Annotated in this window: 46 protein-coding genes, 1 tRNA gene and 1 CRISPR repeat array (2 of these 48 only partly in view); of the genes, 16 read left to right on the top strand and 31 right to left on the bottom strand. The window is 56.0% G+C overall.

Annotated features, from left to right (window positions below):
* The 6 genes from IPK79_04055 to IPK79_04030 all read left to right on the top strand — a co-directional run.
* On the top strand, positions 1-943 hold the 3' portion of the coding sequence (locus IPK79_04055) for a tyrosine-type recombinase/integrase (GenBank protein ID MBK8189603.1). 233 nt of this gene lie to the left of the window's left edge; 943 of the gene's 1,176 nt are visible here — the last part of the coding sequence; the start codon falls outside the window, past its left edge; its stop codon occupies positions 941-943.
* Positions 944-1,088: 145 nt separating this feature from the next.
* Entirely contained in the window at positions 1,089-3,752 is a 2,664-nt protein-coding gene (locus tag IPK79_04050) for a hypothetical protein (GenBank protein MBK8189602.1), read from the top strand.
* Positions 3,749-5,344: a CRISPR-associated endonuclease Cas1 gene (gene cas1, locus IPK79_04045; GenBank protein MBK8189601.1), complete on the top strand. Its 1,596-nt coding sequence runs from the start codon at positions 3,749-3,751 to the stop codon at positions 5,342-5,344. The genes IPK79_04050 and cas1 overlap by 4 nt, the downstream gene beginning before the upstream one ends.
* A gap of 3 nt (positions 5,345-5,347) precedes the next feature.
* Positions 5,348-5,659: a CRISPR-associated endonuclease Cas2 gene (gene cas2 / locus IPK79_04040; GenBank protein MBK8189600.1), complete on the top strand. Its 312-nt coding sequence runs from the start codon at positions 5,348-5,350 to the stop codon at positions 5,657-5,659.
* Positions 5,660-5,990: 331 nt separating this feature from the next.
* A CRISPR array of direct repeats spans positions 5,991-7,688; the repeat unit is 37 nt; unit sequence CCTACTCGTTCCTTGATAACCACATAGATGCAGACAC.
* 102 nt (positions 7,689-7,790) lie between these two features.
* Positions 7,791-8,051 carry a type II toxin-antitoxin system ParD family antitoxin gene (locus tag IPK79_04035; GenBank protein MBK8189599.1) on the top strand — a complete coding sequence of 87 codons (261 nt, stop codon included), beginning with the start codon at positions 7,791-7,793 and terminating at the stop codon, positions 8,049-8,051.
* Between the two features lies 1 nt (position 8,052).
* Positions 8,053-8,391, top strand: a complete 339-nt coding sequence (locus tag IPK79_04030) for a type II toxin-antitoxin system RelE/ParE family toxin (protein ID MBK8189598.1) — start codon at positions 8,053-8,055, stop codon at positions 8,389-8,391.
* On the opposite strand, the gene IPK79_04025 is transcribed toward IPK79_04030, so the two are convergent.
* From IPK79_04025 to IPK79_04015, 3 genes are all read right to left on the bottom strand, one after another.
* Complete coding sequence (locus IPK79_04025) at positions 8,300-9,661, bottom strand: CpaF family protein (protein ID MBK8189597.1); 1,362 nt, start codon at positions 9,659-9,661, stop codon at positions 8,300-8,302. The genes IPK79_04030 and IPK79_04025 overlap by 92 nt on opposite strands.
* A 74-nt stretch (positions 9,662-9,735) precedes the next feature.
* Complete coding sequence (locus tag IPK79_04020; GenBank protein ID MBK8189596.1) at positions 9,736-10,962, bottom strand: P-loop NTPase; 1,227 nt, start codon at positions 10,960-10,962, stop codon at positions 9,736-9,738.
* 93 nt (positions 10,963-11,055) lie between these two features.
* Positions 11,056-11,265, bottom strand: coding sequence for a hypothetical protein (locus tag IPK79_04015; protein MBK8189595.1), 210 nt, complete (start codon positions 11,263-11,265; stop codon positions 11,056-11,058).
* Positions 11,266-11,314: 49 nt separating this feature from the next.
* Here IPK79_04015 and IPK79_04010 point away from each other — a divergent pair, with 49 nt between their 5' ends.
* A complete protein-coding gene (locus tag IPK79_04010) occupies positions 11,315-12,607 on the top strand; it encodes a hypothetical protein (protein ID MBK8189594.1) in 1,293 nt (430 codons plus the stop codon).
* Between the two features lie 8 nt (positions 12,608-12,615).
* Here IPK79_04010 and IPK79_04005 read toward each other — a convergent pair whose 3' ends face one another.
* The 5 genes from IPK79_04005 to IPK79_03985 form a co-directional block, all read right to left on the bottom strand.
* Entirely contained in the window at positions 12,616-13,554 is a 939-nt protein-coding gene (locus tag IPK79_04005) for an RluA family pseudouridine synthase (protein ID MBK8189593.1), read from the bottom strand.
* The gene (gene lspA, locus IPK79_04000) at positions 13,536-14,069 is read right to left on the bottom strand and encodes a signal peptidase II (GenBank protein ID MBK8189592.1); all 534 of its coding nucleotides are present in this window, start codon (positions 14,067-14,069) and stop codon (positions 13,536-13,538) included. The genes IPK79_04005 and lspA overlap by 19 nt, the downstream gene beginning before the upstream one ends.
* Positions 14,070-14,101: 32 nt before the next feature.
* The gene (locus IPK79_03995; protein MBK8189591.1) at positions 14,102-15,241 is read right to left on the bottom strand and encodes a nuclear transport factor 2 family protein; all 1,140 of its coding nucleotides are present in this window, start codon (positions 15,239-15,241) and stop codon (positions 14,102-14,104) included.
* A gap of 453 nt (positions 15,242-15,694) precedes the next feature.
* On the bottom strand, positions 15,695-17,116 hold the full coding sequence (locus IPK79_03990) for a WecB/TagA/CpsF family glycosyltransferase (GenBank protein ID MBK8189590.1): 1,422 nt from the start codon (positions 17,114-17,116) through the stop codon (positions 15,695-15,697).
* Between the two features lie 109 nt (positions 17,117-17,225).
* Positions 17,226-17,963 (bottom strand): sugar transferase, encoded by a 738-nt coding sequence (locus IPK79_03985; protein ID MBK8189589.1) that lies wholly within the window; start codon positions 17,961-17,963, stop codon positions 17,226-17,228.
* 219 nt (positions 17,964-18,182) lie between these two features.
* Here IPK79_03985 and IPK79_03980 point away from each other — a divergent pair, with 219 nt between their 5' ends.
* A complete protein-coding gene (locus IPK79_03980) occupies positions 18,183-19,190 on the top strand; it encodes a glycosyltransferase family 2 protein (GenBank protein MBK8189588.1) in 1,008 nt (335 codons plus the stop codon).
* On the opposite strand, the gene IPK79_03975 is transcribed toward IPK79_03980, so the two are convergent.
* The 6 genes from IPK79_03975 to IPK79_03950 all read right to left on the bottom strand — a co-directional run bounded on the left by IPK79_03975 (position 19,122) and on the right by IPK79_03950 (position 27,844).
* A complete protein-coding gene (locus IPK79_03975; GenBank protein MBK8189587.1) occupies positions 19,122-20,180 on the bottom strand; it encodes a 4-hydroxythreonine-4-phosphate dehydrogenase PdxA in 1,059 nt (352 codons plus the stop codon). The two genes, IPK79_03980 and IPK79_03975, sit on opposite strands and share 69 nt — an antisense overlap.
* 4 nt (positions 20,181-20,184) lie before the next feature.
* Positions 20,185-21,597 carry a four-carbon acid sugar kinase family protein gene (locus IPK79_03970; GenBank protein ID MBK8189586.1) on the bottom strand — a complete coding sequence of 471 codons (1,413 nt, stop codon included), beginning with the start codon at positions 21,595-21,597 and terminating at the stop codon, positions 20,185-20,187.
* Between the two features lie 87 nt (positions 21,598-21,684).
* Positions 21,685-22,080 carry a single-stranded DNA-binding protein gene (gene ssb, locus IPK79_03965; protein ID MBK8189585.1) on the bottom strand — a complete coding sequence of 132 codons (396 nt, stop codon included), beginning with the start codon at positions 22,078-22,080 and terminating at the stop codon, positions 21,685-21,687.
* A gap of 162 nt (positions 22,081-22,242) precedes the next feature.
* Entirely contained in the window at positions 22,243-24,297 is a 2,055-nt protein-coding gene (locus tag IPK79_03960; GenBank protein ID MBK8189584.1) for a fused MFS/spermidine synthase, read from the bottom strand.
* 201 nt (positions 24,298-24,498) lie between these two features.
* On the bottom strand, positions 24,499-26,055 hold the full coding sequence (locus IPK79_03955) for an aldehyde dehydrogenase family protein (GenBank protein ID MBK8189583.1): 1,557 nt from the start codon (positions 26,053-26,055) through the stop codon (positions 24,499-24,501).
* 115 nt (positions 26,056-26,170) lie between these two features.
* On the bottom strand, positions 26,171-27,844 hold the full coding sequence (locus tag IPK79_03950; GenBank protein MBK8189582.1) for a hypothetical protein: 1,674 nt from the start codon (positions 27,842-27,844) through the stop codon (positions 26,171-26,173).
* Between the two features lie 514 nt (positions 27,845-28,358).
* Between IPK79_03950 and IPK79_03945 the strand changes: the two genes are divergently transcribed.
* Positions 28,359-31,091, top strand: a complete 2,733-nt coding sequence (locus tag IPK79_03945) for a bifunctional acetate--CoA ligase family protein/GNAT family N-acetyltransferase (GenBank protein MBK8189581.1) — start codon at positions 28,359-28,361, stop codon at positions 31,089-31,091.
* A 96-nt stretch (positions 31,092-31,187) separates the two neighbouring features.
* Here IPK79_03945 and IPK79_03940 read toward each other — a convergent pair whose 3' ends face one another.
* The 15 genes from IPK79_03940 to IPK79_03870 all read right to left on the bottom strand — a co-directional run bounded on the left by IPK79_03940 (position 31,188) and on the right by IPK79_03870 (position 46,737).
* The gene (locus IPK79_03940; protein MBK8189580.1) at positions 31,188-31,340 is read right to left on the bottom strand and encodes a hypothetical protein; all 153 of its coding nucleotides are present in this window, start codon (positions 31,338-31,340) and stop codon (positions 31,188-31,190) included.
* A complete protein-coding gene (locus IPK79_03935; GenBank protein ID MBK8189579.1) occupies positions 31,340-31,756 on the bottom strand; it encodes a sxtJ in 417 nt (138 codons plus the stop codon). The genes IPK79_03940 and IPK79_03935 overlap by 1 nt, the downstream gene beginning before the upstream one ends.
* Complete coding sequence (locus IPK79_03930; GenBank protein MBK8189578.1) at positions 31,756-33,639, bottom strand: carbamoyltransferase; 1,884 nt, start codon at positions 33,637-33,639, stop codon at positions 31,756-31,758. The genes IPK79_03935 and IPK79_03930 overlap by 1 nt, the downstream gene beginning before the upstream one ends.
* A gap of 220 nt (positions 33,640-33,859) precedes the next feature.
* Entirely contained in the window at positions 33,860-37,075 is a 3,216-nt protein-coding gene (locus IPK79_03925) for an SNF2 helicase associated domain-containing protein (protein ID MBK8189577.1), read from the bottom strand.
* Positions 37,076-37,391: 316 nt separating this feature from the next.
* The gene (locus IPK79_03920) at positions 37,392-38,402 is read right to left on the bottom strand and encodes a response regulator (GenBank protein ID MBK8189576.1); all 1,011 of its coding nucleotides are present in this window, start codon (positions 38,400-38,402) and stop codon (positions 37,392-37,394) included.
* 10 nt (positions 38,403-38,412) lie between these two features.
* On the bottom strand, positions 38,413-39,579 hold the full coding sequence (locus IPK79_03915; protein ID MBK8189575.1) for a PAS domain-containing protein: 1,167 nt from the start codon (positions 39,577-39,579) through the stop codon (positions 38,413-38,415).
* 4 nt (positions 39,580-39,583) lie between these two features.
* A complete protein-coding gene (locus IPK79_03910) occupies positions 39,584-40,456 on the bottom strand; it encodes a hypothetical protein (GenBank protein MBK8189574.1) in 873 nt (290 codons plus the stop codon).
* On the bottom strand, positions 40,446-41,036 hold the full coding sequence (locus tag IPK79_03905) for a hypothetical protein (protein MBK8189573.1): 591 nt from the start codon (positions 41,034-41,036) through the stop codon (positions 40,446-40,448). The genes IPK79_03910 and IPK79_03905 overlap by 11 nt, the downstream gene beginning before the upstream one ends.
* 58 nt (positions 41,037-41,094) lie before the next feature.
* Positions 41,095-41,910, bottom strand: a complete 816-nt coding sequence (locus IPK79_03900; protein MBK8189572.1) for a FliA/WhiG family RNA polymerase sigma factor — start codon at positions 41,908-41,910, stop codon at positions 41,095-41,097.
* 184 nt (positions 41,911-42,094) lie between these two features.
* On the bottom strand, positions 42,095-43,471 hold the full coding sequence (locus tag IPK79_03895) for a Mur ligase family protein (protein ID MBK8189571.1): 1,377 nt from the start codon (positions 43,469-43,471) through the stop codon (positions 42,095-42,097).
* Positions 43,471-44,211: a type 1 glutamine amidotransferase gene (locus IPK79_03890; protein ID MBK8189570.1), complete on the bottom strand. Its 741-nt coding sequence runs from the start codon at positions 44,209-44,211 to the stop codon at positions 43,471-43,473. The genes IPK79_03895 and IPK79_03890 overlap by 1 nt, the downstream gene beginning before the upstream one ends.
* Complete coding sequence (locus tag IPK79_03885) at positions 44,208-44,936, bottom strand: YkgJ family cysteine cluster protein (protein MBK8189569.1); 729 nt, start codon at positions 44,934-44,936, stop codon at positions 44,208-44,210. Before IPK79_03885 ends, IPK79_03890 begins: the two co-directional genes overlap by 4 nt.
* 41 nt (positions 44,937-44,977) lie before the next feature.
* Entirely contained in the window at positions 44,978-45,337 is a 360-nt protein-coding gene (locus IPK79_03880; GenBank protein ID MBK8189568.1) for a hypothetical protein, read from the bottom strand.
* A gap of 14 nt (positions 45,338-45,351) precedes the next feature.
* Complete coding sequence (locus IPK79_03875; protein ID MBK8189567.1) at positions 45,352-46,539, bottom strand: 8-amino-7-oxononanoate synthase; 1,188 nt, start codon at positions 46,537-46,539, stop codon at positions 45,352-45,354.
* A 9-nt stretch (positions 46,540-46,548) separates the two neighbouring features.
* Positions 46,549-46,737 (bottom strand): hypothetical protein, encoded by a 189-nt coding sequence (locus IPK79_03870; GenBank protein ID MBK8189566.1) that lies wholly within the window; start codon positions 46,735-46,737, stop codon positions 46,549-46,551.
* A 142-nt stretch (positions 46,738-46,879) separates the two neighbouring features.
* Between IPK79_03870 and IPK79_03865 the strand changes: the two genes are divergently transcribed.
* The 5 genes from IPK79_03865 (at position 46,880) to IPK79_03845 (ending at position 54,548) form a co-directional block, all read left to right on the top strand.
* Entirely contained in the window at positions 46,880-47,284 is a 405-nt protein-coding gene (locus IPK79_03865; protein ID MBK8189565.1) for a hypothetical protein, read from the top strand.
* A 161-nt stretch (positions 47,285-47,445) separates the two neighbouring features.
* Positions 47,446-49,812 (top strand): type I DNA topoisomerase, encoded by a 2,367-nt coding sequence (topA, locus tag IPK79_03860; GenBank protein ID MBK8189564.1) that lies wholly within the window; start codon positions 47,446-47,448, stop codon positions 49,810-49,812.
* A gap of 244 nt (positions 49,813-50,056) precedes the next feature.
* Positions 50,057-51,706 (top strand): ATP-binding cassette domain-containing protein, encoded by a 1,650-nt coding sequence (locus tag IPK79_03855; protein ID MBK8189563.1) that lies wholly within the window; start codon positions 50,057-50,059, stop codon positions 51,704-51,706.
* Positions 51,703-53,076, top strand: a complete 1,374-nt coding sequence (locus IPK79_03850; GenBank protein MBK8189562.1) for an HlyD family efflux transporter periplasmic adaptor subunit — start codon at positions 51,703-51,705, stop codon at positions 53,074-53,076. The genes IPK79_03855 and IPK79_03850 overlap by 4 nt, the downstream gene beginning before the upstream one ends.
* Positions 53,073-54,548, top strand: a complete 1,476-nt coding sequence (locus tag IPK79_03845) for a TolC family protein (protein MBK8189561.1) — start codon at positions 53,073-53,075, stop codon at positions 54,546-54,548. Before IPK79_03850 ends, IPK79_03845 begins: the two co-directional genes overlap by 4 nt.
* 101 nt (positions 54,549-54,649) lie before the next feature.
* Here the strand turns inward: IPK79_03845 and IPK79_03840 are convergent.
* Positions 54,650-54,725, bottom strand: a tRNA-Ala gene (locus tag IPK79_03840).
* 228 nt (positions 54,726-54,953) lie between these two features.
* Between IPK79_03840 and IPK79_03835 the strand changes: the two genes are divergently transcribed.
* Both IPK79_03835 and IPK79_03830 read left to right on the top strand, forming a co-directional pair.
* A complete protein-coding gene (locus tag IPK79_03835) occupies positions 54,954-56,066 on the top strand; it encodes a sugar transferase (protein MBK8189560.1) in 1,113 nt (370 codons plus the stop codon).
* A gap of 570 nt (positions 56,067-56,636) precedes the next feature.
* Complete coding sequence (locus tag IPK79_03830) at positions 56,637-56,939, top strand: hypothetical protein (GenBank protein MBK8189559.1); 303 nt, start codon at positions 56,637-56,639, stop codon at positions 56,937-56,939.
* A 14-nt stretch (positions 56,940-56,953) separates the two neighbouring features.
* On the opposite strand, the gene IPK79_03825 is transcribed toward IPK79_03830, so the two are convergent.
* Positions 56,954-57,671, bottom strand: partial view of a GNAT family N-acetyltransferase gene (locus IPK79_03825; protein ID MBK8189558.1) — the 3' portion only. It continues 230 nt past the right edge of the window; the window shows 718 of its 948 coding nt (coding positions 231-948); its start codon lies beyond the right edge, outside the window — the gene reads right to left on this strand; its stop codon occupies positions 56,954-56,956.

The following is a 57,671-nucleotide window of genomic DNA, read 5'->3' as shown; positions in this document are numbered from 1 at the left end:
TGAAGCGCAGTTTGATTTTGAGGACTATCGTTTCCAATTACGGCGTGGGGTCTTGCTGGGCGTTCGCGCCTCAGATAGAACCGTTCTTAATTATGTCAAAGGCGTTCGATTCTTTTTGAGTTATTTTGGGGAGATCTCGCCCGAAAATCTGGATCGTATGGAGCGTTATTATCAAGACAAGGCGATCCAGAAAGGCGATACTCGGGATGATTATTACCCGACACGATGCCAGCTTTTCAATGCGGTGTTATCCGCAGCCAAGTATCAACATTACAAGGCGTATGAGAATGAAGATTATGATCATTCTGAAATCGTGCGACGTATCAAGGTCAAGCGCCCAAAACCGGTCAACATTACCAAACGGCAAGCCGTGTTTGAACCCAATGCCATCAAGGCCTTGATCGACGCTGCCGCCGTCTGCAGGGACTTCACTGCCTATGATCGTATTTTAAACAAGGCTCTGCTGACGGTCGGCTACCTGACAGCGTTCCGCTGCAATGGCCTCTGTAATATCCGACTCGATGATCTTGATTTCAGCGGACATCGCAACAACGGACAGCCTTCGATCACCACCATCGACAAGTATGGTAAAGAGGTCACCTCGCCTTTCCCTCCCGACGCGCAGGCGGCTGTTCGCGAATATCTTACAATTCGCAAAGCGGTCGATTCGCCCTACCTGTTCATTGGGGAGCGTGGCAATCATTTGACGCGCGACACTTTGAGTAAGCGAATGGGGCGTCTGGGCCGGAAATTCGGGTTAAAGGGCTTCACCACGCACGCCCTGCGTCGCAGCGTAGCGACCGCCGTCGCCATGAATGGCGACACGTTGGCTGCGCAACATCTACTTCATCACGCCCACTTGAATACGACGCAAATCTACCTCAAGCCCTCGGTTCCTCGCATGCTAGCGCGGCTCAATACGTTGTCGTTGTCAGGCGGGTAGAGAACAAAGTTTTGGGTTTCTTCAAGCCCCTAAAAATTGTTTGACATGCTATTAGAATTGACATCATGCGCCATCTCATTGTACTCTTGTGAAAACCACATGAAGTCAGACACTTTGACATGCTGATACTTGAGAGAGGGTCTTGATGATGATCACGTTGTCCCCTGAAGACATTAAGGGCTTCGAAGTTAGCCGCTGTTACCGGGGAAAAATTCAGGCGCTCGACCCTCAAGAGAGGATCGGGCAGGCTTTGCTACATACCCATACGGAGTTTAACCGTCTTGTGCGTGAGGTAATGATCCGAATAGCGCGGGTATTGGGAGATAAAAACAATCCGGAATTTGCTCAGCTGACCCGCTGGGCCCTCTTGAATATCTCGCCTGCGGGTAAGTGCGCGACCCATTTTGCGAATCCGTTTACGTTAGAGGTTTCTCGTGCAAATCCCACCCATAGCGCTTACAGCAAAGCTCCTGATATGCGGGAGATGTTCCTGATGTGTAAGAAGCGGGGGGATCGGTGGTATGAGCGTCGGGGTGTTTTTGGGTCGCTAATGGATAGTGTTGGCGGCTCTGGCATGATCATGGAGGTTAATCAGGCAGCCATTGAAAAAATTAAGAGCTATCTGGAGCTGAAAGCACTCTGGAGAGAGGGTAAAGAAGCTCCGTTGGCGTTGTTGGAACGGGATGAATTTGTTAAAAAGGCCGTCAAGTTCCTGAAGGAATGTCGGGATTATCTGGATTCGGATGGGACGGGGCAGTTTGATTCTTTGCAGGAGCTCTTGGCCCTGAAAATCGGGCCCCTTAAGGCGCGCTTAGGGATGCTGCATCAATATCGGCTTCAAGATCCTGACATCATGGATGCTCTGGAAAGGGCCTACTATTTATTTAGTCAAGATGCCCTGGGTAAAAATAATTGGCTGGCTCAAAAGCGCCAATTTGAGGCGGCTCATGGCGATTTCTTGATGCAGTACAAGGATATGCTCCAGCGTTTTCGTCAGCAGGTTGGGCAAGAGCGCCGGGATCGTGAGATCTATTGCTTGCCCCGGCGGTGGGAGCGGGATCCGAATTTTCTTCAGCTTATAGATCAGGTAGGGGGTCAGGGATTTTTTGGCGTGGATTTTGCCTCTCCCATGGCGGATCGGGACAGTCGGAACCAGTGGGATGGGATTCGACGGCGTGGCACCCAATTGCCGGATTTTGAGTCTCTTTCTGTTCTGCTGGGGCATCGGCGAGGCCGGGATTTTTTTGTTGAGCGTCTCAAGGCCCTGAATCCGATATTATTCAATAAAAATGGCTGGTTTTCTGTTCTGAGTCGTTATCGACAATTTGATGGTAAAAAATATCAAGAGTTCAGGCGCCCTCCTGCCTTGCGTTACCCGGATCCGGCATTTCGCCCGGAATGGATTACTTTCTCGAAGAGCGGCTGTTTTCGGTATAAACACCTGAGCGTGGTGGCTCCTGCCACCATCGAATTAACGGTCAAGCTGATTCATCCTGGGACAAACGCTTGGCAGGACTATCGTTTGCGGGTGAAGCTGGATGATCGTCTGCGTACTTTGCGGTCGGCTCAGGTGTTCCGAATTCCAGAAGGCTATTGGAAAAAGGGGTTGGATGGCCAACTGGCTTTCAGCTGGAATATGGATGACAATGATCAGCGTCTGTATCGCGAAGAAACGCTGCACTATTGGACGGATTCAAAGAGCGGCGAAACGTTTCCTGTTGAAATTCATGGTGGGAACTTGATTTATAAGCCTCATCGGGGCTTTTATCTGCATTTTCGTTATACGTATTACGCGCGCTACAACCCAAAAATGAAGACCGAAGGATCAATCGGCGGCTATGAGCCCGGCACCCGGATTCTTGCCTTCGACTTGGGCCAAAAATCGGACGCGATTATTGCGATAGGAGAGTATACCGGGGATCCGGAATGTCCGGTTGCGCTGGTAAAATTTGTGCCGTTTATATTTAAACGAGGCAAACGAGGGCTCGGCGGCGCTGTGTTTTATCAATGGCTACGATTGCCAGGTGGAGCCGGTTTTCGGGCAATTCAGCATTCCGAAAAAGTGCGACAATACAAGCGTCGGAATCTTAAAAAACGGCATTCTGACTATCTGCGAACGAAGCAGCCGGATGGAAAACTCTCTTCGGGCCAATCCTTTACCCGGGGTCAGGAGACGTTTAAAATTTTGAACACCTACGTTCGGCATTGTCGGGATTTGCATTACAAGCAACTCGCGGGAGTGATTTTTAAGTTGGCGCAGCGTAATGGGTGTAAGGGAATTGTTCACGAGAATCTGGAAAGCTATCGGATGACTGTTCGTCAGGAACGTAGCGAAAACCGTCGTCTTCAAGTATGGGCTGCCCAAAAAACGTTCGATTTTCTAAAAATGCTTTGCGACGGAGGCAGCATGAATTGCTATGCGGTATCTGCAGCCTTCAGTTCTCAGACCTGTAACCAGTGTGGCTCATGGGGCGTCCGATTTAATTTTTACAAGAAAGCCAAATGGCGGCGTGATCAAGAAAAAGGCTACGTGAGCCCAGATCTTGGGGACAGCCCATTACCGTTGGTGGCTAGAGGAGGCGACTGGTTTTTGTGTAGCAATGACAAATGTTGTGGCAAAAAAGAGCCTGGCAATCAAAACACCCGATATATGATTCAGGCGGATGCCAATGCTGCTAAGAATATTGCACTGCGAGGGTTTAGAGCCGCTCATCAATCGGCACTTCCGTCTGTTGATGAGCGCAAAGTTATTGCTGATGATTTGCAACAATGGCTCTTCGCCCGCTATCGGACAGATCTTTCGGTATGACCGGCCAAGAATTGCCAAGCTTCAGCAAGGTGATGATAAGCGCTAGCCAATTGAACACCTATCTGTTTTGCCCGCGTTTGCTCTTTTTGGAGGCCGTGCTGGGCTGCGAAGGATCGAACATTCCTAGCGAGGAAGGTCGTTTCTTGCATGACAAACTGGCAACAGAAGAGGTGTTTCTGGAAAGTCCGGTATTGGGTCTGTGTGGACGGATCGACGTGTATCGGGAAGAAGGCGTTCCCATAGAATACAAAAGAGGACACCCACTTCCAGATGGCTTGCCATGGCCGGGACATGCGGTTCAACTGTGCGCGATGGCGTTGCTGTTAGAAGCGGTTGAAAAAATTCCGGTGCGTTATGGCTATATCTGGTACCAACAAACGCGTGAACGGGTGCAGGTGGATTTCTCTTGCTCTCTGCGAGAAGAAACCTGTCAGACCATTGAGAAGGCCGCCTGTCTGCTTAATGCTAAAGCGCTTCCCCTGCCACTGGAAAATAGAAAAGCCTGCCTGGGGTGCAATCAATACCGTAATTGTTTGCCGGATGAGCTTCAAGGGACTCCTTCTCCTGCGGAAGCCAAAACGATTTTAGCGCCGCATGTTGAAGGGCAGGCAGTTTATATAGATCGCCCGGGTAGCAAGCTTTCAGTGAAGGAAGGGAGCCTTCAAATTACGGAGATGGGGCAGGATAAAAAAATCTCTATTGGCTTGGATCGTATTAACCAGTTGGTGATTCAACAACCGGCCAGTTGCACCAGTAGCCTGCTTGAGAACTGCGCCAAAAAGAAAATTCCGATTATGTTGCTTGATTTTTCAGGCCGTTGGCAGGGTAGCCTGTATGGCTCCCCTACGCGAAACGTGATGACCCGTATGGCTCAGTATGGGCAGTTTCAGGATGATGCAATCTGTTTCGATCTATCAAAAACCTTGATTTCGGCAAAATTGCATAACCAAAGAGTCTGGCTGCGACGACATTTGAGTATTGAAGATGATGCCGTAAATGCTTTAACCCGTGCAGGCAAAGCTGTGAGCACAGCGAAATCTATTCAGGCGCTGATGGGTATTGAGGGCGAAGCGGCCAAAAACTACTATGCCGGTTTCTCCCGTATGCTGGGCGAAGACGCCCCTTTTCAATGGCTGGGTCGGCAAAAGCACCCGAACCCGGATCCGATCAACAGCCTGCTTAGCTTTGGTTATGCTCTCCTAATGCAACAGGTGATGACGGGATGCGAGTTGGCAGGGCTAGATCCGTATCTGGGCTTTTACCATGGTTTGAAGCACGGTAAGCCATCGTTGGCCCTGGACTTGATGGAAATATATAGGACGCCTGTGGTGGATGCTGCCGTTTTGGGCTTTCTGAACAGGCGTCAATGTGCGCCAAGCGATTTTGAGATTGTGGGTTCGTCCTGCACTATGAAGCCAAACGTCCGTAAAGCATTTGTACAAGCACTGTTTGAACGATTGCGAACTTCCATCAAACATCCTACGTTTGGATATGACACTCTTTACCAGCGAGCGATTCATGTTGAGGCGCGTTTGCTGAACTATGCTTTGCTGAGTGGTCTGGATCTCTGGAAACCTTTCCGGTGGAGGTAAGCCATGTCGTCCCATACTCAAAAAATGCTTCATGAACGGACATACCTGATAATGTATGATATTCGGGATGCCAAGCGTCTGCGTCACGTCCATAAAATCTGTAAACAGTATGGTTTGCCTCAGCAGTACAGCGTATTTGAGGCGCGCATGACTCAGCGCAAGTTCATAACTTTTTTGCGCAAGGTTTCACCCATTATCAAGGCGAATGAAGATCAGCTCGTTTGCATTCCCATGTGTGAATCTTGTCGGAAGCAAATGAAAGTCTATGGACAATCATGGGACTTTACGCATGAGGATTCATGTCTTATAATCTAAACACTTCCGCTATAGGCGAGGTGCTTGGTAACTTATATCTTTTTGGATGTGGGTTATTTGGCTAGGCAGATGAATGTGTTTGCTAAGCGGTCACCGGCGGGGTGGAAGCCTCAGTTTGGGTACTGGCCGTAAGCTTCTATCTGCCCTGTTTCTATGTGGTTTTGCGAGGGTCGCGGTGGATGGGTTTTTCCAAGCGGTCCTCGTCTTTTAGAGAGTTCTTGCTTCTTGGCCGTTTTATGAGGGATTCCAATGCCATCATGAAGCTCACAAAATCAAGATCCTCGAAAATGCTTCATTTGGTGAAGGCTGGGCCTGTGTTTTGGCTGTCAGGCCTACTCGTTCCTTGATAACCACATAGATGCAGACACCATTATCTCCTGTCATAGTATATTATGGATTCACCTACTCGTTCCTTGATAACCACATAGATGCAGACACAGAAAAGCGGAGTACCAGACCAGCCGGTTGTATCCACCTACTCGTTCCTTGATAACCACATAGATGCAGACACACGGACTGATCAGTGGTGTCTCCTTTATGCGTACCTACTCGTTCCTTGATAACCACATAGATGCAGACACGCGGTTGAGTTTTTGAAACGATTCGGCGTCAAGCCCCTACTCGTTCCTTGATAACCACATAGATGCAGACACTGGGTGGGTTTGTAAGCGGCAACAACAAGCTGCACCTACTCGTTCCTTGATAACCACATAGATGCAGACACAGCATATTGACGGCACGATGGACGACGCCACGCGCCTACTCGTTCCTTGATAACCACATAGATGCAGACACTTGTAAAAAACGACAGAGCCATCGACCTCGACGCTGCCTACTCGTTCCTTGATAACCACATAGATGCAGACACTCAGATAAATCACCTGCCCATTTAAAAATTTCTGATTTCCTACTCGTTCCTTGATAACCACATAGATGCAGACACATGGATTTGTCAGCAATCTTGTCTCCAGTCTGGTGCCTACTCGTTCCTTGATAACCACATAGATGCAGACACTCAACAATTGCGCCTTCAGGTTTTCCTGCAACGCAGACCTACTCGTTCCTTGATAACCACATAGATGCAGACACGGGTAGGTTAAAGGACAGGTGTTCGTCGGCTCCTACCTACTCGTTCCTTGATAACCACATAGATGCAGACACACACGAAGATTTTAAGCGGTCAGCGCTTTCGCGGCCTACTCGTTCCTTGATAACCACATAGATGCAGACACTTCGGCAAGATCGGCGCGAGCCATCCCCGCCAGTTCGGCCTACTCGTTCCTTGATAACCACATAGATGCAGACACAACGCCTCATCCCGAGATAATTCCAACTGCGCGCCCCTACTCGTTCCTTGATAACCACATAGATGCAGACACTTGCGATATTGGCCGTAAATCGCTCCTGAAAACTGGCCTACTCGTTCCTTGATAACCACATAGATGCAGACACCAGAATGCGATTTGGTGCATGATGATTTTTCATCTCCTACTCGTTCCTTGATAACCACATAGATGCAGACACACAACAGCTCCCCGCCGGTTGGATTCAACAGTCTGGCCTACTCGTTCCTTGATAACCACATAGATGCAGACACCCCAGGCGACGCGCGAGCGCAAGCACCTGGTCGCCCTACTCGTTCCTTGATAACCACATAGATGCAGACACATTGCAGGCGTGTTTACAATTCGACACACTTGGGACCTACTCGTTCCTTGATAACCACATAGATGCAGACACGGCGACGGGGTATTGTTTAATGTTAGTGCGCTCTCCTACTCGTTCCTTGATAACCACATAGATGCAGACACCCGATGAGCAGGTCGCCGTCGCTGTATCCGCTGGTCCTACTCGTTCCTTGATAACCACATAGATGCAGACACCTCAATGCCGCAACGGGGGAGGTGACGCCGCCCGGACCTACTCGTTCCCTGATAACCACATAGATGCAGACACCGTCTCTCGCAACAGTTTCAATTTACACCCTTTTTTCCTACTCGTTCCCTGATAACCACATAGATCCAGACAGAGGGAGGAGAGCAACCATACCTCTATGCGAAAGATTGACATTTTTTCGCATCATGTCATCATGAAGATTACTGGTATTTGAATGAACGAGGGGTCTTGGTCTATGACGATTCATGTGTCACTGCCTGAAGAGTTGGAACACATGGTGCATGCGCAAGTAGACAGCGGTTTCTATAAAAGCGCCAGCGAGGTGATTCGCGAAGCTCTCCGTGATTTCTTCTCGGCTCGCTCAGCCTTTGGCCCTGAGCAAATCCATTGGCTCCGCGCAGAGATGGGCGCACGGCTGGAGGCGGTGCAAGACGGATCCGCCGCGTTGACAGACGTGGATACCGTGTTTGATCGCTTGGAGGCAGGGCTCTCTTGACGTGTACCATATTGTTGTAACGCCAGAGGCCCAGCAAGAGCTTGAGCGGGAGAGCGCCTATTCGGAAAGCCGCTGGGGTAAAGCCCATGCTAAAAAATACTTTGCCCAGTTGCGACGAAAAATTAAAGACCTGAGCAAGGCCCCCCATGCGCATCGCGCCCATGATGACATCCTGCCAGGTCTGCGCCTGCTGCATCACAAGGGGAGCGTCATTGTGTACTGGATTAACGAGGCGCGCAAACAGGTGATCATTCTGGGCGTGCCAAGTATTTATCGGGAATTGTCACGCGAAACTCTGCAAGGGCGGGTTCATAAGCAGGATATGGGCGCGATCTTGTAAAGAAATGCGAAGATCGGAAATTTCCGATCTCCCCACTTGCGAAACCCACGCCCAGAGTGTACTCTAGGTAGTGGATGGAAGCCATCATCACCATGGTTTCCAGGCGGCGGATGGCGTCACGGGGGTTGTTGGCGTGAAGCGTGGTAAGAGACCCATCATGACCGGTGTTCATGGCTTGCAGCATGTCCAGCGCTTCCCCGCCGCGACACTCGCCTAATACAATGCGCTCAGGACGCATCCTCAAGGCGTTCTTTACCAAATCGCGCTGATTAATTTCGCCTTTGCCCTCGATATTCATCGGGCGCGTTTCCATTCGAGCGACGTGGCGCTGCTGTAGTTGCAGTTCGGCGGTGTCTTCAATAGTGACAATCCGCTCGCCGTCCGGGATAAAACTGGACAAAACATTCAGCAGCGTGGTTTTCCCTGAGCCCGTGCCGCCTGAGATGACAATGTTGAGCCGCGCTTCCACAAAGCCACGCAATAATTGCGCCGCTTGCTCGTTTAGCGAGCCGAATGCGATTAAATCCGAAATCTTGAACGGATCCTTGGAGAATTTCCGAATCGTTACCAGTGGGCCATCCAAAGCCAATGGCGGAATAACGCAATTAAAGCGTGAGCCGTCTTTGAGGCGGGCGTCGCACAGCGGTTGGGTTTCATCGACGCGACGACCGACGGCTGAGACGATGCGATCAATGACTTGTAATAAATGCCCGTCGTCTTTAAAGCGCACGTTGCTTTCCGTCAGGCGGCCTTTTCGCTCAATGAAGACCATGCGCGGGCCGTTAATCATAATTTCGGTAATGCTGTCGTCGCGCAATAATGGCTCTAGTGGACCTAACCCCATGGTTTCGTTCAAAATTTCATCAATGAGCCGCTCGCGTTCCGAAGCGCTTAGCAAAGAATTCTCTTCACTGAGTAATTGTGCAATGGCGTGGCGCACCTGGGTGCGAATCTGGGCGTCGTCGCCTTCAGCCAAACGAGAAAAGTCGATTTCTTCAATCAGTCGGCGATGAATACGTCCTTTCATTTCTGTTTCGGCATTTGCGTCGTCGTTGAGAGGCGTTTTGTTGGCTCGTCCTGGCTCGCGTCGCGTCGCCGTTGCGTTATGAGAGGAGGGCACAGGCGTATTCTGATTGAAGCCTCCTGCTGAGAGCGTGTTGCTTGCGTTTTCAGGCTTTGTCGGCGCGGCTGACTCGGCGGCGCCCCCGCCGTCCTTTGAAAAGTCGGTAGGTTTTCCCCATTGGCCCCATTGACGACGGGTAAAGGACATCAGCTTCAGTCTCCTGACGGTTTATCGCCTGGGTTGACTCCTGTAAAACATGCGCTTTAAGCTTTTCTGGCCCTTTATTTTTTCTTGGCGATGAATAACTTGGACAAGAATCCGCTCCGTGCCGACGCTTCTCCTGAAGGTTCCGCTTGCAGGCCGCTCACCAGCATCGCCAGATGCCGATAAGCCTTGGTGAGTTCGGCCTGTGGCTTGATTTTGGAATAAACGCATCCCAGGCTCGTGGCCTCTACGTTAAGCTCCCAATCGTTAGGCAGCCGCGCATAGACGGGGTAACCGAATTTCTCTTCGACGCTTTCATTGCTCATGCCATAGGCGGCTTTTTGATTCCATCGATTCAAGGTCAATTTGACCTTGCTCAGCTCGAGATATTGCCGCGCCAGTTCCAGATATTGTCGGGTGCGCGCCAGTCCCGGAACATCTAGCGCCGAAACCAGCAGCAGAAGATCCGAGCGTTCCACGACGTATTGATGGTAGGGATCCAGCGTGTGCGACGGTAAATCGATGACCAGAAAGGCGTAGTGAGATAGAAAATAATCGATCGTACGCGTCAGCAGCTCGGGCGAGATGAGATTATGATCATCCAGGACGCTTTTGCTTCCGACGGCGATATCAATTCCAGATTCATGCGAAACCGCTACGCGGGCAAACACCGAGTCGTCGAGGTCGGCCGGATCGCTGTCAGCCAAATCGCCTAACGAATGGCTTGGCGTAAGATTCAACATCACGGCCATATTACTGAACACCTGATCCAGGTCCAGTAAGGCCACCGGCTTATCGCTCACGCTGCGCAACTCCGCCGCCAGATTGACCGCGACTGTTGACGCCCCCACGCCGCCTTTGGCGGAAAAAACCGAGATAAGCCTTCCCTGCTCGCGGACTTTGGGTTCTGGCATCATGGATTTTCGGCTGATGACGGCCAGATATTTCTTTAGGGCCATATCCAGCTTATCCGCCTCTTCTGGATACTGGATGAATTCGCGCGCCCCATGTTTGACAGCCTGAACAATGATGTCGTGATCCAGCGACTTATGGAGCGCAAAAATCGTGGTCGGCGTGTCCGGATCCATGCTGATGGTCTGCATAAACAGTTCAGCGTCGAGCTCGCGTCCGGTCATATCGACAATCAGGACGTCGGGAGCGTCGTTTCGACAAATAGAAACCGCGTCTGACAGTTCTAATAAAACGCCATTAAAGTCCACAAAGCCCAGCGCCCGCAACTGCGCGTATAAAGCGCTGCGGGTTTCTTCTGAACTAACGGCGGCGACCACCCGGAGGGTTGACATCGGGTAAGCTTCCTCACAATGATGACGGCGTTCGCATCGGGCGGGTTCTGTTTGCGCGCATCACCAGCAGTATCGGCAGACGGGCCGGTTTCTTTAAGCAACGTAAAAATGTTCCTCCCGCGAGAGTAAATCCGCTGATGCGATGACGGGGCTTACGGCCTTTAGCAGGTCGCATTTGCCTTGCGGTTTTGTTGATGCGTCAATAAGGAGGTTCGATCCAATCCTCATGCCGTTTTTCAAACGTTTCCCCTGACAGAAGTCAATTTTTGGGTTCTTTTCGCGTTTGAAAGGAAGAGACGGCATTGGCTCCTTCTTCTTTCTCTTTTTCTGTGAACCTCAGGGCGGTCGATCCATGTCCTTTGCCAACATTGGCATTTCCAGCGCCATTCAGAAATACGGCCCGTTGACCGGACCGCTGGCGTGGCTGTCGGAACGGCCTCTGGCAGAGCTGCTGTTTAAAGATGTCTCCTGCTTCAATGCTCCCAAGATGGCGCTTGCCAGAACGGGGCCTGAATTGATTGATGTCGCGGAGCTGGAGTTGCCCAACACGGCCGTGACCCTGCTCGCTTCGGTTTTGCTGCCGCCATGGTTACAACGCGGTATGAGCAAGGTGACAGGCCTGCCGCAAGAGCAATTGACCCAATCTGTCGAAGAACTTGTCAAATCTTCCGCCAAGCCTGTCGAGAATGTGCTGAGTAAAATCAAGCTGGCCAAGCTCGGAGCTTCGCTGGCGTTTTTCTTTCCTTTTGCCGCAGGGTTCTGGGCGGTTCCCTTTTTACGGAACTATATGACGCTGGCGCGAACCAATACAGCCAATTTTGACGCTATTGTCGGACTGGAAGGCGAAAAGAATCAAACTGGCAGCGGGCGTAGCGTCCCCGAAGAAAAATCTCATCAGCTGGGAATGGTTATCAAAGTCATTGGGACAGGCGTGGCGTTGGGCGCCGCTTCGTTTTTTGGCTTTGGAAAACTCGCAAAGCGCTTTGCAGGGGAGCAATTACCGAAGCATCTGGAGACATTCTTCAAAACCTTTCGCCTGGGTGGAAAAAAGGGGAATGAGATTGAAGGCGATTGGGCGACGCTGGTCTTTTGGTCAATGCCTGCCTATTTGGGCTGGATCCATGCGGCGCGCACCAAAAATGAGCGTATTGAGCAAACGGTAAAGGCGGCCAACTCCATTATGTGGTTTTCGGTGCTGAATCCGGTTGTCAACCTATTGTTCTATAAAAATGCGTTTAAGCGTCTTTTAAATAAACCGGTGGAAAAAAATGTCTTAAAAGCGATTTTGCGCCAAAGTAAAGACGATTTTTCCATCCCAAAATATGCGGATATCTTGCATCATCCCGATTTCGAGGGCAAGCGCGCTGCGTTGCTCAAGCTCAAAAACCGCCAATATGGTCTTGGATTGCTTCAGAGCGTGGTCCTGCTGGGCTCAACGCCGCAAATGCTAAACATCTACTTTACCAAGCGTCGACACGAGAGGGCCCTGGCCTCTCAGCGCGCAGCGGCTCAACAACGAACCGCTTATGCGGTGATCAATCCGTTTGGCGGCGCAGCCCGGGTATCGGTCAGTCCGGGACTGGTTGTTCGGACAGATTCGCCTTTTTCGGCGTTGACCCAAGCTCGACGAGCCGCAATGACATAAAAAATGTCTTACCGGGTGCGTAAAAATCCAAGCGCATCGGCGATCGCCGGATCTTGTGGGATTTCAAAATGCTCAAGATGTTGAGAGACCGGGTGAATAAAGCTGAGGCGGTCTGCCTGAAGCAATTGGCCGGGCGTATTCAGTTTGATTTGACGCTCGACGCCTTGCCCATATTGGGGATCCCCCAGAACCGGCATGCCAATATGCGCTAAGTGAACGCGAATTTGATGCGTCCGCCCTGTTTCCAGGTACAGGCGCAGGTGCGTAAAACGCCCCGGTAACCGTTCCAGAACCTCCCAGCGGGTGAGCGCAAAGCGTCCGCTGGCATGAACGGTCATCCGGTTGCGCCATTTGGGATGCCGGGCTATCGGCGCGTCAATAAGACCGGACTCGGCGCCGGGGCTGCCATGAACCACGGCCTGATACGATCGCTTCGCCGTTCGTGCCTGAAGCTGCTGCGCCAGATGCCGGTGCGCGCGATCGGTTTTGGCGATCATCATCAGGCCGCACGTGTCGCGATCGAGTCGATGTACAATGCCGGGACGAATCAGGCCATTGATGCCGGAAAGTTGGCCGTTACAATGATGAAGCGCGGCATTTACCAGGGTGCCGCTGCGTTGTTCGCCTGCCGGGTGGCTCAACATGCCGCGCGGCTTGTTGATGACCAATACGTCATTATCTTCAAACGCGACTTCTAGCGGGATCGCTTCAGGCGATAAGTCAAACGTGGTCGGCTCGGGCGTGCGCACGGCAATAACGTCGCCTTCGTGAACCGCTGAAGCGGGCTTCAAGCATGGTTTGTCATTGATGCTCACAACGCCAGCGCGGATTAAGGCCTTGAGTCGCTCGCGCGAGAATTGTTCGCTGAATGCATTGGCCAGCGCCTTATCGAGGCGTAAATCGCGATCTTCCTCGCCAATTAGTAACGTTAAGACGCCGGACGACATGGCGCCTGCGGCGTCCGCAAACAAAAGAACAAGGCCGTTGCAACGCCGACACAAATCAACGTGTCGGCCAGATTAAACACCGGATATCGTATAAAGGTCAGCTCGACGTAATCCGCAACGCTGCCGCTGATGAAGCGGTCAACCAGATTCCCGAGCGCGCCGCCCAGAATCAATCCGTATGCGATGCTGAGCCCTCGTCCGGCTGCGCATTGCGAGAAGCCTAACATCAGAAACAGAACGAAAAATGCCGCGCCTACCAGCATTAATGCATGGGGGCTCTGATCAAACAGGCTGAACGCCATGCCTTCATTACGCACGTAGGTCAGTTGCGCCACGCCCGGCCAAAGAGGCGCCGACTCGCTTAGCGCGAGATGAGCGACCACCCAGCGCTTGACGAGCCAGTCCAGCGAGAAGCCTAACAAAGCGACCGTCGTCATCGCCATTCGGCGACGAGAAACCAGTAAACGCTGAGACGCTGGGGTCTCTGTCAGGGGGGGGGCAGATGAAGCAATCATGTCGATTCGAGAACCCGAGAGGCGTCCAGCCCTTAGGGCTGCGGCGATTGAGAGGCTGGCGGGGAGGCAGGAGGGGCAGACACGTCTGGCGACGGCTCGCTCTTCTCGTCCGAAGATTTAGCGTCCGCCGAAGGCGTCATCTCTTCAGGCGCCGGACCGGCTTGCGCATCTGTCTTCTTTCGCAGGTCGACGCGACCATTGGCAGCGTAATCAACCAGCGCTTCACTGCTGGAATCCAGCCATTTGCTAGCCTTCGGCAAGACGTTCACCCGGCGAATGATCATCATCACGCCGCGAAACTGAACCGTCAGACGATCGTCGGCGTCCTGGCCAATTTGCGTGAGCCCGATAGAAGCGGTGACCACTTCATTTCGATTGGCCTTATTGGCGGCAAAAACGCGTTCGAGTTCATTATTTTCCGGCGAAAGCGATCGAAAGCGGTCATCCGGCATCCGTTGGGGAAACACAATCGGGTCTTTGGAAATCGATGCGATGGCAATCAGGGAAGACGGCATTTCAAGGGCAATCTTGGCCGCGTACGATTCTCCCGCAAATGCCTGATCGGGCGCAGACAGCGACGCATTGAGGGTTTTGGCAGCGCCAAAACGAATCACCGCGTTTTCATACAGCGTATGGTCGCTGGTGATTTCCCAGAGATTGCCAATATGGCGTAGAAACATCATGCCGCGCGACTGACTCGACAGATCGCCCGGCTCGTTAATCACGCCTTCCTTGTTGGAAACCGTCGCCTTTGCTGTGTCGAGGCTTTCAATTGTTGCCCAATCGCCATTAATCCGAATTTCCAGCGGCGTCGACTCATAACGGATATCGGGATAAGTTTTCCATGTATCTTCAATCAGCGAGCGTACTTCGCTGAGCGATAAATTGTCGCCGCTGACGAATTCGGGCGAATAGTGCTTTAGCAGAGCGGCAATGTCATGTTGATTGGAAGCCGCATTCATATCCGAGACGATTTCCATCAAGGCCTTGACAGCGACAGATGCCGAGTCCGCTCCGACGATACGAGGCGGCTGGGATGACGAGGAGGAGGCCGTTTTAATCGCCTTGCGCGGCCACGAAAAAGCGTCGGCGCAGGGAAGGAAGGAAACGCTGGAAAGCGTCGCCAGCAGGAGCATCAAGGCCAAAAGGGCGCGAGAGAAGCGACGCGTCATGAGGACGTTCCTTATGATTGAGGCCGAACAAGGGCCAGCAAAGACCCAAAACCGTCCTTATTTTACCGCAAGCGAATCGACGTAACGGGCGTCGCCCATGCAGGATTGTAAACATTGTGCCGGCTCGTCTCGCAATTTTCACCAACCCGACGACGATTTGGGAGGAGAGAAGCCGCCAATCCCCGTCCCCAAGACAAACAGAATCCTGAATAACAGGAAAGCCGTTGTTTGGTTGCCTCTCCCTCTGCTTTCGCAACAAGCCTAAGGCTGTGTGCCATGACAAGCGCAAGACTTTCTCATTTTATGCGACGCGGCAGCGTATGGGGCGCATTCGCCTTGTCAGTCCTAATGATGTGGACGCTTTGGCATGCGGACGTCTGGCCTCAGGTCACGCCTTCGCGCAATGCCGGGGACGTGGTGATTGAGGCGTGCGCCAGTCGTGGGTAATGCCTCTTAATGCTGAGTAATAGCGGGTGACGCCGGAGTCTGACTGTAGGATAGACGCCTGGAAGCCGCTTCAACCATCGTGCGCGCCATAAATACCGGATTGCCCGCCAAATAGCGACCACTCATGCGACGAGGCTCCAGAAATAGGCGAAACAGCCATTCCAGCCCCATAGAGCCCATCCAGGAGGGGCAGCGAGGGGCGCGTCCGCTAAAATAATCCATGGTCGCCCCCAGCGGCATCAGGCATCGAACCGCCAGGGCGCGACGGTTTTTCTGCGTCCAGTGCTCTTGTAAGGGCATCCCCATTCCCACAAAAAGAATATCGGGCTGAAGGCGATTAATCTCTGCAATTGCGCGGGCGTTAATCTGGGGATCTGTAAGATAGCCGTGATGCCAGCCCACCATCGTGTGATTGGGAACAAGCCGGGCGAGGGTTGCCATCGCGTCCTGAGCGACGCCCGGCGCGCTTCCCAGAAAATAGCAGGTAAGGTCTTCTTGAGCCAGCCGCTTCAAGAGCGCGGGCATAAAGTCCGCCGACGTGAAGCGCTTGGGCAGAACAGGGCCGCCCAGCAGGCGTGAGGCCCAAACGATGCCCGCGCCATCGCAGAAAACGGCGTCGGCGTATTGAAGCGTTTTTCGAAACGCCGCGTCTTCGCGCGCAATATTAGCCGCATGTACATTCAAATTACCGATATACGTCTGACGCGGGCGGCGGATTTCGCTCACGATGCGATCAAAGAACTGACCTTGCGACGCGAATGCGTCCACGGCGATGCCATCGACTGCGATTCGAGGCGTGTAGGTGGACTGCCCTGCGAGGGCGGCGCTTGTGTCCTCGGCAGAAATGACCAGCGATTTTTCATCCGGGGCAAGTGGGACGACGTTGTCGGAAGTGGCGTCCAACGTCCGAATCAAGCGTGCGGGATTTCCGCCCACAAGCGCATGAGGGGCGACATCTTTGGTGACGACGCTACCGGCGGCAACCACCGCCCCGCGCCCAATCGTCACGCCGCCCAGAACAATGCTGTTACAGCCAATCCAGACGAAGTCTTCGACGACAATCGGTTTTTCAACGCGTTCCAAAGGTCGACGCGACTGAAAATCGCTGAACAAACGATGACTGGTTGTCACAAACGTTACATTGAAGCCAATATCACACTGACGTCCAATGGTAATCGGAGAGTCGGAGTCGAAAACGCAATGATGATTGATATAGGTAAAAGCGCCGATTTTCACCCGATCGCGAAACAGCGCTCTCATCTTGACGCCTTGTTCAATGATCGCCCCCAGGCCGACGCCTTGGCCCATAAGCGTCAATGCGAACGCCCGAACCCGACCCATTAAACTACCGGGCCCCAGCAAATCGAGCAGGCGCATCACCACCCATGTGACGCCAAGTTCAGCGTCGAACAAAACTTTGCGAACCATGCGTTGCGCGAGGTTCCTGTCCATTGTTCGCATTCTATCCGTCAAAAACTCTAACTGAGAGGAAAAATCTCCCGATGATGGGAGAGCGTTAACGCCGCGTCAGGCGTTTCTAACAAGCGCCGCGTTTGAACAACACGGTGGGAATGGTTTTCAGCAGAATCGAAAAATCCTGCCACAGGCTCCAATTGAGCGCATATTGTAATTCTAGCTCACAGAGCTGCAAAAAACTCAGATTGGAGCGTCCGCTGACCTGCCAAAGACCTGTGACGCCTGGCAAGACCTGAAACCGCAGCGTATAGGGCGCTTCAAACATCATGCTTTCATCCAGAGGCAATGGGCGCGGCCCGACCAGGCTCATGTCTCCCAGCAATACGTTGACCAGTTGCGGCAGCTCATCCAGACTGGTGGCGCGCAACAAGCGGCCGATTGGCGTGACGCGCGGATCATCCGCCAGTTTGAACAACTGGCCTTCGAGGCTGGCCGCCTGCCGCAAGGCTTCTCGTCGCTGATCCGCGTCCGGCGCCATCGTTCGGAACTTATACATGTAGAAGGGTTCGCTATTCTTGCCGATGCGAATGCTGCGGTAAATCACAGGGCCGGGCGAGGTCAGGGCAATGGCAATGGAGATAAAGGCCAGCAGCGGAGAGACCAGCAACAGGCCAAACGCGGCGGCGGCGAAGTCGAAAGCGCGTTTCATGCGCTGTTCAAGCTTATAAGGCAGAGAGAAGGCGCGTTCATAGAACGTAAGATAAGGCGGCGGCGGGACGTCAGGAATCTGGGGAGCCTGCTCCTTGAGTCGCAAAGATGCCAGCAACGCGGCGTCAAATCCTGCCTGGACGGTGGCCATCAGCGGTAACTATCCCTTGTTTTGCTCGTTTCGTTCTGCCAAAGAGGCTGCGAAACATCGTACGTGTCAACAGGTAAAAAGAAGGGGGAAATCTGGGCGTTTGAATCACGCCGCCTCATGTATTAATGTAACGTACCTAATATCGCCTCATCCTGTCAAGTCATGGCGATGGGTTTCGTGAATAAGAGCGGCAGACTGCTTTGTGGAGAAAAACGTCCCATGACCTCGCCCGCAATCTCGGTGGTGATGGCCGCCTATAACGCCGAACGTTTTATTGCCGAAGCCATTGAGTCCGTGCGCAGTCAGACTCGTGGCGACTGGGAGCTTATCATCCTGGATGACGCCTCCAGCGATCAAACGGCTGCTATCGCGCAGACGTTTTCGAGTGGCGATGAGCGCATTCACCTGCGCCGCCTGCAACGGCTGGGCTCGCCGGCGCGCGTGCGCAATGCTGGCATCTCGTTGGCGCGCGGCGAACTCATTACTTTTCTGGATGCCGATGATTGTCTGCCGCCGACCGCGCTTGCCGAGGTGAGCGCGCCGCTGGATCAAGACCCTGCGCTTATTGCCGCTTACGGATTTGTCGCCTGCCTGGATCTGGACGGCCGCCCAACGCAGGGACCGGGGTTTCGTCTGCGGCGGAATTCGCAAGGAGAATACGCCCTGCCCAAGGGGTACGCGCACTCATGGAAACGGGTGGCGTTGGGCCAAGTCGAATCTTCTGTTGCGATCATGGTTCGCGCAGATACGCTGCGCGCCTTGGGCGGTTTTTGCGAATCTCTGGGCGCTGCAGAGGATCTCGCGTTGCGATACGCTCTGTTCCTGCAGAAATTTGACGGTATCCGCGCTATTCCTTGCGTTGCGTACCACTATCGCTTGAACCCCCAAAGTCTGACGCGTCAAAAACCCAATGCGGACGCCCTGTTGCGGAATCATCTCGATGCGCAGGACGTGCTGCTGAATCAGCCACAGACCCCCGCAGAAGTTCACCTGCTGGCGTCGCAAGCGCTGGCCAAGCGGTATCGCTATGCGGCAAGCGTTATTCTCTCGCAAGGTCATGCGGGATTGGCGCGTCAAACAGCTCTAAAAGTGTTCCGCGATAGACGCGTGCATCCCCTACACGCTTTCAAGGCGTTTGTGCCGCTGGCGCTGCGCTCGTTATTGCCCGGACGATGGGAGCGCGCCATGAAAACCCTCGCCATCCGCCTGCGAGACGGCGCGCGTTAAAGCGTCTTGAGCCACGCGCCAAGCGGCGGCCAGACTGGCCGGGTTGGCTTCGCCGCGTCCGGCGATATCGCTTGCCATGCCATGACTCACGGAGGTCCTTAGAAAGGGCAGGCCCAGAGTGACATTGACGGCGGACAGCCCCGCGACCAGCTTCATCGGAATCAGCCCTTGATCGTGATAAGCGGCGATATAGGCGTCATAGGGAGGCGTCTGAGGCTGGAAATCTCGAAACAGGGCGTCTGCGGGAAGCGGTTCAGAGAGGGACGCGCCGTAGCGCTGCCATAGCCAATCGCGCGCCGGATCAAATGCGCGCCGATCTTCGCGATCATCAATCTCGCGGCCATGTGGATTCAGCGCCATCAGCGCCAGTCGGGGCGCGGCAATCCCTGCCGATGACTGTAGCCATTTGCATAGCGTCCCGCACGCCTGCGCGACGCGCTCAAACGTGATGGCGTCACTGACGCCGCGAAGCGGAATGTGGCGGGTGAGCAAAAGCATGCGAAACAAATCATGGATAAACAGCATCTCGGCATGCGTTTCGCCAGAGGTCTCAAAATAGCGCCGTGAAAGAGTTTGAAGAATTTCCGTATGACCGCTGGCCTCTCTGCCTGCGGCGCGCAGATTTGCCTTGGAAATGGGGCCAGTGACCAGCGCTGCGGGGTGGTGGAGACGTTTCTCGGCGGCAATGCGTTCTATAGCGACTTGAAGGGCTAAAAATGCAATTTCTCCGGGCGCTTTATCAGGATGAATGGCCTCGTATGACACCCCTTCGGCGGTAGAGGGCAGCGTTAAGCGCAGGGCCGATGCAGCCCGATTCAGCGCACGAATATCGCCCACGACAACAATAGAAGGCGAGGCGGGATCGGCGGCGGTGTAGAAGGCGCGATCGCCGAGCGTCGCAAGAAACTTAGCGGCAATTTCAGGCCCCACGCCGGTGGGATCCCCCGGCGTCAAACAGATAAGCGGTTGAGAGACTGAGGCGGGCGTCATGGCGTCAGCCCAGATTTTCTGCGGAGAGTTCGTTACGTTTAAGAAACCGGACGATATGGGCCAACGTCAGGTCGGAGCCGAAGTTCCCGGATTTGGTCACGATCCACCGCATCGGCACATCTGGGCGGCGCGGATCGCTGACGGTTGTCAGCAAGGGAATGGCGCTTTCAATTTCGCCTACCATATCAAGCGCTTCGCAACCGATGGCGCGACAGATCTGAGTGGCGGTTTCGCCGCCGGTTAAGGCCAGTTTGAGCGGGTGACTATCGGCATGGGTTTGCCGACTTTGAGACAACACGCGCGCCGTTAACTGGGTGAGGGTTTCCTGCACGCGCTTGGGAACGTCCTGCTCCGAAATGCCGCTGCCCAAGGCTAATGTTTGGGTTCGGTCCACCTGATCGACGCCCAGAGCAGAGGTCAGCACCACGGTTTTATTATCCGCCAGGGCTTCGAGCATTCTCGCCAGAAGCGAATCGTTCTCTCCCGCGCAGGGGGTATCGGTCGGGGCCAATCCCAGCAATTGCTCGGCGGTCGGCTCAAATACGGCGGGCGAGGCGCCTTCGCCGTAATAAGGATAATGGTCCATCAATTGTAAAATCTGGCGACGCGTCAGAGCTGTCGCGGCGCCCGCCACTACCAGCACCGGCGATGGCGGCAGCGTCAACGGACGCGCAGAGGGTTTGCCATGAGCCGCCCAGTGACGGCATAATGATTCAGCAAAACCGGCAGACCCGCAAGGCAGGACTTTGGCTACCGGCTGGATTTTTTCCAGCGCCAACGCAATTTGATCCAGATCGGTACGAGAGCAGGCGTCTGCGACGATGAGTCGTTTACCGGCTTCCGCCAGTTCCGTCAGCTTGGCGAGCGTCGGGCCTGCGCCGCGTAGCACGGTGCCCAGTTCGATATGGCCCACCAGGTCGGGACGCGAACGCTGGCCAATCAGCGTCGGGATGTGGGAAATCCCCACCGGGAAAAGAGGATCTCGCCCCACTTCTGTTTTTTCTACGGGAATGCCTTTGACGAGTTGATACCCGCCCACAGTCCGGCGCCCTTCTTGCGGGTAAGCGGGCGCGATGAGGGCGCAGTCCCACTTCAATTCGTCGAGCATCGCCAGGCACTCGGCGGTAAAGTGGCCTCGCAGGGTGGAGTCGATTTTCTTGTAGAAATGCTCAACCCCATACGCGTCTCTCAGCAAGGCCGTGGCCTGACGAACAGCAGCGACGGCTTGATGAGGGTCCAGATGGCGACTCTCAGTGGTAATGGCGAGCGCTTCTTTAGCGGGCTGGAGAGCTGCATCGGGAGAAAGGGTTAGCAGGACGCGCGTGGCGCAGCCGCCATGGAAGAACTGAAGCGCTGTATCACACGCGCCCGTCAGGTCGTCGGCCACGACGCCAATGGTCAGACCGGGCAGTTGCATCGGGGCGTTCTAAGGTAGAAGAAGCTTCTGGTCATGGCGTTTCCGTCCACAGGGGCGAAGAGAGGGTGGAGTAGTGCATTTAAACCATTAAAACGTGGCGGTAGATTGCGCGTTTTCGCGCTTGCCGCCCACAAAGCGGACGTCTGATCCGCGGACCAGCGCGTATTCGCGTTGATTGCCCGCCTGATCCGTCCAGCGATTCATTTCGATGGCGCCCGTCACTGCCATCATGGCGCCTTTTTTGACCCATTCGCCCACGAACTCGGCTTGTTTTCCCCATACCTCAATATTGAACCAGTCCGTAATGCGATTCTCTTTGGAGAAATTACGATCTACTGCCAGAGAAAACCGCGCCTTAACGCTGCCGGATTCAAAATATTTGAGTTCCGGGTCTTGCCCGACGCGACCGATAATGGTGACGCTGTTGACGGAGGCGCCAGCGGAAGGCAGGGCGTCGTGAGCAAGGGGGGCGGTGGCGTTCATGGCGCAAAACTCCTTATAATTGAATAGCGAGCGGCAACGCCCCAGGACGCAACCTCTCCCGTTCGGGGCATTATACAGGGATTGCGGCTTTGGGCGCCAATGTCCGCTCGTAATTGTTGCGACACGTTCAAAGGCTTTGCGGATCCTGAGCGTTTAGTTTCCCTAAAAACGCACGATGGCCAGCGGGTTACTGAAATCGTCCGTCCAGACGCCCAACTGTTCGAAGCGCTGTCGCGCCAAAAATCTCAAATTAGGATACTGGCGTCGGAACGCAGGGTCGTTAAAGCGCTGAATGGCCCACGGTTGCGGCGAAAAAACGCCGTACATCGAGAAACGAGCCCACTTGTCTTCGTTGAGGGTGGTAATTGTTAGATAATCCAGACCCTGATCGCCGGCCAGATTGTTTAACACCGGGATCAGGTCCAGATACTGATTGGTGATGTGCATCAACAGCAGGCCGTCTGGTTTCAGATGCCGTCGATAAACCTGGATGGCCTCGCGCGTGAGTAAGTGAATAGGAATGGAATCGCCGCTGAACGCGTCGACGACTAGTAGATCGTATTGCTGAGGGACTTGCTTCTTTAGCGTCAATCGGCCATCGCCCATTAAAACTGTCACGCGGGCTTGCGAGTTCTTCAAAAAGCCGAACTGGCGCTGGGCAATGTCGCGGATTTTGGGATCAATCTCGTAAAAAGTAATAGCGTCGCCTTTGCGTCCATAGGCGGCGATGGTGCCCGTCCCCAGGCCGATGACGCCGATTTTAAGCGGTTCTGCCTGGCGGCGTTCTCTGAGGAAGCTTTCTGACAGGCCCACGGCGGTATCGGGAGCGTAATATAACGTCGGAGTCATCAGGAAGCGGCGCGACGTCGGGTCAATCATCTGCCGCCCATGAAGGATGCGGCCATTGCCAAGATCAAGGTAGCGTCGCCCGGGTCCCAAGGCAACGTGTACCGAGCCATAAAAATTCCGCTCGGCCCTGACGACCTCCTGGCCTTTGTGCTGCGATGACCACCCAAGCAAAATCACCATAAAAATAACCGTTACCGCGCTGGCGATCGTTGAAAGCCATTTGACAACGGTGTGTTGACGATCGCTCGCGCAGGTCAGATACAGCATTAAGAAAGCCATGGCCAGAACAATCAAGAAAAACTCCTGATCGCCCGGCAGCAGAAGCGGTGCGCCAAGGCTAACCAGGCAGCCGCCGATCGCGCCTCCGATGGATAACATCAAATAGAACAGCGTCAGTTGGTGCGCCTCTGGTCGCCGCGCGTAGAGTTCGCCATGGCAGACCATGCATAAGCTGAACAGCGCTGCGGCCCCCAGCATCAAAGTGATCCCGACCTCCAGCGAACTGACGATAAAGGCGATAAAGAATGCTTGGGCCAGAATCATCCAGACGCGCCGCCGGTAAAGCCCGGGCCACCCGAAACATACGATGAAGGACAGTAGGTACAGCCCTAACGGCGCAATCCAGAGCAGAGGCACCGGAGCAATGGTGTGGGTCGCATGGCTGGTAAAGCTCATAAACAAAATGACGCCAAAGGCGCTTAGCAGTAGCCACCAGGCGATAGCTTTAAACGTAAGCGGCTTGTTGGCGGCGGTTTGTGATACGTCGCTGGCGCCTGTGTTGTTGCCGTCGACTGCGCAGGCCGATTTCCCCCAGATAATCAGAACCATCGCTATGGTAATCGCCAGCGCAGCCAATAGCCAATAGCCAACCTCAAACAGACGGATTGTCTGGCCCAACGTTTGCGTCTGCTCCAGAAGCGTTGGATAGGCGATAAGTGCGCTCATCGAGCCGATATTGGAAAGCGCGTACAGGGGGTAAGGATTCCCTAAATTCAGGCGCGCGAACCAGTTCTGCATGGTTGCGCTGACCGTCGCCAGCAATGCGCAGGGCGCTGCCAGCGTCAATGCGAGCTTGCCGAGCAGACTGGGGATCGGTTGATTCCAGTCTGCCGGAGACCAGGCTTCGCCTGTGGGGATCTGAATCGTCAGCGCCGTAAGCGTCATCAAAATGAGATACGTCGCCCCCTGCGCTCTCAGCGGCAAGCGACTCAGCCCGTACGACAGGCCGTATCCGACAAGAAGGGCAATCTGGAAAAACAACAGGCAGACGCACCACGCCTGCGCCACGCCGCCATACTGTGGCGTAACGATTTTGCCCACTGCCGGCTGAATCAGGAAGAGTAGAAAGGCCCCGACAAAAACTGTCATGGCGCAGACCGTCTTAACCGCCCATAAGGTGGCGCCAGCAGGTGAGGGGGATGTGGAGACTGACATCAGAAAACTCCCAAACGGCGCGCCCGTACAGGCGCTCTCAGCGTCAGTATCCGCTAATCTGGCCCGGCGGGGCTCCCCTGTGCGCAGGAATTTTAGCGGTTTGCGCCAGCAACGCCGTAGATGTCCGGGAACGGCTTAATCGTGGTCAATCTGCGCGCGTTGCAAGCGATCGCTATAATCGATAAAGCACGATTTCCACTCGCTGAAGACGTCCAGCGCTGTTTCGCCTGCATCGCGATGACCATTGCCCGTTTGCTTGACGCCGCCGAAAGGCAGATGGACCTCTGCCCCAATGGTTGGGGCGTTGATGTACGTGATACCGGCCTCGAGATCGCGTAAGGCCCGAAACGCCAGATTAACATCTTTGGTATAAACCGCTGTCGATAGTCCAAAGTCGCTGTCGTTGGCCGTTCGCACGGCTTCGTCAAAATCGGCGACCGGTATAAGCGCCGTCACCGGTCCAAAGATCTCTTCCTGGGCGATTCGCATGCCGGTTTTAACGTTGTCAAACAGCGTCGGCTGAACAAACCAGCCAGCGCCCGCGCGCGTATCGCGTTCGCCGCCTGTTAGCAGCGTTGCGCCTTCCTCTTTTCCAATGGCGATGTACTCTAAAATGCGTTTCATCGCCGCTTCGTTGACCACCGGCCCGATGCCGACGCCGTCTTGCAGGCCGTCGCCGAGTGTCAGGGACTTGATTTTAGCAATGAGCTTTTCTCGCAAGGCGTGGTGAATCTCGCGATGCGCAATGATGCGACTGGTTGCCGTGCAACGCTGCCCAGAGGTGCCGAACGCGCCCCAGACGATTCCTTCTACCGCCAGGTCCAGATTGGCGTCTGGCATAATAATCACGGCATTTTTACCGCCCATTTCCAGTGATACCCGCTTAAAGGCGGGCGCGCACCGCTCGTTGACCAGACGCCCCACTTCGCAAGAGCCGGTAAATGAGACCAGCCGAACGTCCGAATGGTCGATAATCGGCTGACCCACCGATCGTCCAGAACCGAAAACGACGTTCACGACGCCCGGAGGGATTCCCGCCTCTTCCAGAGCTTTTACCAAGAGCAGCGAGGACAGGGGCGTATCGCTGGCGGGCTTCAGAACGACGGTATTGCCGCAAATCAGCGCTGGCAAGATTTTCCACGAAGGAATCGCCATTGGGAAATTCCAGGGGGTGATCAGGCCGCAGACGCCCAAGGGCATTCTGACTGTCATACAGGCTTTCTCAGGCATTTCTGACGGCGTAGTGCGACCATACAGCCGTCGGCCTTCTCCTGCTGCATAGAAGCACATATCGATTGCTTCCTGGACGTCGCCGCGGGTCTCGGCCAGCACTTTGCCCATTTCTCGCGTCATCGCCTGGGCCATGGCTTCCTTGTGGGTAATCAGGATCTCGCCCGTCCGAAATAAAATCTCTCCCCGCCGCGGGGCGGGCGTTAGGCGCCAAGCGTCGAAAGCGGCTTTGGCAGCTTCTATGGCCGCATGCGCATCTGTCTCGTCCGATTCGGGGAAACGACCGATCAGGTCATCGGGGCGCGCCGGATTGCGGTTTTCGAATGTTCGTCCTGAGCGGGCAGGTATCCAGCGTCCGCCAATGATGTTGCCGAATGGCGCGTCCTCAGCTTTGGGGCGAAGCAACTGGTCAAATGAAGGCGCGGCGCCGCTAGACGGCGTAGATTTACGGGCAGACGTCATGGACTCTCTTTCCTCTCATTGGGCCCTCTCATTTGGCATCGAGGGACATCGCGTTTTTCTCATTCTACTGTGAGAAGACCCTCTACGCCAAGCGCGCCAAGAAGGGCCGAATGCCTTAATGCGCAGCTATTGCCAGCGCGCCGGGGTCCGATTCGCCCAGTCGGGCGCTGGTGGCGGCGGATCCGCCCATATTTTTCAGCATCAGATTCACGAAATACGACGTGCCCTGGATAAAGGCGCCGATTTTCGTCAGGGCGCGCTCGTCAAATCCAAACACATGGCCCTCGTGGTAAAACTTACCCAGTTTCTGAACGCCAGACAGCTTGAGCGCCGAACTGAGCGCCGAGGCGCCGTAGGCGAAACCGCTGGTCCGGTAGACCGAACTGAGCGCAAGCGGCCAGTCGCCGAAACGCGTAAACAGTCCGGCGGGAGTCCCCGAAAAATTCCCCCACACCAGGAGCGCGCTAAGGCCTTTATTCAGCTTTTGGGCTTGGGGCGTCTGCGCTTCAACCGTCTTGCCAATCGCCTTCAGCGCGGCATCATAAACCGATTTGGATCGAATCGCCACGCCCCCGAGCCCGGCGAACATAGCGGCGGCCATCACCGAATAGAGGACGCGTCCCAGGGTCGCATGACTATAAAACAGCGGCACGGCCGGGCCATCGGTAATCGGCGCCATAAAACGCGAAAAAGTGCTTTGATCGCGCATATAGGGCGGCGGATTGCTGATATTGCGGAAGGCTCGCCCAAAATCATGCATCGCCCGTTTGAAATTACGCCAACTGTGACGCGCCGTGTCGTTAAAGCTGTCAATTTCCTGACGCATATTGCGCCAGAAGACGTCGCCCAAACTGCGGCCGGGCGCCGCTTCTTCTGTCATATGGCGAATCGTGTCGCCTTTGGGATGCTCTACCAGAATACCGGGCGTGGATTGGGCTACTTTGGTAATGCTGAATAACCCTGTCAACAAGCCAATCGGCGCGACGGCGTTATATAACGACGAGATGTCGTGTAGTTTGAGTCCTTCGCGCGCCAGTTTTTCGATTTCAGCCTTGAGGCCGGGATTCTTCGGCAATTCGGCGAGCTTTTTGCCGATTTCCAGCGCCTTAAGGTTGTTTTTGAGCATTTTGGGCGCCAGCGCGAGACTGAAGAGCGAAAACGCGCCAAAGGCCACGCTTCTCATCCCATAGCCCTGAGCCAGGGCGCCGACGGCATTCAGACCGCCATAAACCACGTTAATCGCGGGAGCCGCCACGGCCATCTTGGTGAGAAAGCGCCCGATGGCGGGAGTGGTTTTTATAAACGGCAGCTTCAGAGCGTGCCCCGCTTGCAGCGAGTGCTCACCAATACTGCTGGCGCCCCATGCCAGAGCGCTGGCGATGCCCAGCGGCGGAATCAGAAGGCTCAGGTTCCAGTCTTTGGGATGCGCGCCCGGCGGCGTTTTGGCGCGTTCGCGCGTTTTTTCGATGCGGGTAGCGACATGGGGGGCGACAGGGGTTGGCGCAGGTATGGCGGGCCGGGCCTTGGCGATTAAGGCGTTTTCAACCGCGCGGCGCATCGGCGCGCGGGCTTCCTGAAGGGGGAAGGGCGCTGCCGCGGGGGGCGGGGGCCATAACGCTTGTGGCGGCGCAGCGAAGCGGCTTGCGGCAAGAGACGGATAGTAGACGTCATGGGAGCGGGGCGGCGTCAGCGCGCTGGGATTCGGATATGGCCAGCCGGGCGCGTACGCATACCCGCTGGCGGCGGGCCAATACGCAGAGACGTTGGCGCTATCCGGAAAAAACGTCACAGAGGGAATCCGTTTCGGTGTCAACCTTCGGAGAATAATGACTATAAAAGATGGGAGATGCCCCGTGCGCCCCTTGCGCTTGTGGTGGCCGTTCGCCTCGCAACAGCGCAAACGCGAACCCGTTTATATTAAAGTCGCAGGGCTTAAATGATTGCGCGCTCACGCACTCAAATAAAAATGCAGAAACGGCCAACGGGGATCGACACTCACTGGCGCTGCCGCCAAAATAGCACAACGGCGCTTTACGATCCGGCCCTGCGCACAGAGGATGTTACATTTGACGTGTTTGCCGTACCATTAAACATTGCTGATAGACGCTGATTTTGATTTCGGACGATAAGCCTGCGCCTCCATGAAGGGGCGTCGCTTTGCTGAAAATCGCGTTGTTTGGCGGTCTGACTCCCTTTGTATTTGCGCCCGATACCGAAACTTGAGGTTTGACGCTCTTATGTCCGCTTCCTCTTCCGCTAACCAATCCCCTACCACGTTACTGGATCCGACGCACAACATCTTTATGGACAGCGGCAGTCCGCTGGACGCTATCTTTTTGCCGCAGAATGTTGCGGTGATCGGCGCTACCGAGAAGCAGGGCAGCGTAGGCCGCACCTTGCTGTGGAATCTGCTGAGCAGCCCTTTTGGCGGGACGGTTTTCCCGGTCAACCCCAAACGTAAAAATGTACTGGGTATTCAGGCTTTTCCCTCGATCGCTGACGTGCCCGAACCCGTGGATCTGGCGGTCATCGTCACGCCTGCGGCCACGGCTCCGGGACTGGTAAAAGACTGCGTTGCCGCTGGCGTCAAAGGCTGCGTGATTATCAGCGCCGGATTTAAAGAAGTCGGCCCGGAAGGGGAGAAACTCGAGCAGGAGATTCTGGCCACGGCCCGCTCGGCCAATATGCGCATTATCGGGCCCAACTGTCTGGGCGTGATGAATCCGGTGACGGGGCTTAATGCGACCTTCGCGACAACCATCGCCCAGAAGGGGCAAGTCGGCTTTATCAGCCAAAGCGGCGCGCTGGGAACGGCGGTTCTGGACTGGAGCCTGCAAACCAACCTCGGCTTCAGTTCGTTTATCTCGATTGGCTCGATGCTGGACGTGGATTGGGGCGATCTGATCTACTACCTTGGAGACGACCCGAATACCGAGAGTATCGTCATCTACATGGAAAGCATTGGCAACGCCCGCTCGTTTATGTCCGCCGCGCGCGAAGTCGCTCTGAGTAAACCGATTATCGTGATTAAGCCCGGCAGGACGGAAGGCGCCGCCAAAGCTGCGGCTTCTCATACCGGCTCGATGACTGGCAGCGATGAGATTCTGGATGCTGCCTTCCGTCGTTGCGGCGTCCTGCGCGTCGATTCGATCGAAGAACTGTTCTCCATGGCCGAAGTTCTCGGCAAACAACCGACGCCGAAAGGGTCGCGCCTGACGATTCTCACCAACGCTGGCGGCCCGGGCGTTCTGGCGACGGATTCGCTGCTGGGAAATCGCGGAGAGCTGGCCATGCCGCGTCCCGATACCATGAAAGCGCTCAACGAAATCCTGCCGCCGCAATGGAGCCATAACAATCCGGTCGACGTGCTGGGTGACGCCAGCCCCGAACGTTACGCTCAGGCCTTGGACGTGTGTCTGGACGATGCCGATAGCGACGGCTTACTGGTGATTTTGACCCCGCAGGCGATGACCTCTCCTACGCCGACCGCCAAACTGTTGGCCGAAACTGTGCAGCGCCGCGCCGTTGAAAAGCCCGTTCTGGCGAGCTGGATGGGCGGCCAGGACGTCGCTGAAGGCGAAGCGATTCTTAACGATGCGGGCATTCCCACTTTTCCGTACCCGGACGATGCTGCCAAGGCCTTTGCCATGATGTGCCGTCGCGGTCGTAATATGCGCCTGCTCTATGAAACGCCCTCTCTGGCATCGCACTGGACGCTGGAAGATGCGCAACGGCAAGGACTCGAAGATATTCTTAACTCTGCGCGCAAAGGCGGCCGAACGATCCTGACCGAATGGGAGTCGAAGCAGATTCTGTCGGCCTACAATATTCCCACCGTCGCAACAGAAATTGCTCGCAGCGCCGATGAGGCTGCGCGGGCCGCCGATGCGATCGGCTATCCCGTCGTCATCAAGCTGCATTCGGAGACGATTACCCACAAGACCGATGTGGGGGGCGTCAAGCTCAATCTCCATAATGCCGACGCCGTGCGCAAGGCGTATCAAGAGATGCATGCGTCTGTGACGCAGCGCCATGGCAAGCCCAGCGACTTTCTGGGCGTCACTGTGCAACCGATGGTCAAGCTCGACGGGTACGAACTGATCATTGGCAGCAGCATCGATCCTCAATTCGGTCCGGTGCTGGTGTTTGGCTCGGGCGGTCAACTGGTAGAGGTCTTTAAAGACATTTCTCATGGCTTGCCCCCGCTGAATTCCACGCTGGCGCGCCGGATGATTGAGCGCACCAAAATCTATCACGCTTTGCAAGGCGTTCGTGGCCGCGCGCCTGTGAATCAGTCCGCGCTAGAAGAGCTCATTGTGCGCTTCTCGCAGTTGGTCGTCGAGCAGCCGTGGATTAAGGAAATCGAAATTAACCCGCTGCTGGCCTCAGACTCTCATCTGACGGCGCTCGATGCGCGCGTCATTCTTCATGAAGCCAATGTCGACTTATCCACGGCGCCGGCTCCCTCGATTCGTCCGTATCCAGAGCAATACGTGGGCTCTTATAAGATTAAAGACGGAGCGCCCTTGGTGATCCGCCCCATTCGCCCGGAAGACGAGCCCTTAATGAAAACCTTCCACCAGTTGCTTTCGGATCAGACGATTGTCGATTTGTACTCGCGTCTGGTGCCCCTTGGCGAGCGCACAGCCCATGAGCGTCTTTCTCGCGTGACTTCCAACGATTACGATCGTGAGATTGCCCTGATTGCTCTGGAAGCGGACCCGAAAACCGGCGAACAGTCCATTGTGGGAATTGCCCGACTCAGTAAGCGCCGCGTAGCCTCTCAAGAAGCCCGTTTTCGCGTTCTGATTGCTGATCGGCTTCAGGGCAAAGGTCTGGGCAAAGAGTTGCTGCGACGGTTGATCGAAATCGGACGTCAAGAGAAGCTGACGATGATCAAAGGCGAAATTCTGAACAAGAATGACCGTATGAAGGCGATTTGCGAGAGCTTCGGCTTCGAAATCCGCCCTCAGTCCGGTCGCGATCAGATGACCGCAGAACTGGATCTGACCCGCGCGCCAGCGGCTTGCCGATAACGCGCGCTGCTTTCACACTGAAAAAGGCCCGGGTCGCGTTGATTCGGGCCTTTTTCGTAGAATCGTCTGCTTGGGGCGCGGGCGCGCGGGTTGCGTTTAAAACAGCGTATAAATAAACGGCGCGACAATTGTCCCTTGAGCCAGTACGACGAGAACGCCCACCAGCAACAGCAGCAAAATAATGGGTGTGAGCCAGAACTTTTTACGTTCGCTCAAGAATTGCGCCAGATCTTTGAGTAAATCCATCATTACCAGGGTTTCTCCCAATGGGTTGTGGGTCGTTGTGGGCTGACGACGCGATAGGAATCCGCTTGGGCTTCCAGCTTGCGGCGCATCGGGTCGGCGCCGCTGGCGCGCATCAGCAGGCCAATGGGCAGCACAGCCGCGTAAAACATAAGGGCGAGAATCACGCGCGAGACGATGGGGCCGATAAAATCGCCGATGCGCATCATCGTCCAGTACAGGGGGAACATCGCGGACGGGACGATCAGCGCCAGAGCGGCAATCACGCCGGCGGTCGGAAACACCCATGACGGCGCAGGATGATGCCCCAGCCACGGGCGCAGGACGCCGAACATAAGCGCCAGCAGCCCTGCGAACAACAGGCCGAAATCACGCAGTTGTCGACGACTTAAAGGCTTGGAAGAGGGGGAATGCGCGCTCATTAGTCGAGTTCAAACTCCTTTTTCCAGGCGTCATCTTTCCAGAGTTTGCCGCTGGGGTCGGTGTCGGGCTGCTCACTCTTCAGCAGTAAGAAATTCTCGACGACCAGCGCATCCATCTCGGTGCGCATAAAGCAGCGGTAAGCGTCGGCGGGGGTGCAGACAATGGGCTCGCCTCGAACATTGAACGACGTGTTGACGATCGTTGGACAGCCGGTCTTGGCTTCAAACGCTTTAATTAATGCCCAGTAGCGTGGATTTGTGCCTTCATGCACCGTCTGCACCCGGGCAGAATAATCCACATGGGTGATGGCTGGAACAGTTGAGCGCGGTACGTTCAGCTTGTCGATACCGAATAACGCTTCCTGTTCCGCGTTCATGGCGACGCGCAGATCCTTGCGGACCGGTGCCACCAGCAGCATATAGGGGCTATCGGCGTCCATCTCGAACACGTCGGCGACCCGCTCTCGCAGAACGGAAGGCGCAAAAGGCCGAAACGATTCGCGGTACTTGATTTTCAGGTTCATCACCGATTGCATCTTGCGACTGCGCGCGTCGCCGATAATCGAGCGGCCGCCCAGAGCGCGCGGGCCAAATTCCATACGGCCCTGAAACCAGCCGACGACCTGTTCATCGGCCAGGATGTCCGCCAGACGTGGTAATAGCGCTTCGTCCGGTAACTGGGTATAACGCGCGCCCACGGCGTCTAACGCTTCGCGGATTTCCGTGTCGGCAAAACGCGGGCCCAGATACGAGCCTTTCATGGCGTCCAGCTTGCCGTTATGATTGGGTGCGGGCCGCTCTTGCCCGTAGTATTCGTGCCATACGCCCAACGCCGCGCCCAGCGCGCCGCCGGCATCGCCCGCCGCCGGTTGGATCCATAGCGACTCAAACGGGCCTTCGCGCAGAATTCGACCGTTAGCCACACAGTTAAGGGCAACGCCGCCCGCCAGACAAAGCGCTTTCTGGCCGGTTTCCTGACGCATGGTCCGCGCCAGACGCAGCACGACCTCTTCGGTCACATCCTGAATCGAGCGCGCAATGTCCATTTCCCGCTGGGTCAACAAGGCTTCGCCTTGACGCGCAGGGCCGCCGAACAGGTCTGCAAAACGCCGGTTGGTCATCGTCAAACCCGTGGCGTAATTGAAATAGGCCATATTCAGGCGAAACGTGCCGTCGGGCTTGATGTCAATCAGATGATCGCGAATCAGTTGCGAATAGCGGGGTTCGCCATAGGGCGCAAGCCCCATCAGCTTGTATTCGCCGGAATTGACTTTAAACCCCGTGAAATACGTAAAAGCAGAGTACAACAACCCCAACGAATGCGGAAAATCAATCTCCCACAGCGGGGTTAGCGCAGCGCCATCTCCCAGCCACGCGCTGGTGGTGCCCCACTCTCCGACGCCATCCAGGCATAACACCGCCGCCGACTCAAATGGGCTGGGGTAAAAGGCGGAAGCCGCGTGAGATCGGTGATGATCCCCAAACAGCAGGGGGGGCAAGTCATTTTGCTTGCATGCGCCGAGTTCGGCCAGCGCTTTTTTCAATGTGCGTTTCAGAAAGAGCTTTTCGCGAAGCCACACGGGCATCGCCGACGAGAATGAGGCGAGCCCTGCAGGCGCAAAGCTCAGATAAGTCTCCAGCAGTCGCTCGAATTTAAGCAGGGGCTTGTCGTAGAAGGCGATCGCGTCAACGTCGGCAAGCGTCAGGCCAGCCTCACGCAAGCAATACGCTGCCGCATGATGCGGAAATCCAGGATCATGCTTTTTACGCGTGAACCGCTCTTCTTGCGCAGCGGCGATAATGTCGCCATCGCGCACCAGTGCGGCGGCGCTATCGTGGTAATAGGCGGAAATCCCAAGGATGGTTTTGGAAGAGCGGGTCATGGCGGCGTCCGGTTCAGGGCTCAAAGAGAAGATACTACGGTAATAATAAATTGAAAAGTGGTTTTTTATATCCCTGTATGTGTTCGACAAGTGTAAAAGCGAATAGCGTTTTGCGCGTTCGCTGCCCATTTTACGAGGTCTGCCGATGCGGCGCTATCACGCCGTTAACCCGATTTGCGCGCTTGTCTTGTGTTCTGGCGGCAGCGGGGCTCCAGAGCGCTTAGAAGTCGGGCGTGAGGATGTCTTTGAGATCCTCAAACGACAGCAGCTTGCCCATGGCCCGATCGGCGGAAATGATGGAATCGACCAGATCGCGTTTGCGGCCTTTGAGCTTCATGATCTTTTCTTCAACGGTTCCGCGCGTGACCATGCGGTAGACGAAAACCGTTTTGGTCTGGCCGATGCGATGGGCGCGGTCCGCAGCCTGATCTTCGGCGGCCGGGTTCCACCACGGGTCATACAGGAAGACGTAGTCGGCGCCAGTGAGGTTGAGCCCGGTGCCGCCCGCTTTGAGACTGATGAGGAAGATGGGGATCGACTCGTCGCGGTTGAAGCGATCCACGATTTCGCCGCGTTTTTCAGACGGCGTTTCGCCGGTGAGGTACTCATAGCGAACGCCTTCCACTTCCAGCCACGCGCGAACAATTTTGAGCATTTCGACAAACTGGCTGTAAAACAGAATCCGCCCGCCCTCTTCCATGATTTCCATAAGCATGGGTTTGATGGCTTCAAACTTGCCAGACTCTTTCACGCCCTTGGAAAGCTCGTCTCCCAACAGGCTGGGGTGACAGCAAATTTGTCGCAACCGCAGCAGCGCCGAGAAAATCGACATCTGACTGCCGTCGACGCCGCGATCGGCTACTTGCGAGAATACCTCGTCGCGCGTCTTTTCCAGAATATCCAGATACAGTTCCTGCTGGGCTTCGGTCAATTCGCAGTACGACAGACTTTCTACTTTGGGGGGCAAGTCTTTGGCGACGTCCTGCTTTAATCGCCGCAGGATAAACGGAAACACCTGTTTTTTGAGACGGCGTTCAGCGTCAATATTGCCGCGCTCTTCGATCGGGGTCACGTAGCGATACCGAAACTCGTCAATATCGTACAAAAATTTCGGCATCAAGAAGTCAAACACTGACCACAGCTCTAATAGCCGGTTTTCAATCGGCGTCCCTGAAAGCGCCAGGCGATGATTGCACTGGAGCTTCTTGGCCGCCTTGGCCGTGAGTGATTCCCAGTTTTTGATGTTCTGCGATTCATCCAGAATCACGGTGCGAAACGAGTAGCCTTTCAGCGCGCGCGCATCGCGGCGCATGAGCGCATAGCTCGTCACCACCAGATCGGCGTCTTCAATCTGACGGTAGATCAGATGCCGATCGCTTCCCGTCAGCTGCACTACCTTGAGATCGGGCGTAAAGCGGCGCGCTTCGTTGACCCAGTTATAGACGATCGAACTGGGACAGACCACCAGCGACGGCTTGGATCCGTCCTTGTCTTTGGCGTGTTGCAGTAGCACCAGCGTCTGTAGCGTTTTACCCAAGCCCATATCGTCGGCCAGAATTCCGTTGAGGCCATACGAGTACAGGAACCACAGCCAGTTGAAGCCTTGCTTCTGGTAGGGGCGCAGATCGGCGTTGACCTTCTCAGGAATCGGCGCGTCTTCCAGCGTGTTGAACGAGGTGATGAGTTTCCAGAACTGGGCGAACTTGTCGCTCATTTCCAGCTCGACGCCTTGTTCGAGCAGTTCGCCGATCAGACCCACTTTGAACGTCTCCACGCGATAGACGTCAAACCCGTCGGCATCTTCCATCTTCTCGGCATCCAGCGCCTGGAGCGTGCGGTTGAACTGTAAAATCGCGGCCAGCGGAATCTCCACGTAGCCCGATCCGTGCATCAAAAAGTATTTCTTGCCTTGGAGCATCTGCTCGCGTACGTCGTCGATGTCCATCACGTCATCGCCCAGACGGCAGAAGATTTTCATCTTGAAGTGGTCGACCGATTCGTCAAAATCCGTTTCGGCGCATACTTTGAGGGGATGATCGGCGACATTCAGCGAGGAGAAATCGTCCCCCTCCTTGGTTTTGATCGTCCAGTCGTCGCCCAGCTTCTTGAGAGAGACGTTATAAAAATCAATGGCGTTGTCGCCTTCGGCCTGCAAATAGTTGGTTTGGACAGGATCGAGCTTGCCATCGAGCAATTGCTGATAAGCGGCCTGCTCGGCCTTAAAGTCGCGTTTAATCCAGTATAGTTTTTCCTGGGATTTTTTGACGATCATGATGTAGGGCGTGTCGGGCGTGGCTTTGCTGTAGGGGGCCGTGGCGTCGTCATAGCCAAACTCCAGCGATGCGCGGATTTTCAGCATCGCCGGGTCAATCATCTCCAGATTCAGTATTTTTTGCGGCGGGCGTTGTTTGAGGGCCGCCTGTAGAGCGCCGTCGGTTTCGTCAATGGCGACGGCGCGGCGCAGCTTGGGCAGCTCCTCGTACATAAACTTGCCGCCGTCGGCGTCGCGAATATCGGTGAACGTCGCGCGCGTGAGCTTTTGCGGCAGTGCGTCCAGCGAGGGCGACAAGCGGTAAAGGCGGTTTTTCAGCAGGCCGTATCGACAACTCGGGCTGAATAGCGCTACTTCTTCCAGTGGGTAGGCGTCTTCCGGGTCTTTACGTCGCCAGTGCAGCGACACCAGAACGTTACCCGCCATCGAGACATTCACGCCCATGACCAGCTCAAGCGGCTCGCTCTCAAACAGAATCCGATGATTGTCCGTATCGCAGACTTCCTCGACTTGCGCAAGGAGCGCAAACAGCTCTTCGGCGGTATCGGGGGTCATGTGATACCAGCCGTCTTTCGCCTGAATCTGCTCGTGTTGATAGATAAACTTCAACACGTTGACTTCGCGGCGCGTGGCTTCGCTGAGTTCCAGCGCGTGCTGGCCCTGCATCTCAATAATGCGCATCAGCAACGGCTCAATCTCTTTGACCAGTCGCCCGGTCTGACGATCGAGGAATTTCAGGCTAATGCGGTTTTTCTTTTTCTTCTCGCTGAGAAAAATCCGGTAACTGCCCATGTAGTCGTCGGCCGTTTCCACGACTTCCGCCGGGCAGGTGACGTCTTCAATGGGAATATCCCAGAATTCTTCCCACAGGTTTTGTTCGATGCATTCGAGCCCCACCGAGACAGCATGCTTGCACCATTCTTCTTCCAGCGGGCAATCGCAGTGGGCCGCCACGGCTTGTGGCGAGAAGGCAAGGTTAATCGTGTAAGATTCCTTGAACTTGCCTTTGACCTTGGCCTGAACCCCTGTTTCGGTAAAGCGGATGTCGGTGACGTGGCGGGTCCTGAAATAGCCATAGCCTCGGCGCCAGCTGCCAGCGCGCGCATGGCGCTTGATGTAGCCGAAATTGAAAAGAATCTCAGGTTGGGCGCTTGTTCGATTCACAGCTGCCGTCGTGGGTTGGAGTGTCATAAAAGAAAGCGGTTCAAAGGATTTCTGAAACGGCGGGAGGTTTGCGGCGAGGGCCCGCGAAAAAAATGATAGCCGTTACAACGCGTACCGATAAACGCTCAGAGCCATTCGACGGGATGATCAGCGGGGGATGGCGTTTTGCGCCAAAACCAAAAAACACAAAGCGGAAACCGGTCAACCCCACTGCGCACTGCCGACATTCTCTGGCCGACGCTGATCAGATTGTTGCCGAAACCGCCGCGTTTTGCAAGTGAAGGGCGGCGCCTCCGAGTCGCTTGCGTGGCCCGGTTTATCCTTGGGCGGTAACGGGCGGCGCCGTAGACGGCGCACACAACTGATTGATATAGAGCGGCTTATTGGCGCTGTACTCTGCGCTAAAGTAGTCAATGACGATGATCTCAGTCCGATGGCCCGGATGCAGGTTAAAAATCAGGCGATCGACCAGCGTGTGCATGAGATAAACGCCTCGGCCATGGGTATCGAGCAATCCGGCGCCGCTGATATTGCGCTCCAGCCAGTACAGAATATCATCCGCTGTGATGCGGCCGCCCTGATCAACAATGCTGACGCCAATGCGTTCGGCGTCGCGCCCGTACTGCACCTGCACCCACTCGCACGGATCCAGCGCCTCGATTTCCTGGCCTTTTCGGTATTTCTGCGAGCCGTCGGGCAGTTTGATCGCGTGGTAGACGGCATTGGTAATGGCTTCCAGCAGCGCTGTTGAAAGGCCATCGACATTGCGCACCGGATTCGCGCTGAAGAAATCGCGCAACTGGTAGAACACCGTCATGATATCGGCGCTTTTCTGGATGGTTTCTTCCACAATAACGGCATCGGCGTTCAGATAGCGTGACAGACCAAAGCTGGCTTGGGCATTGAGCAGGTTGTCGACAACGCTGGACAACTCCTCAAAGTTAAACGGCGCGGTTTTGGCGATGATATTAAGCACGCCGGTTTCTTTCGCCAGGCGAATGTAATCGTCTATCTGATAGGCTGTCATCAGCGCGATACGGCTATCGGGCGAGGCCTCGCGCACGTGACGCAGCAGCTTGAAGCCGTCTTCATCCGGCAAGTGAATATCGCTGATAATGAGATCAAAGGCGGGCAAACGATCGCGGTTTCTCTGGGCGAGCAGTGCGCGGGCTGAAGCGCAATCGGCGCAGGCGCTGACTTGCAGACGATAAGCGCCCGAATGAAAGTTCATCAGATAATGCGCCACGCTGTCGCGAATCGTATCGTCATCGTCGACGATGAGAATTCGGAAGGCCTCGGAGGGCGCGGCGGTATCGGGGGTCGTCATGGCGCTCTCGCTACTCCAGTATCTGGGCTGGCTCGTCGTCAAACAGCGGTAGCGCGACGCTGAAGACGCTGCCTTGACCCGGATGACTTTTAACACTCAGCATTCCGCCGTGCTGTTCCAGCGTGCGGTAACTGATGCTCAGGCCCAATCCCACGCCTTCGGCGCCTTTGGTTGTAAAGAACGGATCAAAAATGCGCGACAGGGCCGTCGGATCAATCCCCGGGCCGCCGTCTCGTACATGCGCCACCGCAAATCGTTGGCGCTCCTTGCCGTCGTAACGTTCGTCAAACCACACGTGGATAGGTCCTACGCCGCCGGTTGCCTCACAGGCGTTCTTGAACAGATTGTAAAACACCTGTTCAATTTTAATGCGATCGCATAGGACGTCCAGATCGCGATCCGGCTTGTCGAGCGTGAGCTTGAGACGGGCAAACCCCGGATGCGTACGCAAGGCTTCAATGGTATCTTCCGCAAGGCGAGACATATTCTCGAGCGTGAGCTTCAGCTTGGTCGGGCGTGAAAAATTCAGCAGTTCGGTCACCAGGGTCGAGGCCTTCTGCGCCTCGCGCTCGATTTTGGCTAATTCGCTCAGCGTGGTTCGGGCAAGAGCGGCGGTTTCGCTGTCAGCGCTTGCCCCCACAGCGGTTTGTGACCAGCGCTTGAGCGCCATTCTCGCCAACTGCGTACTCATTGAGATGCCGGTCAGCGGATTGTTCAGCTCATGCGCGACGCCGGAGATCATCGTGCCGATCGAGGCCAGTTTCTTCGATTGATACAGTTCATCGCGGATTTTCTCCAGTGCGCGCTGGCTCTGAACGATTTGCGTGATGTTATTGAAAATCAGGATCCACACGTCCCGCGAGGGCTCTTGCGGCGATTCTCCGCTCAAATGCACGGCCTTGAGCGTAAAACCAAACGTTTCTTCTCCGCCAGGCAGCGACAACTGGGCTTCGGAGCGGGCGATATCGCCCACGGCGTTCTGAAGCGTCGTACGCAAAGGGCTCAACGCTTGCGGAAGTTCATCGAGATGATGAAAGCGCTTATCGCCTTCGAGCCTCAGCAGCTCGTAAGCGCGCCGATTCATAAACAGTAGATTGCCGTCCGGGTCGTAGAAGAGAATCCCAGACGGCAGCGCCTCAAAGACGTCGCGTAATCCATCAAAGCCCTGCGTTACCATTGCGTCACCATGGCCCGTTCTCCATCGGCGAGAGCGCTGTCACGCGGGCCTTGGTATCCATGCGCTGGCCAACGGCCAGATAGCAGGTTTCTCCCATATCGCTCAGGCTTCGCCGCCTTCCGACCGCCTCCGGTCGAGGGGCGCAGTGCAGCACGCCGCGATTATCCGCGTTGACGCTGGCGAAGGCCATGCGATTCAAACCGTAATACACCACGTTGAGCAAAATGTTGGCTGGAACCGTGCCGGCCTTTTCGGCCAGAGCGCGCCGAAAGCGCTCTTTCTGCTCCGGGGCGAAACGAAACACCGGAATCGGATTTTTCTTGATAGGCAATTGCAGATAGGTGGCAGGAAACGGACGACTCTTGCCTTTCAGAGGCGGGATTTTGCGAGATGCGTGCGCGGTTTTAAATCGAATCGGGCGAATCAGCCCTGTTGCCGGCGTCCGAACGATGGAACATTGCCAGCGCGCCGTCTGCGCGCGCGGGGCAACAATGGCAATGCGAATTGCGCGTCGTCGCTTCATCGGTTCAAAATCGACGGCCCACGACCCCGGTCGAAACCGATCGAATAACGAGATGGCGCAAGCGGCTACTTCCATTTCGCAAGCCCCGTCGCCACGAATCGTCGCGGGGCGATCGCCTGCCAGCGCTGCGCGTTTGGCCTCAATGGCGGGCCATTGCGTCTCGACCGATCCTGTTCGAGGGCGCGTTATGCGATCCGGCGATGCCGCAATGGTCTGGGTTCGGAGTTGGGGATCGACGTAAGTCAGATCGCATGCCAGCGCAACATCGGCTTCTCGGCACACCACCTGGCGCATGAGGAGCGCCAGCGTTGATTTAAGCTCATGGGCCGCCTTGTCGAACATGTTATCCGTCATTGCGCAGCCCCGCCTCCTGACAGATGCTTTCGAGCGCGCGTTCAATGCGGCGTAAGGGCTCGGTCAGCTCCATCGATTGTCCGGCAAGCGCCAGCAGTTCGAGATCCAGCGGCGGCGTTTCGCTTGCGGCATCGTCGTCTGCGGATTCTCCTGCGTGCTGAGACGAGAGCTGTAAGCGTAACGGATTGCCTTCGCGAGAGACCTGGGCCAGAATTTCGTAGGGCGTCAGTCGTTGCCAGTCGCCGGGATCTCCGATTTTAGGCGTTTTAGTTTCCGAGACGCGCACCACGGTGAAGGTTTTGCTCGGACAATTCAGCAGCTTCTCGTCTTCCACCAGCAACAGTGAAAACGCGCTTTCCAGACTCTTAACGATTGTCTCAAGAATCACTTCGCCCTTAATGTAATTCCCCAGGGCCTGTCCGTAAAGAATCTGCTGGATTTTAGTCGGCTGGATGGGTTCGGTATACCGGAATTCAATGGGCAGTCCCCGCCCATCGGTTACCATTGCCCCGCCGATATAGACGTTGGGAATGGGCGATGCGATGAGCAGATACCCCAGACGAACCTCTTCCTGCTTCATAGCGCCGTCTGCGCCTCGATACAAGGCGAAATGGCGCGCAGGGAACGAAAGCGCGTGGTCATTGGCTCAGTTTCCCTTTGAGGCGCATGATGGCTTGCGCGTGCAATTGACACACGCGCGATTCCGACACGCAGATGATGTCGCCGATTTCTTTCAGCGTCATATTCTCGTGATAATACAGCGCTACCAGCAGCTTTTCGCGTTCAGGCAACGAGGCGATAGCTTCTGCCAGACGCTTGCGTAATTCCAGCGCCTCAAATTCGCCTTGCGGGTCGGGGCTGTTTTTGTCTTCGACCGAGTCAATGAGCGCGTTACCGCTGGAATCGTCTGATCCCCAGCTTTCATCAAGCGACAAGACCAGATTACTGCTTTCGGCCAACATGGTTTTAAGCTTGTTTTTCTCGACGCCCAGTTCGTCGGCCAGCTCGTCGTTGGTAGGCGTTCGTCCCAGACGTTCTTCCAGGCGTTGCATGGCCTCGCTCAGCTCGCGACTGCGCTTGCGAACCCCGCGCGGAATCCAGTCCTGGAAGCGCAGCTGATCAATAATCGAGCCGCGAATCCGCGAGACGGCGTAAGTTTCAAACTTCAGGCCGCGATCCGGATCAAAGCGCTCGACGGCTTCCATCAGGCCCATGGTGCCGTAGCTGATGAGATCCTCTTGAGCGATACTCACCGGTAAGGAAATCGGCAGGCGATTCACGACATAACGCACCAGATGCAGGTAATGCAGGATCAGCTTCTCGCGAAGCTGGGCGTTCTGCGGCTGTTTACGATATGCCTGCCACAGGGCGCGCAATTCATCGGCGAGCGCGGCTTTTTCGGCCTCGGATTTGCCGGACGGCGTCCTAGGAAGAGACCGTGGCGTCTCGGACATGCTCAACTCAAACTCATCTTGCGTGTGGGCGGCAGCGGGTGCGGCGGGCGGCGCAAGGCGCGCGCAGATTCTCAGATCCACTGAGACGTCGACTTGATCCCATTATAAATTGTCTGGAGCTGGAACCAAGCCCCCCGTCCATAAATCGGCTATTCAGAGGAGCGCTGGAACCTGCGGCCTCGCATTACAGAATTTCGCGTAAGGCGAGCAAGGCCGTGTATGTCGGCAGGACGTAAAGCGTCTCTTGCTGAGACGTATCGGCGACCGCATGGCCAACGGCGCGCCGTAAGTCCGGTTCAACGCGCAATCGTTCGCTTGCCACGCCGGCATACTTGAGACGTACCGCCATATCAGCGGCGCGCTTGCCGCTGATGATCACCGGGCGCGTTTGAGCGGCCAGCGCTTCAAAGCCCGCATCCCAAATCCAGGAGACGTCGCGACCGTCGGCGTAATTATCATTGAGGGCGATTAACAGGCGGCCGTTTGGGTCGCCCCCGACCAGTCGCAGCACTTCGGTCGCCCCGACGGGATTTTTAATCAGGAATATCCGAACGTCGCGCCCTCGAATGGTTTTACGTTCGGCGCGCCCAAACACGCCCTGATAATTCGCAACCCCGCGCGCGATCGCTTCCGGCGCCACGCCTGCTTCGAGTGCCACGCTCACCGCCGCCAGCAGGTTATACACGTTGAAAAGCCCCGGCAGCGGCAGATGAAGCGAAAAGCGCGTCCCGTTTGCGAAAATCGTGACCTCGCTGCCATTGGGCGTCACATGAACGCTTTCGGCGACGATGTCTGGCTGTGGCCGCTCAAATTGTCCGCAAGAAGGACAGTCGAAGTGCCCCAAATGGCCGTAGATGCGTTCTCGATAGCGCACCGGCGCGGCGCACCGCGGACACGGCGTCGCTTCTGACGGAAACGGCGCGTCGCTGGCGATCGCCACGGGATGCGCATAGGTAATGGTCTGGGTTCCGAAATAAGACACGCGCTCTGCGGCATCGCCCAAGGCGCAGACCAGCGGATCATCCGCGTTCAAGAACAGAGGGCCGCCGGAAGGAACGCGGCTGGCGGCAATGCCTTCACGGATCATGCGCGCGGTCATGTCCAGTTCGCCGTAGCGATCCAGCTGATCGCGAAACAAATTGGTGACCACCAGCCGGTCGATCGGGACTTCGCGCGCGACGTGCCGCAGCGACGCTTCGTCGATTTCCAGCACGGCGACATCCGACTTCAGCGTGCCGTCCCAATCGCTCTGCGCTGCTAGGGCCGCCGTGATGCCGGCAATCATATTGGCGCCCAGTTCATTATGCGCCACCCGCGCGCCGTCCTCTCGCAAGAATTGCGCCAATAGGCCACATGTAGTGGTTTTTCCGTTGACGCCAGTCACGGCGATGGCCGGACGCGCCATGCCCGCGCCCAGCTTCCGCAGAAGATCCGGGTCGATGCGTCGCGCGGTCTTGCCCGGCAAACTGGTGCCGCCGCCAGCGCGCATCCAGCCGCTGAGGCGCGAGACGCTTTTGCTGGCCGCAAGGGCGAGCGTGGTTCTGGAAAACAGGCGGCCCATCAGCCTTTCTTCTCTCTATGTCTTTCCTGACGCCTGAGAAAAATGGGATCCAGCAGGCGCGGCAATAAGGCTTTTAAGGGGTCATAATAGCGCGTTTGCGCCAAAATCGCTTCCGGTGACTGAACAGAATCAGGGTAACGGGCATGTTGCGCCCGTAAAGCGTCATATTCAAGCTGGGTCAGGCCGGCGAGCCATTGGGGCGTCACCTCTGGATGACACTGAAACGCCAACGCGTTCTCCCCGTAAAGGTACGCCTGATGCGCGCAGGCGTCGCTCTGCGCCACATGCGTCGCCCCCGCTGGAATCTCAAAGGCGTCGCCGTGCCAGTGCAAGGCCGTCCAGCGATCGGGCCAATGATCAAAGCGCGCGTCTGCCGCGGCCTCAGGCGTTTTATAGACGTCGAACCACCCGATCTCCGGCGCGACATGACGGCCCACGCGCGCGCCGAGTACGTCGGCCATCAATTGCGCCCCCAGACAAATCCCAAGAACCGGAACCTCACGTCCGAGCGCGGCTTCAATCAGCCGTTTTTCGGCTGTCATCCAGGGATATTGAGCTTCTTCATCCACATTCATCGGCCCGCCCAGAATGATCAGCCCTTCCAGTGAGGCCGGATCTGGTAATACAAGGCCGTTTTCGCCCATAAATGCCGTGGAAAGCGGGATGTTCGCCTCTTGCGCCCATTGCGTCAGAGCGGCAGGCCCTTCATGACGCACATGTTGTAGTACGAGAACCTTCATGACGCCGTCTCCTCCAGAATACGCTCGATCCGCGCCAGCCAGTAGGCGCAAAGCTCGATGGTCGCATGGGCGAGCAGCGCATCGTTGCCCACTGCGTCTTGCCAGGGTTTCCACGCGCAACGCTCATAAATAAACGTCAGCGGCGTATCCGGGTAGGTGTCGCAAATGCCGGGGCGCTGCGGACGACCGTAAATCGTACAGCGGTTATCTTCGCCGACATAAGGGCAATGATAGAAATAAACGGCTTCCTTTGGCGCAACATGCGACAGGACGTCTTCTACCATCGCCGGAAAGCGCTCGCGCGCCGCTTGTGTCGACTCATAGGGCAGAAAAATACTGGTAAATTGGCGTGCAAAGCCATCGCCTTGGCGCGCCTTGCCGAGCAGTTCTTCAAATGAGAATTCTGAACTGGCGAAACGACAGCACACGCCGCACATATGACATGAAAAGGTCTTCTTGTACGCTTCAATTTCTTGAAGCCGTCGCCAGACGTCTTGGCCGATATCGCTTTGTAGCGCTTGGGGCAGGAGTTTCAGCCATGGTCGATAGCCACATCCCGGATGCGCTTGTGACAGCGCGGCGTCCATATCCGCTACAGGCCCGCAGTCTTGGCAGGAAAAGGCGGCGCGTTCTTGCAGCAGGCGCGCTTCAAGCTGCTGGCGGACAGTCTCGAAAATATCGCGATAGCGCGCGCGCAGGCGCGTCAGTTCAGAGGCCGAAGGCATCCCGCTATTGTAAAGCCTGCGCGACGCAAGGTCGAGCGCGCTTATGACCAGCGAATGCCGTTGGCGTCCATAAACGTCAATAACAGCTCCGCGTTTATGGACGCCAAGCGGGTTTCTCGCCAGTCGTCCAGATGCCACACGCCGCCCGAATCGCAATGACAGGCATAGATGTCGCTTGCCAGCAGTGGGGTTTCGTTGAGCGTTCGGCGCGAACGGAGGCGGTACTCCAGATGCGTTTCCTGCTCGCGCCCGCTTTCCAGAGGCCAGACGTCTTCCAGATACAGTTCAAACTCGTGGAATGCGCTGTTCATCCAGTCCCGAAGACGATTCATCTGGGAGTAAGCGTCGTCCGGGCTCTGTAGGATAGCGTCGATTTGCTGCCGCGCTTCTTCGCGAGACATCGATACCGCTGCGCTCATGCGTGCGCCTGCAATCGGGATTGCGCGAGGGTTTCATCCAGGGCTTGCAGGAATCCCTCGAGATCGTCGCGCGTATGGGCCGCGCTCAGACAGAGTCGCAGCCGTTCGCCGCCGACGGGCACCGTGGGCGGTCGAATCGCCTGCACATAATAGCCTCGCTTCAACAGCTCTTGCGAGACAGCCATCGCTTGATTCCCCAGTACGATGGGCAGAATCTGGGTCTGCGAATCGCAGCGTAGGCTGTAGGGCTGCAGTGTTTGGGATAAGCGCGGCGTAAACCACGCTTGAAGCGATTGCAACCGCATTAACGGCTCACGGTCCTCCTGAATGATGCATAATCCGGCATGCGCCGCCGCAATCACGCTGGGGGGAAGGGCTGTCGAATAAATGAATCCGCGCGCGCGTTGGATCAGGGAATCGATCAGCGTTTGCGACCCGGCGGCGAATCCGCCCGCGCCGCCCAACGCCTTGCTGAACGCTCCCATATGAATCGCAATGGCCTCTTCGCTGATGCCCTGCGCTTCTGCCAGCCCGCTGCGGCGCGCCTCGCCAAACAGGCCATTGGCGTGCGCCTCATCAATCATGACGCGCGCGTTATAGCGTGCCGCAAGCTCGCACAGCGCGCGCAGATCCGGGAAGTCGCCATCCATCGAAAATATCGTATCCGTCACCACCCACTTGTTGGCCTCTGGAGGCGCCGCTTGCAACAGGGTGTGTAGATGATCGGGATTCAGATGATCATAACGCTTGAAACGAGCGCCGCTCAGGCGCACGCCATCGTTCAGACTGGCGTGGTTCAGGCGGTCGCAGAAGGCCCAGTCGCCCGGCTCAAGAAGCGCTTGTAAGATCGCCACATTCGCCTGATAGCCGCTGCTGAAAACCAATGCCGCCGGAGCGCCGACGAATTGCGCCACTGCGTTTTCCAGGGCGCGCGTGGCCGCATCTGATCCCCCGACCAATCGCGATGCGCGCGCCCCGACCCCGTCGCGCAGCGCTGCCGCCGCTGCCGCCTGTTTAAGGCGGGCGTCTTGAGCCAGGCCCAGGTAGTCATTGCCGCACAAATCCAGAGCGGGGACGCCGTCCAGCGTGATGCGCGGCCAATGACAGAGGTCTTCGGCTTTACGCAGCCGTCGGCGAAGTCCCTGAGCCTCCGCTTGCGCCAGCGCTTGCGCGTAATCGCGCATCGTCGGTCGTTAAGCGCCCGGACGCTCGTTGCGTTGATCGCGCCATTGTTGCCAGATGGCAGGCCCCACAATCAGGGCGCTCAGCAACGTCAGCAGGCCTAGCATAGAACCATCCAGCGCAAAATCAGGCGCGTTCAGCACGCGCAGCGTCAGCAGAAACACGCACGCGTAAACCATCAGCGCAATCCGAAATTCCATGGGGTCATCCTCAGGTTGGGGGGATCACTGGGTTTTTATAATGCGACAAACGAAGCAGGTTCAGCAATCTTCTATCAAGCGCCGTGTTTACAAGAATCTGAAGTGTTCATAATTTTCGCAGAAATGAGGATATTTGACTCCAATGAAGGTACTCTCACCCTCTTTTGAGGCCTCTCTTCGACCGCCTGCCAGCCGTTTTGGTGCTTATAAACCCTCATCCTCCGAGTCCCCCGCTGACAGCTCAGGAAAACTTTCTGACGATAAAATCTTTCAATTCTTATGGGAAACACAAGCGTTTGAACGCCTGTTTAAACAGACTTTTAGGGCAATGCCGCTTGGGAATCTTCGCTATAAGCTGTTTCCGACTTTGACGAATCGGCAAATTCTCGCCCGCCTCTTGCGGGAATTCAAAAAAGGGGATCACCATCAAACTTTAGAGGACGCCGCAGAAGAGTTCCTCACAAATAGAGCCGGCCCAGACGACCTGATTGATCGTACGGTGATTATCAAGTTGGCTACCGCTTGGCGAACAATATTGATGCGTTGAGGGAAAATCGACTCAGGGACGACTGATCAGGAAGAGAGAAAATTGCCGCTTGCCTTTGCGGCGCGCTTTTTGTCAAATCAGGGCGCGCCGCGCGCTGATTTTTTGAAAAACTCTGGTATATATTAAAACATCCACCTTCCCCCTCCCTGCTGGAGTGCATGATGCCCGCCCCCAAAAGTAAATCTCCCCGAAAGTCCCCCGCCAAGACCAAATCAGCCAAAGCCGCCGCAGCGGGCGTGGCGGATCGCGAGGACGATGCCGCCTCTGGCTCAGGCAAGTCGCTGGTCATCGTTGAGTCGCCCGCCAAAGCCAAGACGCTCAAGAAGATTCTCGGGCCCAATTTCCAGATTAAGGCCAGCGTCGGCCATATTCGCGATTTGCCCCAAAAGAAAATCGGCGTGGACGTCAAGAAAGATTTTGAGCCGGTCTACGAAATCATGCCCGACAAGGCCGATATCGTGGCCGATCTGCGCAGCGCCGCCGCTCGATGCGATACCGTCTACCTGGCGGCTGACCCTGACCGTGAAGGAGAAGCCATCGCCTGGCACATTGCCGCCCTGCTCAAAGACGAAGCCAAGGTGATTCGGCGCATTGAGTTCCACGAAATCACCAAGAACGCGATTCTGGAGGCTATCCAGCATCCGCGCGATATCGACGTCAATCGCGTTAACGCCCAGCAGGCGCGTCGCGTGCTGGACCGCCTGGTCGGCTACAAGCTGAGCCCGCTGCTATGGAAGAAAGTCAATAAGGGACTGTCCGCAGGCCGGGTACAAAGCGTCGCCGTGCGCCTGATTTGTGAGCGCGAAGCCGAGATCGAAGCCTTTATTCCTGAAGAATACTGGACTGTCGCCTGTCAGCTCGCCGACGCCAAAGACGATGCGCTGACGTTTGAAGCCGAACTTGCCAAGGTCGACGGCAAGAAGGCTGCTCTGGGCAACCAGGAAGAGACTGACGCCGTCGTTGCGCGCATTAAACGCGCCGCCCTTGCCGTCAGTGACGTGCGCACGCGCGAATCGCATCGCAAGCCGTCCCCGCCGTTCATTACCAGCACGTTGCAGCGAGAGGCCGCCACCCGTTACGGCTTTTCGGTCAAAAAGACCATGCAGGTCGCGCAGAAGCTGTACGAAGGGATTGACGTGGGCGAAGGGCCAGTCGGTCTGATTACCTATATGAGAACCGACAGCACCCGTATTGCCGATGAGGCGCAGGCTGAGGCCAAAGACTATATTCTGAATCAGTACGGCCCGTCGTATTATCCCAGCGAGCCGAGGCTGTATCTCAAAAAGGGGAAAGGCGCGCAAGACGCCCACGAAGCGATTCGCCCGACCGCAGTGGCGCGTAAGCCCCAAGCCATCCGCGACGCCTTGTCCGATGACGCCTACAAACTCTATAAAATTATCTGGTCGCGCTTTGTGGCCTCTCAAATGGAATCGGCGAGCATCAGCACCAAAACGCTGGAAGTGGACGCCGGGGGCTGTCTGCTGCGCACTTCCCACAGTCATGTTACGTTTCCGGGCTATATGGCGGCGTATCGCGGAGAGGACGACGCAGAAGGCGGCGAAGAAAGCCGGATGCCCGATCTCAAGGCCGGCGATGCCGTGTCGCTCTTGAACGTCAAGCCCACCCAGCACTTCACCGAGCCGCCGCCTCGTTTTAACGAGGCGAGCCTCGTCAAGACCATGGAAGAACTGGGTATCGGACGTCCTTCGACTTATGCGCCGACTATTGCGACCGTGCAGGACCGAGGCTACGTTCTCAAAGAAGACAAGGCCCTGAAGCCCACGCCGATGGGCAAGGCCGTCAATGCCCTGCTGGTTGAGCATTTCAACGATATCGTCGACGTGCATTTCACCGCCAATCTCGAAACCCGTCTCGATGATATCGCCGACGAAAAGCAAGCCTGGAAAGGCGTCGTACGGGATTTCTACGGTCCGTTTGAAGCCACGCTTGAAAAGGCCTCCAACGAGATGCAGCGCGTCCACGTGCTGGCCGACGGCGTGACGTGTCCGAATTGCTCAGCCCCCATGGCGATTAAAAACAGCCGCTGGGGCAGCCAGTTTCTGGGATGCACGGCCTATCCCGAATGCAAAACAACCCTGCCGATGACCGGCGACAAACAGCCCGCGCCCGAAGACAAGCCCTCAGAAGAGCCGTGCCCGACCTGCGGCGCCTTGATGGTGATTCGCCATGGCCGCTTTGGTCCCTATCTCACCTGTAAGGCGGAAGGCTGTAAAACCAATCGTCCGCTGGTGGTCAAAACCGGCATTCGCTGTCTGAAATGCGGGCAAGGCGATATCGTGCAGAAGAAATCGCGTTACGGCAAGGTCTTTTTCGGCTGCGATCAGTATCCCAAGTGTGATTACGCGCTGTGGAACAAGCCCACGGGTCAGACTTGTCCGCAATGCGCTGCGATGCTGGTGGAAAAAAATCTGAAAAAAGGCAATTTCCACGCCTGTTCCAGCAAGGAGTGCGGCTATTCGGTGGCCATTGAGGCCCCCAGCAGCGCCCCGGAATCTGAACCTGCCTAGAGCCGCTCAGTCTTCTGGGATCTGGCTTTTTGAGCCCGGCTTGAATAGAGGCTATAAAAGGTCTTATGATAAGGGGCGCAGCCCTCCAGCGGATACCCCAACGGCCTTGCGACAGAACGTCTCTCATTCTCTCCATCATCAGGCAGGGGGGAGTCATAGTCCTTTCAGGCGGCTTCTCGATTTAGTTCGCGAAGACAGAAAAGACCTGCTGATCCTCATTTTGTATACGCTTCTGGCGGGATTAATGACTTTAGCGGTCCCGCTGGCCGCTCAGGCGTTGGTCAATACCATTGCCGCAGGCGTGTTTCTTCAGCCGCTGGTCGTCTTAACGGTTCTGCTTTTTGTGGGGATGGCGTTTGCGGGGGCCCTCAGGGTTTCGCAGTTCTATATTGTGGAAGTCCTGCAGCAGCGCGTCTTTGCGCGCGTCGCGTTACGGTTGGCGCAACGGCTGCCTCTTGTACTGCATCAGGCGTTTACGGACGCTTATCCGCCGGAGTTGTTAAACCGCTTTTTTGACGTCATCAAAGTGCAAAAAGCCCTCTCCAAATTACTGATGGACGGGCCGGCGGCGGTTCTACAAATTCTGACCGGATTGATACTGATGGGTTTTTACAGCCCTCTGTTACTGGGATTTGATCTCTTTGCGCTGCTGTTTATTGCGTTTATCGCCTTCGGCCTTGGGCGCAATGGCGTGCATACCAGCCTGGACGAATCCATTCAAAAGTATCGCGTGGCAGGCTGGCTGCAAGAACTTGCCCGTTGCCATACGAGCTTCAAGATTGATGCGCATCGCGCATATCTGTTTAACCGGGCCGATAGTCAGGTAATGGATTATCTGCGCGCTCGACGCTCGCACTTTCGGATATTGCTGCGACAGGTTGTCGCCAACTATTTCTTCCAGGCCCTTGCCAGCGCGGGCATTTTGGGGATTGGCGGCTGGCTGGTTATCCATCGCCAATTGACGTTAGGTCAGTTAGTGGCCTCTGAATTGGTAATTCTTATCCTGCTTGCGGCCATGGATAAGTTGGTGACCCTGTTTCAGGATTGGTATGATCTGCTAACAGCCGTAGAAAAAATCTCCCACGTCAGCCATTTGCCATTGGAGCGCGTTGATGGCAAAGATCTGGCGGTGGAAGCTCAAGGGGCCAGTATTGTATGCAAAGACGTCCGTTTTGGCTATTTGAGCAATCATCCTATTCTGAAAAACCTGAATCTGACCATTGCGCCTGGAGAAATTGTCAGTCTGGTAGGCGCCAGCGGGGTGGGTAAATCGACGCTGGCGGCCATCATGTGCGGGCTGCTGGAGCCAAACGGCGGACAGGTCGAAATCAACGGCGTTGACGTCCGCGAGGCGCGTTTGCTGAGCCTGAGAGAAACCGTTTCCCTGGTCGGCGACAGCCACGAGATCTTTGATGGATCTCTGGAGGATAACATTGTCATCGGCCGCGAGTCAGTGACGCCGCAGCAAATTCGCTGGGCATTGTCGCTGACCGGACTCAGCAGCGAGATCGCCGCCTTTTCAGAGGGCATGAAAACGCCGCTGTTGAGCGCTGGATGGAATCTCTCCAAAGGACAGACGCAACGGTTAATGATGGCCCGCGCCATTGTCGATCGCCCTCAGCTTCTGATTCTTGATGAAGCGTTTACCGGCATTGATGAACGCGCCAAATTGGCGATTCTGGACGGCCTCCTGAAGCCAGAGAATCGTTGGACGGTGATTAACATTTCCCATGATGCGGAGGTTGTCATGCGTTCTCACTGGGTTGCGATTCTGGCCGAAGGCGGCATTGTGGAAACGGGTTCTCCGGTCGCTCTGGCTCAACGGCCCGAGAGCCACTTCGCGTCGCTGTTCCCGGATTTGGCCGCTAGAACCGCGCGGAGCGCTTCTTTATGAGCGGTGGTTTTGAGCAATCGCGCTCTCGGCGATTATTGGCATCGCCTCGGTTCTTGCGCGTTCTTGCTATCTGGACGCTCGCTCTGTTATTTGCGGCCGTATTGGCGCTGGCCTTTACGCCATGGCAGCAGACCGTTGTCGGAACGGGCAAAGTGACGGCTTTTTCTCCTATGCAACGCCCTCAGACTCTTGAAGCTCCCATATCCGGTCGTCTCAAAGGCTGGCGGGTGATGGAAGGGCAACAGGTTGAAGCCGGGCAAGTGGTTGCGGAGCTGGAAGATCTGGACCCGAAATTTCTGGATACGAGCCAGATTGAGACTTTACAATCCCAGAAACAGGCGCTAATGGATCGCAAACTGGCGGCTCAAGCGCGCGTCAAGGCCCTGCAAACGCAATTGAACGCTTTAGGTCAATCGCGCCAGGCTGCCATCCCGGGGGCTTCCGAAAAAGTCGCTCAGAGCGGCGAGCGTATCGTTGTTGCCGAGCAAGGCGTAGAAGCTGCCAAAGAAGCCCTGCAAGCGGCTCGTTACAATCATCGCCGCGTTCAGGACCTTTATGAGAAAGGGCTGCGTTCTAAACGGGATCTGGAATTGACGCAGCTTGAGCAGGTCCGCGCCCAAAGCGGGGTGGAGCAGGCGCGAGCGCATTGGCGGGTCGCGCAGCGCGATGTGAGCGTCGCGCGTCTGGATCGCGATAAAGTGTCTGGCGATACGCTGGCGGCCATGGCGTCGGCCTCTGCGGCCATGGCGTCTGCTCAGGAGACGGTTGCCTCGGCGGCGGGCGATATCGCCAAGCTTGAGGTTGATATTCAAAACCTCAATCGCCGCATGGCGCAACGTCAGATTAAAGCGCCTCTGGCCGGTAAAGTGGTGCGGATGGTGCAGGTCGGTATGGGTGAAACCGTCTCGGAAGGCGAGGTTCTGGCGGTGGTTGCCCCTAAAACGCAGGATCAGGCTGTGGAGCTGTACCTGTCGGGCTGGGATGCGCCGCTGGTCGCCGAAGGCCGTCTGGTGCGATTGCAATTTGCGGGCTGGCCCGCCATTCAGTTTTCGGGTTGGCCGATGGTCGCCAGCGGGACCTTTGCCGGGCGGGTTGCGGTGATAGACGCTCTGGATGACGGAAAGGGGCGTTACCGTATTCTCGTGAAGCCTGACAAGGAGGCTATTCAGGCGGGACGAGATGCGCCGTGGCCTTCTGGCAATTATCTTCGCCCCGGAACAGAGGCCACCGGCTGGATTCTGCTGGATACGGTCTCGTTGGGCTATGAACTCTGGCGCCAATTTAACGCCTTTCCGCCGACGTTAAAAGAAACGCCGCCGCCCAGTCAGGGCGCCGATGAAAAGCTGCCTAAGCGAAAGTCTGCAAAATGAAGCGTTGGCCTTTGTTTTGGGCGGTTATTAGCGCATGCTTGCCTGGGCTTTTGTCTGGGTGGGCAGGGGCTCAGCCGCCAGAGTCGACTCTGGGCCAAGCGGTTTCTCTAAAGACCCCTGCGCAGGAAAATCACAAGCCATCCGCCGGGCTGACGCTCGATAAACTCCTGGAGCAGGTGAGGGCGCATCATCCGAAACTGCTGAGCGCCGATCTCGAACGGCGCATCGCGGCCGCCAAACTGCTGGAAAAGCAAGGCGCCTTTGATCCGAGCGTTTCTCTGGAAACCGATTATTTGCGTTACAACGACTTCGTGACGCGCGGTAAGACCAGTAAAGCCTTTGATAATGACCTGTCCCTGAACTGGCTGACGCGTTCTGGTCTTCGTCTTTCAAGCGGGGCGCGATATAACGCGGGAGACGTCAAACCGCCGCTCTATCCTACGGGCGATGCGGGCGAGTACTTTGTCGGGATAAAAATGCCGCTTTTACGCGGATTTCGCATCAACGAAAAGCTGGCTGCCGAGCTACAGGCTCAAATTGGCATTCCAGCAGCCGACGCCGCTTATGAACAGACCCGTCTGTCTCTTTTGCTGCAAGCTGCCTACGCTTACTGGGATTGGGTAATCGCTCAACGTAAAGTCGGCGTCTCCCAAAGCATCCTGGCGCTATCTCAAACCCGCTCTCAGGCAATTCAAGAGCGCGTCGATAAGGGCGATGCCCCGGCCATGGACGCCGTGGAAGCCCGGCAGGAGGTTGTGCGTCGTGAAGGCTTCTGGACGAAAGCCAATCGCGATTATGAAAAACAGGCGCTCAAGCTCTCGCGCTACTTATGGGAGCCGCAAGGATCGCCTGCTCCTGCCCCTCAAGCCAATGGGGTCCCCGCTCAGTCGCCACAGCTCACGCCTTTTGACGACGATGACTGGATGGCGGGTCGTCAGACGGCTCTGGAAAATCGCCCCGAGTTGAAGGCGCTTAATCTTGAGAAAGAAACCACCGTCATCGATCTCAAACTTGCCAAGAACCAGCGACTGCCCATCATGGATATTTTTGCGGCGCCCGGCTACGATATGGGGGGACAATCGGTCGGTCCGACCCTGAAGGCAGGCGTTGCGCTATTGGTGCCATTGCGTCAGAGAACCGCCGACGGGATGATTGCCGCGGCCAAGTATAAGCTTCAGAAGCTCGATCTGGATCAGCGTCTGCTGTTACAACAGATTTTACTGGAGGTAGATGACGCGGTTTCCGCCATTCAGGCCGCCTACCGCCAATACGAGGCTGCCCGGCAAGAATATCAGTTTGCGCAGCAATTGGAGCAAGGCGAGCGCGATCGCTTCGACTATGGCGACAGCACGCTATTTCTGGTGAATCAGCGCGAGCGCGCCACCGCTGATGCGGCCATCAAACTGCTCGATCTGGAAGCCGAGTATCATCAAGCGCTGGCTTATTTTAAGGCGGTCACCGGCGTCTTGTAGACAAGGCTATGGCCTTACTATGGCGCGATATCCCCATCCCGCCCGCCACCCGTCTATGCAGGTAAGCCCGACGCTGCTCAAAAAGCAGGGAATTCAAACAATGGTGGAGGTGATGAGATTCGAACTCACGGCCTTCGGCGTGCGATACCGACGCTCTACCAACTGAGCTACACCCCCACGGGCGACTTCAAGCACGTCGTTTATTGTAGGCAAAGCAGGCGCGTTCGCCAAGCGCGTTTTCAATAGACGGAAGGTGCGACTCAAATGCGCTCCGCTCGGTGCGTTCCGGCTGCTTGTAGGGCGCAATGGCTCGCCCTGACTGCTACCCTAAAGTTTTCCCTTCCTTAGACGATACGCTCTTCAGGACAAGAGAACTAGGCTGTAATAGAAGGGATTCGACGCAAGATGAGTAAGCAACCCTCAGATTTTCCGCAGGGAAAGTCGATCGCGCTGCGCGTACTGCCCGGTTCTCGCGCCGTCGTTCGAGAGGCGACGCTGGCTTGCGATCAAAGCGCCCGCGATCTTCTATCAGCAGTCGTTAAGCTCTTTGCGTACGACGTTCTCACCCTGCTGGTCGGCGCCACCCTGATGATGATGATGGCCAGCGCCAGTCTGGGTCAATCTCCCAGCGTTTTGGCGCTCGCCTATCCCCTTAATCTGTTATTGGCCTTGGGGCTGAGCGCCCCCTGTCGTCTCTATGATCTCTCGCAGGGACGCTATGTACTGGGCAAGACGATGGTGATCGCTGCGGTTCTGGCCCCCGCCAATGCGATATTTTTCAGCCTGTTGGGCGTCGATGCGCTGACCCAGATTCTGATGCTGGGGGTTTTCGCCCTGGCGGCCCTGCCGACGGTGTCTATTCACTACTACTACGCAATGCCGTTTAGCGTCAAAAACACGCAGAGCAACTATTACCGTATCGAAATGGTTGCCAAGCGCCTGATGGATCTCACTATTTCCTTTGCAAGTCTGATTCTGCTGTCGCCGCTGTTGGCGATGACTTGGCTCAGCGTCCGTCTGGACAGCCCGGGCGCCGTCTTGTACCGACAGACGCGCGTCGGGTTTGGCGAGTACTCCTTTGAGCTGTTCAAATTTCGCTCCATGTGGACCGGCGAGCGCCGTCGTGAGAGTCGGATTAAACGCCATAAGCAGCAACAGCTTTATAAAATGGAAAACGATCCGCGTATTACCCGCGTCGGCAAGATTCTGCGCAAACTGAGCATCGACGAGCTGCCGCAGCTGATCAATGTCATTCGCGGCGAGATGAGCGTAGTGGGACCGCGCCCGCCGCTGGTCAGCGAATTTGAAGAAATGAATTTCTATCACCGACGCAAATTCGAGGCAATGCCCGGGCTCACCGGCCTGTGGCAAGTGGCGGGCAGAACGCGCAACGAGCGCGCCTTCGATCAGGTCGCTTTCTACGACGTCAGCTATATCGAAAACTGGTCGCTGATGGGCGATATCTTCATCATCCTTAAGACGATTCCGGTGGTGTTGCTGCAAAAAGGCGCTAACTAGGCCGGATTGTCTTACGCATGGAGACTTTTTGCCGGGGGAGGCGCGGGTGTGGTCTTGACGCGCGCATCTGTCGTCTGTGCGCTGCTCGCAAAATCGGGTGGTTGTTACAAAAATTTATTCTAAGGCAAAAATAAACAAAATATTGTTTTTATACATTAGAACAACATCCGTGTCAGGCAGCCATGGGGACGCGCTTATCGTGAACGCCGTCGCTTTTATGAATCTCTCCAAAAGTTTTCTGGCCAAGAATAATCCCGTCATGGGGTTCCTAAATGAAGTGGTTCAGTTTTGTTACTATTGGAGCTCCTTTCAGAAAAAGTTGAAACTCGTTCGCTACAAGTTCTTACTCGCGCGTCAACAACTGGTGAGCATGGAAGCTCATATCAACCATAATCCTTACGAAATCAAGGGAAACAAACTCGACCGAATCTACTAACAAGCCAGGGGTCTGGCATTCCGGTTCCGATTCAAGTCAGGGGGCGCGTCGAGCCAACCGGCTACACGCGTTAAACCATGCGCACAAAGGGGTAACCGCTTACCATGGGGTTTGCAGCCAGTCAAGCTAGGCTGATGTACCTCATAGCTCGAAAAAGCGATCTCGAGCTAGAGACGCAGTTCATCAGCCAACATCGACTGTACCTGGCCAACCAGGTATCGGGTCTGTTTAGTCAACAGGCCCAGCTCGACCCTGATTCCAAGGCTTCCAAGGTTCTCGAAGCCCGTATCAAGCAATTGCAAGTAGCCGATAAAATGCTGGAGATGCACCTGAACCGCGTCACCACCCAACATCAGGCGATTGGCCAGGAGATTGAGTCGGTGCGCAAGGTCATTTCCGAAAATATCAAGGGCTCGTTTGGTCTGATGGGTCGATAAGCCGTAATTTTCGCTTATTCCGGTCGCGCCGCAATGGCGCGCGGTCGCCGGTAAGCCAATAACAGGTTGCCGCGAAGCGAGCGCGGATGGGCCAGCCAAATACGACTCATGGCGCGTGGCTGTGCGCCGATCTGCTCTTTATACCGCGCGTAACCCGGACCAAGATGAAATAATCGAAGCCCCGCCTCGCATTGCGCCTGAAGCTCGGCTTGCAGCAGCAGCCCTCCGGGGCTGTGTTCAGCGAAGTCCCCTGTATTAATGGTCAGCAGGGAATAATACGTGTCGCCATCGCGCAGACCGATGCGCATACTGCACAAGCGATCCGCCAGAAATGCGCCCCAAAACTGAACGCGCTCTTGCGCCGCCGCCTCGCGCATCCAGGCGCTCATGCACTCGCGCTGGGCGGGGGACTCAAATACGGATTGTTGGCCGCGTTCGCGCCAGAAGGCGACATGCAGGTCGTAGAAGCGCGCCAGAGACGTTTGCCAATCGCCGTCATGATTCAGCAAACGACATGCGCTGGAGAGGGCGCGGGCTTTCTTCTCTTTGCGCCGGATTTCGCAGCGCGCCTTGCTGGTAAGGCCTGCCAGCACCGAGTCGTAGCCTTGGTCGATGGGCAGCAGATAGGCGTCGCCCGACGGCATGGCTCGCCACCGGCAGTTTTTCAGAATCCCTTCTCGGGGCCAGAGGGCGGCAAAGTCATCGGCATAGCACAGGAGTTGCCCATATTGC

This window comes from Vampirovibrionales bacterium (genome assembly GCA_016712355.1).
Taxonomy (GTDB): Bacteria; Cyanobacteriota; Vampirovibrionia; order Vampirovibrionales; family Vampirovibrionaceae; genus JADJRF01.
Note: the sequence above shows the minus strand (reverse complement) of the source record. Positions and strands in the feature narration are given on the sequence as shown.

Excerpts from the sequence above, each read along its gene's own strand:
- IPK79_03920 (MBK8189576.1), bottom strand. The coding sequence starts at position 38,402 with ATGACGACCCCCGATACCGCCGCGCCCTCCGAGGCCTTCCGAATTCTC.
- IPK79_03865 (MBK8189565.1), top strand. The coding sequence starts at position 46,880 with ATGAAGGTACTCTCACCCTCTTTTGAGGCCTCTCTTCGACCGCCTGCC.
- IPK79_04010 (MBK8189594.1), top strand. The coding sequence starts at position 11,315 with ATGTCCTTTGCCAACATTGGCATTTCCAGCGCCATTCAGAAATACGGC.
- IPK79_03910 (MBK8189574.1), bottom strand. The coding sequence starts at position 40,456 with ATGACGGATAACATGTTCGACAAGGCGGCCCATGAGCTTAAATCAACG.
- IPK79_03970 (MBK8189586.1), bottom strand. The coding sequence starts at position 21,597 with ATGCAACTGCCCGGTCTGACCATTGGCGTCGTGGCCGACGACCTGACG.
- IPK79_03900 (MBK8189572.1), bottom strand. The coding sequence starts at position 41,910 with ATGTCCGAGACGCCACGGTCTCTTCCTAGGACGCCGTCCGGCAAATCC.
- IPK79_04020 (MBK8189596.1), bottom strand. The coding sequence starts at position 10,962 with ATGTCAACCCTCCGGGTGGTCGCCGCCGTTAGTTCAGAAGAAACCCGC.
- IPK79_03885 (MBK8189569.1), bottom strand. The coding sequence starts at position 44,936 with ATGCCTTCGGCCTCTGAACTGACGCGCCTGCGCGCGCGCTATCGCGAT.
- cas2 (MBK8189600.1), top strand. The coding sequence starts at position 5,348 with ATGTCGTCCCATACTCAAAAAATGCTTCATGAACGGACATACCTGATA.
- IPK79_03835 (MBK8189560.1), top strand. The coding sequence starts at position 54,954 with ATGAGTAAGCAACCCTCAGATTTTCCGCAGGGAAAGTCGATCGCGCTG.
- IPK79_03870 (MBK8189566.1), bottom strand. The coding sequence starts at position 46,737 with ATGGAATTTCGGATTGCGCTGATGGTTTACGCGTGCGTGTTTCTGCTG.
- IPK79_03905 (MBK8189573.1), bottom strand. The coding sequence starts at position 41,036 with ATGAAGCAGGAAGAGGTTCGTCTGGGGTATCTGCTCATCGCATCGCCC.
- IPK79_03830 (MBK8189559.1), top strand. The coding sequence starts at position 56,637 with ATGTACCTCATAGCTCGAAAAAGCGATCTCGAGCTAGAGACGCAGTTC.
- IPK79_04050 (MBK8189602.1), top strand. The coding sequence starts at position 1,089 with ATGATGATCACGTTGTCCCCTGAAGACATTAAGGGCTTCGAAGTTAGC.
- IPK79_03985 (MBK8189589.1), bottom strand. The coding sequence starts at position 17,963 with ATGGCCACCGTCCAGGCAGGATTTGACGCCGCGTTGCTGGCATCTTTG.
- IPK79_03945 (MBK8189581.1), top strand. The coding sequence starts at position 28,359 with ATGGACAGCGGCAGTCCGCTGGACGCTATCTTTTTGCCGCAGAATGTT.
- IPK79_04025 (MBK8189597.1), bottom strand. The coding sequence starts at position 9,661 with ATGTCCTTTACCCGTCGTCAATGGGGCCAATGGGGAAAACCTACCGAC.
- IPK79_03955 (MBK8189583.1), bottom strand. The coding sequence starts at position 26,055 with ATGACGTCTGCCCGTAAATCTACGCCGTCTAGCGGCGCCGCGCCTTCA.
- IPK79_03990 (MBK8189590.1), bottom strand. The coding sequence starts at position 17,116 with ATGGTTCGCAAAGTTTTGTTCGACGCTGAACTTGGCGTCACATGGGTG.
- lspA (MBK8189592.1), bottom strand. The coding sequence starts at position 14,069 with ATGATTGCTTCATCTGCCCCCCCCCTGACAGAGACCCCAGCGTCTCAG.
- IPK79_03880 (MBK8189568.1), bottom strand. The coding sequence starts at position 45,337 with ATGTCTCGCGAAGAAGCGCGGCAGCAAATCGACGCTATCCTACAGAGC.
- ssb (MBK8189585.1), bottom strand. The coding sequence starts at position 22,080 with ATGAACGCCACCGCCCCCCTTGCTCACGACGCCCTGCCTTCCGCTGGC.
- IPK79_03960 (MBK8189584.1), bottom strand. The coding sequence starts at position 24,297 with ATGACAGTTTTTGTCGGGGCCTTTCTACTCTTCCTGATTCAGCCGGCA.
- cas1 (MBK8189601.1), top strand. The coding sequence starts at position 3,749 with ATGACCGGCCAAGAATTGCCAAGCTTCAGCAAGGTGATGATAAGCGCT.
- IPK79_03940 (MBK8189580.1), bottom strand. The coding sequence starts at position 31,340 with ATGATGGATTTACTCAAAGATCTGGCGCAATTCTTGAGCGAACGTAAA.
- IPK79_03850 (MBK8189562.1), top strand. The coding sequence starts at position 51,703 with ATGAGCGGTGGTTTTGAGCAATCGCGCTCTCGGCGATTATTGGCATCG.
- IPK79_03855 (MBK8189563.1), top strand. The coding sequence starts at position 50,057 with ATGACTTTAGCGGTCCCGCTGGCCGCTCAGGCGTTGGTCAATACCATT.
- IPK79_03875 (MBK8189567.1), bottom strand. The coding sequence starts at position 46,539 with ATGCGCGATTACGCGCAAGCGCTGGCGCAAGCGGAGGCTCAGGGACTT.
- IPK79_03930 (MBK8189578.1), bottom strand. The coding sequence starts at position 33,639 with ATGACCCGCTCTTCCAAAACCATCCTTGGGATTTCCGCCTATTACCAC.
- IPK79_04035 (MBK8189599.1), top strand. The coding sequence starts at position 7,791 with ATGACGATTCATGTGTCACTGCCTGAAGAGTTGGAACACATGGTGCAT.
- IPK79_03915 (MBK8189575.1), bottom strand. The coding sequence starts at position 39,579 with ATGGTAACGCAGGGCTTTGATGGATTACGCGACGTCTTTGAGGCGCTG.
- IPK79_03935 (MBK8189579.1), bottom strand. The coding sequence starts at position 31,756 with ATGAGCGCGCATTCCCCCTCTTCCAAGCCTTTAAGTCGTCGACAACTG.
- IPK79_03980 (MBK8189588.1), top strand. The coding sequence starts at position 18,183 with ATGACCTCGCCCGCAATCTCGGTGGTGATGGCCGCCTATAACGCCGAA.
- IPK79_03845 (MBK8189561.1), top strand. The coding sequence starts at position 53,073 with ATGAAGCGTTGGCCTTTGTTTTGGGCGGTTATTAGCGCATGCTTGCCT.
- topA (MBK8189564.1), top strand. The coding sequence starts at position 47,446 with ATGCCCGCCCCCAAAAGTAAATCTCCCCGAAAGTCCCCCGCCAAGACC.
- IPK79_03995 (MBK8189591.1), bottom strand. The coding sequence starts at position 15,241 with ATGACGCGTCGCTTCTCTCGCGCCCTTTTGGCCTTGATGCTCCTGCTG.
- IPK79_04005 (MBK8189593.1), bottom strand. The coding sequence starts at position 13,554 with ATGTCGTCCGGCGTCTTAACGTTACTAATTGGCGAGGAAGATCGCGAT.
- IPK79_03895 (MBK8189571.1), bottom strand. The coding sequence starts at position 43,471 with ATGGGCCGCCTGTTTTCCAGAACCACGCTCGCCCTTGCGGCCAGCAAA.
- IPK79_03890 (MBK8189570.1), bottom strand. The coding sequence starts at position 44,211 with ATGAAGGTTCTCGTACTACAACATGTGCGTCATGAAGGGCCTGCCGCT.
- IPK79_03975 (MBK8189587.1), bottom strand. The coding sequence starts at position 20,180 with ATGACGCCCGCCTCAGTCTCTCAACCGCTTATCTGTTTGACGCCGGGG.
- IPK79_04015 (MBK8189595.1), bottom strand. The coding sequence starts at position 11,265 with ATGCCGTCTCTTCCTTTCAAACGCGAAAAGAACCCAAAAATTGACTTC.